Origin of the sequence: Saccharopolyspora sp. 6M (genome assembly GCF_020176775.1) — a bacterium.
Taxonomy (GTDB): domain Bacteria; phylum Actinomycetota; class Actinomycetes; order Mycobacteriales; family Pseudonocardiaceae; genus Saccharopolyspora_C; species Saccharopolyspora_C gregorii.
The window spans coordinates 1-44,791 of record NZ_JAIUJZ010000078.1 but is presented as its reverse complement, the minus strand read 5'-3'; the positions used below and the strand labels follow the sequence as shown (position 1 = coordinate 44,791).

General features: G+C 74.0%; 38 protein-coding genes. 12 read left to right on the top strand and 26 right to left on the bottom strand.

The features are described from left to right. Nucleotides 1–118: 118 nt before the first annotated feature. From LCD31_RS12685 to LCD31_RS12675, 3 genes are read right to left on the bottom strand one after another with little or no spacing between them, the layout of a single operon-like run. A complete protein-coding gene (locus LCD31_RS12685) occupies nucleotides 119–1,024 on the bottom strand; it encodes an SDR family oxidoreductase (protein ID WP_224958241.1) in 906 nt (301 codons plus the stop codon). Between the two features lie 60 nt (nucleotides 1,025–1,084). Then, a complete protein-coding gene (locus tag LCD31_RS12680; protein ID WP_224958239.1) occupies nucleotides 1,085–2,074 on the bottom strand; it encodes an alcohol dehydrogenase catalytic domain-containing protein in 990 nt (329 codons plus the stop codon). Nucleotides 2,075–2,084: 10 nt separating this feature from the next. Then, nucleotides 2,085–2,684 carry an NADPH-dependent F420 reductase gene (locus LCD31_RS12675; RefSeq protein WP_224958237.1) on the bottom strand — a complete coding sequence of 200 codons (600 nt, stop codon included), beginning with the start codon at nucleotides 2,682–2,684 and terminating at the stop codon, nucleotides 2,085–2,087. Nucleotides 2,685–2,877: 193 nt separating this feature from the next. Here LCD31_RS12675 and LCD31_RS12670 point away from each other — a divergent pair, with 193 nt between their 5' ends. Then, entirely contained in the window at nucleotides 2,878–3,489 is a 612-nt protein-coding gene (locus tag LCD31_RS12670; RefSeq protein WP_224958236.1) for a TetR/AcrR family transcriptional regulator, read from the top strand. A gap of 236 nt (nucleotides 3,490–3,725) precedes the next feature. On the opposite strand, the gene LCD31_RS12665 is transcribed toward LCD31_RS12670, so the two are convergent. The 6 genes from LCD31_RS12665 to LCD31_RS12640 form a co-directional block, all read right to left on the bottom strand. Beyond that, entirely contained in the window at nucleotides 3,726–5,363 is a 1,638-nt protein-coding gene (locus LCD31_RS12665; protein WP_224958235.1) for an ABC-F family ATP-binding cassette domain-containing protein, read from the bottom strand. 76 nt (nucleotides 5,364–5,439) lie between these two features. Next, nucleotides 5,440–6,000: an NADPH-dependent FMN reductase gene (gene ssuE, locus LCD31_RS12660; RefSeq protein ID WP_224958234.1), complete on the bottom strand. Its 561-nt coding sequence runs from the start codon at nucleotides 5,998–6,000 to the stop codon at nucleotides 5,440–5,442. A 296-nt stretch (nucleotides 6,001–6,296) separates the two neighbouring features. Next, the gene (locus LCD31_RS12655; RefSeq protein WP_224958233.1) at nucleotides 6,297–7,241 is read right to left on the bottom strand and encodes an acyl-CoA desaturase; all 945 of its coding nucleotides are present in this window, start codon (nucleotides 7,239–7,241) and stop codon (nucleotides 6,297–6,299) included. A 136-nt stretch (nucleotides 7,242–7,377) separates the two neighbouring features. Continuing rightward, nucleotides 7,378–8,508 carry a DnaJ domain-containing protein gene (locus tag LCD31_RS12650; RefSeq protein ID WP_224958232.1) on the bottom strand — a complete coding sequence of 377 codons (1,131 nt, stop codon included), beginning with the start codon at nucleotides 8,506–8,508 and terminating at the stop codon, nucleotides 7,378–7,380. A 118-nt stretch (nucleotides 8,509–8,626) separates the two neighbouring features. Next, a complete protein-coding gene (locus LCD31_RS12645; RefSeq protein WP_224958231.1) occupies nucleotides 8,627–9,631 on the bottom strand; it encodes a lysylphosphatidylglycerol synthase transmembrane domain-containing protein in 1,005 nt (334 codons plus the stop codon). 214 nt (nucleotides 9,632–9,845) lie between these two features. Next, entirely contained in the window at nucleotides 9,846–11,339 is a 1,494-nt protein-coding gene (locus tag LCD31_RS12640) for a hypothetical protein (RefSeq protein ID WP_224958230.1), read from the bottom strand. Between the two features lie 81 nt (nucleotides 11,340–11,420). Between LCD31_RS12640 and LCD31_RS12635 the strand changes: the two genes are divergently transcribed. The 3 genes from LCD31_RS12635 to LCD31_RS12625 all read left to right on the top strand — a co-directional run bounded on the left by LCD31_RS12635 (nucleotide 11,421) and on the right by LCD31_RS12625 (nucleotide 15,590). Beyond that, nucleotides 11,421–11,603: a PspC domain-containing protein gene (locus LCD31_RS12635; protein WP_224958229.1), complete on the top strand. Its 183-nt coding sequence runs from the start codon at nucleotides 11,421–11,423 to the stop codon at nucleotides 11,601–11,603. Between the two features lie 597 nt (nucleotides 11,604–12,200). Continuing rightward, nucleotides 12,201–13,601: a sugar porter family MFS transporter gene (locus LCD31_RS12630; RefSeq protein WP_224958228.1), complete on the top strand. Its 1,401-nt coding sequence runs from the start codon at nucleotides 12,201–12,203 to the stop codon at nucleotides 13,599–13,601. Between the two features lie 147 nt (nucleotides 13,602–13,748). Further along, the gene (locus LCD31_RS12625; protein WP_224958225.1) at nucleotides 13,749–15,590 is read left to right on the top strand and encodes an alkaline phosphatase D family protein; all 1,842 of its coding nucleotides are present in this window, start codon (nucleotides 13,749–13,751) and stop codon (nucleotides 15,588–15,590) included. Between the two features lie 187 nt (nucleotides 15,591–15,777). Here LCD31_RS12625 and LCD31_RS12620 read toward each other — a convergent pair whose 3' ends face one another. The 5 genes from LCD31_RS12620 to LCD31_RS12600 form a co-directional block, all read right to left on the bottom strand. Further along, nucleotides 15,778–16,578 carry an SGNH/GDSL hydrolase family protein gene (locus LCD31_RS12620; RefSeq protein WP_224958223.1) on the bottom strand — a complete coding sequence of 267 codons (801 nt, stop codon included), beginning with the start codon at nucleotides 16,576–16,578 and terminating at the stop codon, nucleotides 15,778–15,780. Between the two features lie 187 nt (nucleotides 16,579–16,765). Further along, nucleotides 16,766–18,112, bottom strand: a complete 1,347-nt coding sequence (locus LCD31_RS12615) for an MFS transporter (protein ID WP_224958221.1) — start codon at nucleotides 18,110–18,112, stop codon at nucleotides 16,766–16,768. Between the two features lie 347 nt (nucleotides 18,113–18,459). Next, nucleotides 18,460–19,470, bottom strand: a complete 1,011-nt coding sequence (locus LCD31_RS12610) for a LacI family DNA-binding transcriptional regulator (RefSeq protein ID WP_224958219.1) — start codon at nucleotides 19,468–19,470, stop codon at nucleotides 18,460–18,462. A gap of 152 nt (nucleotides 19,471–19,622) precedes the next feature. Beyond that, nucleotides 19,623–20,354 carry an SDR family oxidoreductase gene (locus LCD31_RS12605; protein WP_224958217.1) on the bottom strand — a complete coding sequence of 244 codons (732 nt, stop codon included), beginning with the start codon at nucleotides 20,352–20,354 and terminating at the stop codon, nucleotides 19,623–19,625. Nucleotides 20,355–20,452: 98 nt separating this feature from the next. Next, nucleotides 20,453–21,610: a helix-turn-helix domain-containing protein gene (locus LCD31_RS12600; protein ID WP_255617416.1), complete on the bottom strand. Its 1,158-nt coding sequence runs from the start codon at nucleotides 21,608–21,610 to the stop codon at nucleotides 20,453–20,455. A gap of 209 nt (nucleotides 21,611–21,819) precedes the next feature. Here LCD31_RS12600 and LCD31_RS12595 point away from each other — a divergent pair, with 209 nt between their 5' ends. Beyond that, nucleotides 21,820–22,137 (top strand): hypothetical protein, encoded by a 318-nt coding sequence (locus LCD31_RS12595; protein ID WP_224958213.1) that lies wholly within the window; start codon nucleotides 21,820–21,822, stop codon nucleotides 22,135–22,137. Between the two features lie 764 nt (nucleotides 22,138–22,901). Continuing rightward, nucleotides 22,902–24,278 carry a NupC/NupG family nucleoside CNT transporter gene (locus LCD31_RS12590; RefSeq protein WP_224958211.1) on the top strand — a complete coding sequence of 459 codons (1,377 nt, stop codon included), beginning with the start codon at nucleotides 22,902–22,904 and terminating at the stop codon, nucleotides 24,276–24,278. Here the strand turns inward: LCD31_RS12590 and LCD31_RS12585 are convergent. Then, nucleotides 24,275–25,756, bottom strand: a complete 1,482-nt coding sequence (locus tag LCD31_RS12585) for an FAD-dependent monooxygenase (RefSeq protein ID WP_224958209.1) — start codon at nucleotides 25,754–25,756, stop codon at nucleotides 24,275–24,277. The two genes, LCD31_RS12590 and LCD31_RS12585, sit on opposite strands and share 4 nt — an antisense overlap. Before the next feature lie 77 nt (nucleotides 25,757–25,833). On the opposite strand from LCD31_RS12585, the gene LCD31_RS12580 reads away from it, so the two are divergent. Together LCD31_RS12580 and LCD31_RS12575 are read left to right on the top strand one after the other, a co-directional pair. Beyond that, nucleotides 25,834–26,535, top strand: a complete 702-nt coding sequence (locus tag LCD31_RS12580) for a TetR/AcrR family transcriptional regulator (protein ID WP_224958206.1) — start codon at nucleotides 25,834–25,836, stop codon at nucleotides 26,533–26,535. A gap of 159 nt (nucleotides 26,536–26,694) precedes the next feature. Then, a complete protein-coding gene (locus LCD31_RS12575; RefSeq protein WP_224958204.1) occupies nucleotides 26,695–27,801 on the top strand; it encodes a polyprenyl synthetase family protein in 1,107 nt (368 codons plus the stop codon). Between the two features lie 129 nt (nucleotides 27,802–27,930). Here the strand turns inward: LCD31_RS12575 and LCD31_RS12570 are convergent, their stop codons facing one another. Together LCD31_RS12570 and LCD31_RS12565 are read right to left on the bottom strand one after the other, a co-directional pair. Continuing rightward, on the bottom strand, nucleotides 27,931–28,263 hold the full coding sequence (locus LCD31_RS12570; RefSeq protein WP_224958202.1) for a glyoxalase superfamily protein: 333 nt from the start codon (nucleotides 28,261–28,263) through the stop codon (nucleotides 27,931–27,933). A gap of 113 nt (nucleotides 28,264–28,376) precedes the next feature. Then, on the bottom strand, nucleotides 28,377–29,678 hold the full coding sequence (locus LCD31_RS12565; RefSeq protein ID WP_224958200.1) for a GNAT family N-acetyltransferase: 1,302 nt from the start codon (nucleotides 29,676–29,678) through the stop codon (nucleotides 28,377–28,379). Nucleotides 29,679–29,784: 106 nt separating this feature from the next. Between LCD31_RS12565 and LCD31_RS12560 the strand changes: the two genes are divergently transcribed. Continuing rightward, complete coding sequence (locus LCD31_RS12560) at nucleotides 29,785–30,798, top strand: helix-turn-helix domain-containing protein (protein WP_224958199.1); 1,014 nt, start codon at nucleotides 29,785–29,787, stop codon at nucleotides 30,796–30,798. Between the two features lie 19 nt (nucleotides 30,799–30,817). Here the strand turns inward: LCD31_RS12560 and LCD31_RS12555 are convergent, their stop codons facing one another. Beyond that, nucleotides 30,818–31,651 (bottom strand): alpha/beta fold hydrolase, encoded by an 834-nt coding sequence (locus tag LCD31_RS12555; RefSeq protein ID WP_224958196.1) that lies wholly within the window; start codon nucleotides 31,649–31,651, stop codon nucleotides 30,818–30,820. Nucleotides 31,652–31,901: 250 nt separating this feature from the next. Further along, nucleotides 31,902–32,099, bottom strand: a complete 198-nt coding sequence (locus tag LCD31_RS12550; protein WP_224958195.1) for a hypothetical protein — start codon at nucleotides 32,097–32,099, stop codon at nucleotides 31,902–31,904. Nucleotides 32,100–32,309: 210 nt separating this feature from the next. Here LCD31_RS12550 and LCD31_RS12545 point away from each other — a divergent pair, with 210 nt between their 5' ends. Continuing rightward, a complete protein-coding gene (locus LCD31_RS12545; protein WP_224958194.1) occupies nucleotides 32,310–33,164 on the top strand; it encodes an NAD(P)-dependent oxidoreductase in 855 nt (284 codons plus the stop codon). Between the two features lie 67 nt (nucleotides 33,165–33,231). Here the strand turns inward: LCD31_RS12545 and LCD31_RS12540 are convergent, their stop codons facing one another. The 6 genes from LCD31_RS12540 to LCD31_RS12515 are packed head-to-tail and all read right to left on the bottom strand — an operon-like array spanning nucleotide 33,232 to nucleotide 39,347. Further along, a complete protein-coding gene (locus LCD31_RS12540) occupies nucleotides 33,232–33,873 on the bottom strand; it encodes a class II aldolase/adducin family protein (protein ID WP_224958193.1) in 642 nt (213 codons plus the stop codon). Further along, nucleotides 33,867–34,346, bottom strand: coding sequence for a ribose-5-phosphate isomerase (locus LCD31_RS12535; RefSeq protein WP_224958192.1), 480 nt, complete (start codon nucleotides 34,344–34,346; stop codon nucleotides 33,867–33,869). The genes LCD31_RS12540 and LCD31_RS12535 overlap by 7 nt, the downstream gene beginning before the upstream one ends. Before the next feature lie 2 nt (nucleotides 34,347–34,348). After that, nucleotides 34,349–36,103, bottom strand: coding sequence for a dihydroxyacetone kinase family protein (locus tag LCD31_RS12530; RefSeq protein ID WP_224958191.1), 1,755 nt, complete (start codon nucleotides 36,101–36,103; stop codon nucleotides 34,349–34,351). Next, nucleotides 36,100–37,566, bottom strand: a complete 1,467-nt coding sequence (locus LCD31_RS12525) for an FGGY-family carbohydrate kinase (RefSeq protein ID WP_224958190.1) — start codon at nucleotides 37,564–37,566, stop codon at nucleotides 36,100–36,102. Before LCD31_RS12525 ends, LCD31_RS12530 begins: the two co-directional genes overlap by 4 nt. Beyond that, a complete protein-coding gene (locus tag LCD31_RS12520; RefSeq protein ID WP_224958189.1) occupies nucleotides 37,563–38,621 on the bottom strand; it encodes an NAD(P)-dependent oxidoreductase in 1,059 nt (352 codons plus the stop codon). Before LCD31_RS12520 ends, LCD31_RS12525 begins: the two co-directional genes overlap by 4 nt. Before the next feature lie 27 nt (nucleotides 38,622–38,648). Next, on the bottom strand, nucleotides 38,649–39,347 hold the full coding sequence (locus LCD31_RS12515; RefSeq protein ID WP_224958188.1) for an HAD family phosphatase: 699 nt from the start codon (nucleotides 39,345–39,347) through the stop codon (nucleotides 38,649–38,651). Nucleotides 39,348–39,487: 140 nt separating this feature from the next. Here LCD31_RS12515 and LCD31_RS12510 point away from each other — a divergent pair, with 140 nt between their 5' ends. Continuing rightward, on the top strand, nucleotides 39,488–40,276 hold the full coding sequence (locus tag LCD31_RS12510; protein WP_224958185.1) for a DeoR/GlpR family DNA-binding transcription regulator: 789 nt from the start codon (nucleotides 39,488–39,490) through the stop codon (nucleotides 40,274–40,276). A 75-nt stretch (nucleotides 40,277–40,351) separates the two neighbouring features. On the opposite strand, the gene LCD31_RS12505 is transcribed toward LCD31_RS12510, so the two are convergent. Then, nucleotides 40,352–42,418 carry a glycoside hydrolase family 43 protein gene (locus LCD31_RS12505; protein WP_224958183.1) on the bottom strand — a complete coding sequence of 689 codons (2,067 nt, stop codon included), beginning with the start codon at nucleotides 42,416–42,418 and terminating at the stop codon, nucleotides 40,352–40,354. 138 nt (nucleotides 42,419–42,556) lie between these two features. On the opposite strand from LCD31_RS12505, the gene LCD31_RS12500 reads away from it, so the two are divergent. Next, nucleotides 42,557–44,653: a prolyl oligopeptidase family serine peptidase gene (locus LCD31_RS12500; RefSeq protein WP_224958181.1), complete on the top strand. Its 2,097-nt coding sequence runs from the start codon at nucleotides 42,557–42,559 to the stop codon at nucleotides 44,651–44,653. The last annotated feature ends 138 nt before the right edge of the window (nucleotides 44,654–44,791 follow it).

Here is a 44,791-nt window from a genome sequence, read left to right as displayed (position 1 = left end):
TTCTCATTTCCCCCGGTCCTCCCGGCGCCTGTGCCCTCTTTTTCCCTCGTGTCCCCGCCCGCCCGGGGGGGGGCGGGGGCGCGGGGGGGGCGGCCCCCCCCCGCCCCCCCCGCGGCCGCTAGTCCGCGACCGCCTGCTCGGCGTCCGGGACGACCAGCGGGTAGTGCCGCGCGAAGAACTCGCGGTAACCGGTCGGACGGTAGCCGATGAGGCGCTCCAGATCACCGGTGCTCGCCCCGAACTCACCGCGGTTGATCGCCGCGGTCCACTCCGCCATGAACTCGGCGAGGGAGCGGGGCACGCCCAGCTCGGCGATCAAGCCGTCGACGTAGTCCTCCGGCGCGACGGGCACGTGCGGCACGGGCGCGCCGTGGACCTCGCTCAGCGCGGCGGCGATCTCGCGGAACGAGCCGGATTCGCTGCCGCTGAGCGTGTAGGTCGTGTTCTCGTGGCCGTCCTCGGTGAGCACCGCCGCGCTCGCCGCCGCCAGGTCGCGCCGCAGGGCCGGCGCCACCGCGCCCGCGCCGTCGGGCACCCGCACCCCGTTCCGGTAGGGGTCGGCCCCCAGGTTCGTGCCCAGCACGTCGAGGAAGATCGGCTGCCGCAGGACCGTCCAGGTCAACCCCGAGGCCTGCAACGCCTGTTCGGCGAAGACGTCCGAGTCCGTGACACCGGGCTGCCGGACGTCCGAGCCTTCGTCGCGCTGGACGGCCGTGAAGACCACGTGCTCGACCCCGGCCTGCTTCGCCGCGGCGATCGCGTTGAAGTGCTGCGCGTTCCGGTCGCTGAGCGCGACGGCCGAGACCAGCAGCAGCCGCTCCACCCCGGCGAAGGCCCGGACGAGCGACCCGTGGTCGAAGTAGTCGCCGCGGCGCACCTCGATGCCCCGCTCGGCCAGGTCCGCGGCGCGGGACGGGTCGCGGGCGAGCCCGACCAGCCGTTCCGCGGGCTGGCTGCGCAGCAGCTGGTGCAGGGCGGCCCGACCGAGATGGCCGGTCGCGCCGGTCACCATCAACTTTCCCATCGTTCCCGTCTCCTGTTTGGTGGTGATCGTTCGGTGGTGATCGTTCGGCGCGGGCCGAGCTCAGAACCTGATCACGGTCTTGCCGACCGTCCGCGCGCTCTCGACCAGTTCGTGGGCCCGCAGCATCGCCGCCGCGGTGCGGCCGTCCAGCACCGTGGTGGCGATGGGGCGCAACCGGCCCGCGACGACGTCCTGCACCAGCGCGGCGAGGATCCGGCCCTGCCCGTCGAGTCCGGCCGTGATCCGGCTGAACACCATCTCGGTGTGCAGCGACAGGGACTTGGCCGCGAGCGGCATCGGGTCGAGCGGGCCGGTCAGGTCGACGGCGGAGAGGTGGCCGAACGGCCGCAGCACCTCCGCGATCCAGCCGAGGTTGCCCGCGGTGCCCGCGGTGGACAGCACCAGGTCGACGCGGTCGATCCCGGCGGCGCGGAGCTGGGCGGGCACGTCCCCGGTGTGGTCGACGACCACGTCCGCGCCCATCGCCGTGCACCATTCGCGCGATTCCGGGCGCGAGGCCGTGGTCGCGACCAGCGCGGACGTCCTGCTCTTCAGCAGCCGCGTCGCCAGCGTGCCCACCCCGCCGGCACCGCCGACGACCAGCACGCGGTCGATTCCCGCTGCCAGGTCGTCGTGCTCGCGGAACAGCGCCTCCCACGCCGTGAGGCCGGCGATGGGCAGCGACGCGGCGTCGGCGAAGGGCAATTCGTCCGGGATCAGCGCCACCACCCGGTGGTCCACCGCGACCCGTTCCGCCCAGGCGCCGTCGCGCGCCATGTCCCCGGTGCCCAGGACGCGGTCGCCGACCGCGAAGCCCGCGGCGGCCGGTCCCACGGCGCGCACGACCCCGGCGAATTCCCAGCCCAGGACGAGCCGTCCACCGGTTTCGGCGCTGCGGGTCCGCCGGACGGCCGCCTCACCCGGGTTGATCCCGACGGCGTGGACCTCCACGAGCAGGTCCGCGTCCCGCAGCCGCGGTTCGGCGACCTCGACCGGCTCGATCGCGAACGCGTCCAGCGGATGGGCCTGCCGGTAGGCGAGTGCCTGCATCAGCTCCCCCTCAACCCTGCTTGAGCGCGTGCAGCGCGGACAGCGGACCGCCGACCTGCATCAGCCGGCCGCCGTCGCGCAGCGCCCCGATGTCCACCGGCGCGAACCCGATCTCGTCCGCAACCGCGTGGAAATCGGCCTTCGCGGCCGCGTCGTCCCCGGCGTAGAAGAGCAGCCGACGGCCTTCCGGGTGCCGGGGGTCGGGAGCGATGTGCTCGGCGAACAGCGTGTTGAACGCCTTGACCACCCGCGCGCCCGGCGCGTGCCGGGCGACGAACTCACTGCCCGTGTCCGCACCGAGGTCGACGAGGTCAGCGGGCGTCACGCCGGTCATCTGGTTGGTCGTGTCGACCAGGATCCGGCCGTTCCACGCGGGCAGTTCCGCCAGTGCGGCGGGGATGTCCGACCACCGCACGGCGAGGAACACCACGTCGGCCGCGGCCGCTTCCGCGACGGTGCCCGCGGTGGCCGACGGGCCCAGCCGTGCCACGACACCGCGCAGCGAGGCCGGACCGCGGCCGTTGCTGAGGACGACGCGATGGCCTGCCGCGACGAGGTGACCGGCGATGGCCTGCCCGATGGCGCCGGCTCCGATGGTTCCGAAGTGCACGAGTCCTCCCGGAGCGCGTGGGGCGTGCGGCCCCACCAGTTTTTGATGACGATCGCCATCAAAATTAATGATGACGATCCGCATCAATACTTGTCAAGGCACGTCGAGCTCGTTTTGATGACGGGTATCATCGACCGGGCGACATGCCGACCGGGGCCGCGCGACACGGGCCCCGCGCGCCGAGGAGGCCCAGGTGCCACGCATCACGCAGGAGCAGAAGAAGCTCAACCGCGAACGGATCGTCGGCGCGGCGGGCGAAGGTTTCCGGCTGCGCGGCATCGACGGGATCGGCATCGACGAGCTGATGAAGGCCGCCGGGATGACGCACGGGGCGTTCTACAACCACTTCTCCTCGAAGGAGGACCTCGCGCTGGAGGTCTTCGCCCGCGGCTTCACCGACTCGCTGGCCGCGCTCGACGCCATCCGCGAGTCCCATCCCGGTGCCGCCGGCGCCGCCCTGGACGCCGTGGTCGAGCAGTACCTGACCGCCGACCACCGCGACCACCCGGAAACGGGCTGCGCCTCGGCCGCGCTGGCCGCCGACGCCGGACGCCACGGCGCCGCGGCCCAAGCCCAGTACCAGCGAGGACTCGCGGGCTACTTCGACACCATCACCGACCTGGTCCGCGAATCCGCGCACGAGGCCGGCACCGAACCGGACCCGGCGGAATCCCGCGAGCAGGCGGTCGCCCTGTTCTGCCAGCTCGTCGGCGCCCTGGTCGTCTCCCGCGCCGTCGCCGCGGCCGACCCCGAACTCTCCGAAGAAGTCCTCGCCGCCAACCGATCCCGGCTCACCGCGAACTGAGCTGATCTTGCAGCGGTCCTCGTCGTTCTCCTGTCAGCGGCGCAGCCGCTGAGCCGCCGACCACGCACGCAGCCCGACCACCCGCGGGTTCTCAGCGGCTTCCTCGCGAGGACAGCGTTTTCTCCTGTGGCGGAGCCACCGGTGAAAACGATCCCGCAGCGAGGAAGCAGCTGAGGTTCCGCCACACCCGTGCTACACGGCAGAAGTGGAACGACTGGCAGTGAGGTTCCGCCGCCTCAGAGCTCCACGACTCGACCATCGTCAACCTGCAACCGCCGCGTCACGTGCACCGCGTCCAGCATCCGGCGGTCGTGCGTGACCAGCAGCAGGGTGCCGGTGTACGACGCCAGCGCCGACTCCAGCTGCTCGATCGCGGGCAGGTCCAGGTGGTTCGTCGGCTCGTCCAGCACCAGCAGGTTCACCCCGCGCGCCTGCAGCAGCGCCAGCGCCGCCCGCGTCCGCTCCCCCGGCGAGAGGGTGTCCGCCGGACGCAGCACGTGCGCGGCGACCAGCCCGAACTTCGCCAGCAGCGTGCGCACCTCGGCCGTCGGCCAGTCCGGCACCTGCGCGGCGAACGCGTCCAGCAGCGCCTCGCCGCCGAAGAACAGCCCGCGCGCCTGGTCCACCTCGCCGACCACCACGCCGGAGCCCAGCGCGGCACGGCCCTCGTCCGGCGCCACCCGGCCCAGCAGCGCGGCCAGCAACGTGGACTTCCCGGCGCCGTTCGCGCCGGTGATCGCCACCCGGTCCGCCCAGTCGACCTGCAGGTCCACCGGCCCCAGCGACCACGGGCCGCGGCGCAGCACCGCGCCGTGCAGGGTCGCCACCACCGAGCCGGAGCGGGGCGCGGCGGCGATGCTCATCCGCAGCTCCCACTCCTTGCGGGGTTCCTCCACCACGTCGAGGCGTTCGATCAGGCGCTCGGTCTGCCGCGCCTTCGCCGCCTGCTTCTCGGTGGCCTCGCTGCGGAACTTGCGGCCCACCTTGTCGTTGTCGGAGGCCTTGCGGCGGGCGTTCTTCACGCCCTTCTCCATCCACGAGCGCTGCGAGCGGGCCCGGGACTCCAGCGCGGCGCGGGTGTCGGCGTACTCGTCGTACTGCTCGCGGGCGTGCCTGCGCGCGACCTCGCGCTCCTCCAGGTAGGCCGCGTAACCGCCGCCGAACGAGCGCACCTGCTGCTGCGCCAGGTCCAGCTCCACAACCCGGGTGACGGTGCGCGCCAGGAACTCGCGGTCGTGGCTGACCAGCACCGTTCCCGCGCGCAGCTCGGCGACGAAGCGCTCCAGCCGTTCCAGGCCGCCCAGGTCCAGGTCGTTCGTCGGCTCGTCGAGCAGGAACACGTCGTAGCGGCTCAGCAACAGCGACGCCATGCCCGCGCGGGCCGCCTGGCCGCCGGACAGGCTCGTCATCGGCTGTTCCAGCGCCGCGTCCAAGCCGATCTCGGTGACCACGTCCTCGGCGCGCTCGGCGAGGTCGGCGCCGCCCAGCGCCAGCCAGCGGTCCAGCGCGGTGCTGTAGGCGTCGTCCGAACCCGCCGCGCCCTCGGTGAGCGCCTCCGTCGCCGCGTCCAGCTCGCGCTGCGCGGCCGCCACCCCGGTGCGCCGCGCCAGGAACGCCTGCACCGACTCGCCGGGGTTCCGGTCCGGTTCCTGCGGCAGGTAGCCGATCGTCGCCGTCGGCGGGCTCAGCCGCACCGAGCCGTCCGTCGCGGGCGCCAGTCCGGCCAGCATCCGCAGCAGCGTCGACTTGCCCGCGCCGTTCACCCCGACCAGGCCCACCACGTCGCCAGGGGCGACGACCAGATCCAGGCCGGAGAACAGGACGCGCTCGCCGTGACCTGCGGCGAGCCCCTTCGCGACGAGTGTGGCGCTCATAAGGACTGCGATCCTAATCCCCGCTCATCGGGGGTCCGCGCCCTCGCCCCGCGCAGGGCCCCACCGCCGGGCGGGACTACGCGGTCCGGCCGAGGACGGTGCCGTGGGGGACGCCGTCGAGCGCCTTCTCGAACTGCTCCAGGACGTCGGCCAGCGGGCCGGAGCTGTCCTCGTGGATCGCCAGGTCGTCGCCGGTGACGGTCAGGTGCTTGTCGATGAGGAAGAAGCTCTGCACCACGTGCCGCGCGCCCAGCGAGCTCACCACCGGGCGCAGCCCGTAGTCCAGCGCCAGCACGTGCGCCAGGCTGCCGCCGGTGGCCAGCGGCAGCACCGCCTTGCCGGTGAACCCGAACTGCGGCAGCAGGTCCAGGAACACCTTGAGCAGCCCGGAGTAGGCGGCCTTGTACGTCGGCGTCGCGAGCACGATGCCGTCGACGCGGCCGACCTTCGCCACCGCTTCCGCGATCTCCGGGTGGGCGGTGTCCGCGCTCAGCAGCGCCTCGGCGGGCAGGGTGCGCAGCCGCAGGTGCTCGGCGCGGCGTCCCGACGCGGTGAGCCTGCGGGCCAGGTGCTCGGCGACGCGTTCGGTCTTGGAGGTCTTCGAGGGGCTGCCGGAAATGACCAGGACGGTGGACACGCGCGTTCTCCTCACGGAAGTGACCGGTGATTCGAGGTGGGAATCGAGCCGGGGCAGTCCACAGTGGAGTGATCAGTCATCCGCGGTGGGGCGCCACGACCGGCTCAGCTGCGGGAACGACACCCCTGCGCCGCGACACGCAGCAGATCCACGTGGCGTCGCTTGGTGAACAGGGCCGGGAGCACGGAACCATCGCAACACCGGCTCGAACGGGGTGTCAACCAGCTGGGACGGGAATCCCAACTCGCGGAACCGGGAATGCCGCCGCCCGGCACGCCCTCCGGCCGGGCAGTCGATCAGTCCGCCGCGCCCCGGCTCAGCCGGGCCAGCCGCCGCGGCGTCGGCCACTTCACGTGCGACGCCCAGCCGAACCGCTCGAACAACCAGATCACCCGGGCCGAGACGTCGATCTGCCCGCGCTGCACGCCGTGCCGCGCGCACGTCGGATCCGCGTGGTGCAGGTTGTGCCACGACTCACCCATGCTCAGCAGCGCCAGCGGCCAGAAGTTCGCCGCCTTGTCCCGGCTCTTGAACGGTCGCTCCCCGATCAGGTGGCAGATCGAGTTCACCGACCACGTCACGTGGTGCAGGAACGCCACCCGCACCAGCCCAGCCCAGAAGAACGCCGTCCACGCCCCCCACCAGGTGCCCGTCACCGCGCCGCCCAGCACCGCGGGCAGCAGCAACGTCAGCAGCGTCAGCGGCCCGAACAACCGGTGCACCAGCACGATGTCCCGGTCGGCCATCAAGTCCGGCGCGAACCGCTCCCGGTTCGTCAGATCCCGCTCGAAGAGCCACCCCATGTGCGCGTGCCAGAACCCGCGCGCCAACGCCCACGGCGACGTGCCGAACGCCCACGGCGAATGCGGATCGCCCTCCCGGTCCGAGAACGCGTGGTGCCTGCGGTGGTCCGCCACCCAGTGCATCACCGGGCCCTGCACCGACATGCTGCCCGCCACCGCCAGCGCGACCCGCAGCCAGCGCTTCGCCCGGAACGCGCCGTGCGTGAAGTACCGGTGGAAGCCCACCGTCACCCCGAGGATCGTGAACACGTAGAAGCCGGCCGCCAACCCCACGTCCCACCAGCTCAGCCCCCAGCCCCACGCCAGCGGCACCGCGGCCAGCAGCGCCAGGAACGGCAGCAGGATGAACACGTACACCGACAGCTGCGGCGCCCAACCCCGGCGCCCGGCCAGCAGCGGAGCCCGTTCCTGGTGGGCGGTGGATTCGGTGGTGACCATCGCGCGAGAACCTCGAATCTGGCAGGAGCTGGGACCGTGCGCTCCACGTTCCAGGTACCCGCGCCGCCCGGCAACGAACCGCACCCCACGCCGCGATGAACTTCGCCTGATCAGGGCGAATCCGGGGCGGTGGGGTTCAGCGCGTCACCACCTGGGCGAGGACCATCGCGAACGCGTCCCGGTCCACCGCGGCCGGTTCCGCCGCCAGCCACTCCCCGATCTCGCGGACGAAGCCCTCCGGGGTCAGCGGCTCCACCGGCGCCTCCGCGTCCGACTCGCCGACGCTCACCTCGCCGGCCCGGTTCGGGTACAGCAGCAGCACGCCGCGCACCTCGACCTCCGGCAGCAGCGCCTCGAACGCCGCGACGCCCTCGCCGAGCCGGGTGGTGCCGCCGCGGAACACGTGGCCGTTGCGCCACACCTCGCCGTCCTCGTCCACCTCGTAGTGGCCGGGCAGCCACCGCTTCGACTCGACCAGCACCAGCCGCCTGCCGCAGAGCACCGCGTGGTCGACGTCCGCGAACACCGAACCCGGCCAGGCCACGCCGTGGAAGATCCGCGCCCCCGGCAGCCGCGTGAGGTGGTCGGCCAGCAACTCCGCGGACCGCTGCTTGACCACCGCGTCCGCGGCGACCTCCTCCTCGGCGGTGCCGCCGAACACCCGGCCCCGGTTCTCCGCCTCGAACAACCGGTCCGTGCGGTGCGCCTCCAGCAGGCGGCGCAGCAGCACCAGCACCACCACCCCGGCCGAGACCAGCAGCGCCAGCCACACGCCCAGCAACACCCCGCTCAGCCCCACCAGCAGGCCGGCCGCCGCCAGCAGCACCCAGCCGCCCGCCATCGCCAGCGCCGCCGTCCGGTCCGGCGCGGTGACCGGCAGGTACACCACCCGCTCCGCCGGGTCCACCTCGTCCCACCACGGGATGTCCGCGGGACTGAGGTCCGGGGCGGCCGGGGCGAAGTCCGGGTCGTCGCCGAAGTCGCGGCGCTGCCCCGGCCGGTACACCCAGCGCCGGGACGGCGTGCGCTTGGGTCCCGGCCGCGGCTCCTGCTGCTCCTCCTCGCCGTCACCACCGCCGTCGTAGTCGGCGCGGCGCACCGGGTCGTTGAGCGTCTCGTACGCCTGCTGCAACAACCGGAAGGTGCCCGCGGTGCCGCCGACGTCCGGGTGCATGGTCCGCGCCAACGTCCGGTACGCGGATTTGATCTCGGCGCTGGACGCCGAGCGCTCCACGCCCAGCAGCTCGTAGTAGTCGACCCCGCGCACGAAACTCCGTCCACCGTAAGCGATCGGCCGGCCACGACCGCGCGGACATGATAAGTGCACGGGCCCGTTCAAGATCAGCCAGTCGGCCCCTCCGGGCCGCGTTGCGCGACCGGTTCGGCTAACCGGGTGACGACCGCAGCCGCCACGCCAGCACCCCGCCCAGCGCCAACGGCAACCAGAACACGAACACCCGGAACACCAGCACCGCCGCCGCCGACACGCCCACCGGGATCCCGTACGACGCCAGCGCCGCGGCCGCGCCGACCTCCACGAACCCCACCCCGCCCGGCAGCACGCCGACGATCCCGAACAACGTCGACACCGCGTACGCGACCAGCGCCACCAGCGGCCGGTCCCCGGCGCCCACCGCCACCATCGACGCCCACAGCACCGCCGCGCCCAGCACGTCGATCAGCACCGCGAAGCACACCGCGGGCAGCGCCGTCCACGGCCGGGCGCGGATCGCCGCCACCGCCGCGTAGAAGTCGTCCGCGGCCTCGGTGTCCCGCTCCCGGGGCTCGCGGCGCAGCACCCGGTCCAGCAACCGCCCCGGCCACGCCCACACCCGGCGCAGCACCTCCCGGCTGCGCACCGCCGCCACCAGCGCCACCACCCTGGCCAGCAGCCCGGCGGAGAACAGCACGGTGGCGACGACCTCCGCGCGCTCCAGCCTGCCGTCCCAGCACACCACCGCCAGGCCCGCCGCCAGCGTCACCACGAAACCCACCTCGGCGGTCTGCGCGGCCGCCAGGTAGGCACCCGTGACGCGCCCCTGGTCGCCCGTCCCGCGCCCGCGGGCGTGCAACGAGAACGCCGCCACACCCGCCACGTTCCCCGACTTCACCGCCAGGTTCAGCGCGATCGACGCCACCGTCACCGGCAGCAGCCCCGCGAACTCGTGGTAGCCGCCCGCCCCCGTGACGCGCCGCGCCGCCACGTGCAGCAGTACCCAGTTCGCGATCCACACCAGCAGCACTCCCGCACCGACCGCCAGCCACCGCGGGTCCGCGTCCCGCAACGCCCGGCCGGCCGCGGGCAGCTCGTGGCGGTTCGCCCACACCAGCGCGGCGACCGCCGCCACCACCAGCAGCGCCGCCGCGACCCGGAGCCGACGGGAAGGCACCGGGTCAGGGTGTCAGCAGCGCCGGTCGGGTGCCGAACGACCGGAACGTGCGCGGCGTCCACCTCAACCCGGCACCGAGGTGCCCGCGACGCGATGGGCGCGGAGCTCGGGACGAGGGGCGTCGCGATGCCCGGGCGAGGCGCCCGGAACGATCACGAAACGTGTCGGGCATCGCGCGGTTCCCCCACCGTCCCGGTGAAACCACTGCCCCTGTTCAGCGATCTCGGTGCGCGGCGCCGCGTCGGCGTGTCGCGTCCCGCTTCCGCCGAGCGCGGGTCACCCGCCGCTTGGTGTCGCGCAGGCGGTCCGTCAGCTCCTCCAGCTCGGCGCGGAGCTCGTCCCGGCGGCGTTCCAGCCGGTCCCGGTCCTGCTCGGCCCGGCGGAGGTCGTCCTCGGCCCAGCGCTGCTCGTCCTCGGACCGGCGCTGGTCCTCCCCGGACCGGCGCTGCTCGTCCCCGGACCGGCGCTTGTCGTCCTCGGACCGGCGCTGGTCCTGCCCGGCCTGCCGCGTCGGGTCGGCCGGGTCCGCCGTGCTCCGCGTCGAAGTCGCCCGGTCGGACGCCCGCCGCTGCGGGCGCGAGGCACGTTCCGAACCGGTACCACCGGCTTCCTCCCGATCCGCCGTGGTGCCGGTGTCCGCGCCGGAGGACGGCCGGTTCGCGGAGCCGCCCCGGGCGCGGTGCTCGACCCGCGGAGTCCGGCTCGGTCCCGTACGGCGTCCGCGGTGGCGTGGCGCGGCGCGTTCCTCGGGGGCAGCGTCGACGTCGTCGCGGCCGGCCTCCGCCGCGGAATCCGCGGTGACGGCCTCGGCCGATCCGCCCCGCGATGGTGCGCGCTTCGAGGCCGGCCGCTTCGTGCCGCCCTCCGCCGCGCCGCGCTCCGGGGTGGTCTCCTCCGCCGGAACGCCCTTCGCCCGGCGCCCCGTCCGGCCGCCGCGCTTCGGCGCGGGTTCCTCCGCCGGGCGGTCCTGCGCCGCGCCGCCCCGCCTCTTCCGGGTGCCCGTCGTCCGGTCCTGATCACCGGCCGCGCGGTCCGCGGTGCGGGCGTCCGGCCGATCCGCCGCCGCGTCCCGCGCTCCTCCCGAACCGGACCGCCCCTCGGTCCGGCGCGGGGCACCCGCGGTCCCCTGGCGGTCGGCGGCGCGCTGCGCACCGCCGCGTCGCGGACCGGTTCCGCCTCGGTGCCGTGCCGTGGTGCTGCGCATCGCCGCCACGGACAGCTCGTCCAAGCCGAACCCGCTGTGCTCCAGTGCGCCGCTGAGCGTGCCCGCCCGGACCCGGCGCGCCGACTCCGGTTCGGCGACGGCCGCCGCGAACGTGCTCTCCACCTGCCTGCGGGCCTGTTCCGCCAGCTGCTTGCCGCCGCGCTCCACCACCTGCGCCGAGCGCGCCGTCAGGTCCGCGACGAGGTCCGCGCGCCGCCGGCCCAGGCGCCGGATCTCCTCCCCCCGCAGTTCGCGTTGCGCCGCGCGCAACTCGTCGCCCAGCTCGACCAGTTCCGCGACGCGACGCGGGTGCTCGGCGGCCACCCGGTTCACCGCCCACGCCGCGGTCGTCGGCTTGCGCAACCCACCGATCGACCGAGCGAGCTCCTCGTCACCGGCCTCCCGGGCGGCCCGCACCCGCTCGTTGCGAACAGCCACGAACTCCGCCGGATCCCCCTGGTAGAGCTCCTGCAGCAGCTCCTCGGACACCTGCTCACCGGCCATCAGCCCAGCCCAGCACGCGTCCCGCCGACGCGCACCCGAACCCGAGGCGTGGTGCCGGGCCCGACGGGGAACCCCACCGGTATGACGACCGCTCTGCAACGTCCCCGGAACGGGGCTCTCATCGCCGGGGTGTGCGCGGGGATCGCGCAGCGCTTCGGCTGGAACGTCGGTCTGGTCCGGCTGCTGTTCGTGGTCTCCTGCATCCTGCCCGGGCCGCAGTTCTTGATCTACGTGGCGCTGTGGGTCGTGATGCCCAAGCAATGAGCAACCCGCGGTCCGGGCACCACCGGTGACCTGGCCCGGAACGCGAAAAACCCGCTGACTCTGGAGTCAGCGGGCCTTTCCACGCGGATGGCCGAGGCGGCGAACCGCCCCTCCCTTGTGGCCATCCGGAACAGCCGTGCTCGGCCTAGGTGGCGCCCTGGGACCGGCACGGCCAGCTCATCGCCGGCGCACCGTGCTGCCGTCCACGGTAACCGCTACGGGTGACGAAAGCCCAGGACTCGCGGCACTTCACCGCACCGGAACCGGACGTTCCGCGGAAATCGGGTGCTCCGCGGGATCCTCCCGGGCCGCTCCGGCGCTCGCACCGGGTCGGCGGGGCGGTGCCGACCTCGCCGCGCGTGCGGGAGCCCGCACCGTGCCGTGCCGGGCCGCCGGCCCGGGCCGCCCCGTCAACCCATCCCGGGCGCACCGGCACCGGGACGTCGGCAGCACGATCGGCGGGCCGCGCTCCGCGACCAAGGCTTCAACGGCACCATGACCGTGTTCGCGAGGGCGAGCACGAGAGCCCGCGGATCCTCGGTGTTCGTGGGGAGGAAGGCCGCCGAGCACTCGGCCCGACGGTGAGGACGGAGAGCGATGGTTCCGGACGACGAGCAGGCGGAACTCGCCGGGACGCGCAGGGCGAAGCGGTTCGTCCTGCTGGTGGCGGCCGTCTCGGCGCTCGGCGGCGCGCTGTTCGGCTACGACACCGGGGTGATCTCCGGGGCGCTGCTGTTCATGACCCCGCACTTCGGTCTGACGCCGTTCCTGGAAGGCCTGGTGACCAGCGCGCTGCTGCTGGGCGCCGCCGCGGGCGCGCTGGCCGGCGGCCGGATCGCGGACCGGGCCGGTCGGCGGCCGATGCTGATCGGGTCGGCCGTGGTGTTCGTGGTGGGCACGCTCGGTTCGGCGCTGACCCCGGACGTGCCGGTGCTGGTGCTCTCCCGCGTGGTGCTGGGGCTGGCGGTCGGTGCGGCCTCGGTGGTGGTGCCGCTGTACATCTCCGAGATGGCTCCGGCGCGCGTGCGGGGCAGGCTGGTCACGTTCAACGGCCTGATGATCGTGACCGGGCAGCTGCTGGCGTACGTGGTGAACGCGCTGCTGGCGGAAGCCGGGGCGTGGCGCTGGATGCTCGGGCTCGCGACCATCCCCGCGGTGCTGCTGGGCGTGGGCATGCTGTTCCTGCCGGACAGCCCGCGGTGGTACGCGGGCCAGCAGCGGCTGGAGCAGGCCCGCGCCGTGCTGCACCGCGGCCGGTCGCCCGAGGAGGCCGAGCGGGAGCTCGCGCAGATCACCGCCGCCCACGAGCAGCGGGCGACCGGCCGGGGCTGGCGCGAGCTGCGCTCGAAGTGGCTGCGCCGGGTGTTCTTCATCGGCATCGGGCTGGCGGTGCTGCAGCAGATCACCGGCGTCAACACGATCGTCTACTTCGCGCCGATGCTGCTGGCCCGGACCGGGCTGGGCGAGGTCGCCTCCATCGCGGCGACCATCTCGATCGGCGTGATCTCGGTGCTGGCGGCGGTGGTCGGGCTGCTGCTGATGGACCGGGTCGGTCGGCGACCGCTGCTGATCACCGGGCAGGCCGGGGTGACGAGCTGCCTGGTGCTGCTGGGCCTGGCGTTCCTGCTCCCGGCCGGCGGCAACCGCGCGGGCTACGCGATCTTGGCGATCATGGTGGTGTACATGGCCTTCCAGCAGAGCAGCGTGAGCACGGTGACCTGGCTGATGATCACCGAGCTGTTCCCGCTGCGGATCCGCGGCTTCGCGATGGGCGTGGCGGTCCTGGTGCTGTGGCTGACGAACTTCGCGGTGGCGCTGGTGTTCCCGCCGATGGTGGCGGCGATCGGGGGCAGCGCCACGTTCTGGGTGTTCGCCGCGCTCAACGTCGGCGCGCTGGTGTTCAGCGTGCGGCTGGTCCCGGAGACCAGGGGGCGCAGCCTGGAGGAGCTCGAAACGGACCTGCGGCGCCCGGCGACCGCGGCGGGGGCCCGCGGCTGATCGGGCGGTGCCGGCGCACCGCCGCGAGCCCGGCCGGACGGCCCGGTGGCGTGGTTCGCGGCCGCGGGCACGTCGTTCGGCGATCAGCGCGGAACTCCCGGCGCACGACCGCTTTCACCGGGCCGCCCCGTGCGGTATGCAGGGCGCGTGACGAATGTGGTGCTGGGGCCGATCCTCCGCTACACCGATGACACCTCGGCGACGGTGTGGCTGGAACTGGACGAGGCCTGCACGGTCGAGGTGCTCGGCACCACGGCCGCGACGTTCCAGGTCGGCGGGCACCACTACGCGCTGGTCGCGGTGCGCGGGCTGCGGCCGGGCACCTCGACCCCCTACGACGTGCGGGTGGGCGGTGCCGTGCTGTGGCCCGCCGCGGGCGACACCCATCCGCCGAGCAGGATCCGCACGGTGCCGCCCGCCGCCAAGGCGCGGCTGCTGTTCGGCTCCTGCCGGTTCGGCCCGACCGAGGACGCGGGCCGCCGCCGAGCACTGGGGCCGGACGCGCTGGAGTCCTGCGCCCGCAGGCTGATGGACACCCCGGAGCGGGACTGGCCGCACGCGATGCTGTTCCTCGGCGACCAGGTGTACGCCGACCAGACCGCACCGCAGGTGCAGCGGGAGATCGCGGCGCACCGCGACCTCACCGAGCCGCCCGGCGAGGAGATCGTCGACTTCCAGGAGTACGCGGTCCTGTACCGGCACGCCTGGGGCGATCCGCTGGTGCGCTGGCTGCTGTCCACCGTGCCCAGCATGATGATCTTCGACGATCACGACGTCCGGGACGACTGGAACACCTCGCTGGAGTGGCGCACCGCGATGGCCGCGCAGCCCTGGTGGCGGGAACGCCTGCTCGGCGCCCTCGTCGGCTACTGGGTGTACCAGCACATCGGCAACCTCTCCCCGGACGACCTGGACGCGGACCCCACCTACCGGGCGGTGCTCGCCGCGGGTCGCGCCGGGGACGCGCTACCGGTGCTGCGCGAGTTCGCCGCGGCCGCCGACACCGAGCTGCGCACCCCGGGCACCGCGGACGAGGTCGGCGGTCCGCGCGGCCGGTACAAGGACGTGCGGTGGAGCTACCGGCGAGACCTGGGCGCGCTGCGGCTGATCGTGCTGGACACCCGGGCGGGCCGGATCCTGGAGGGCGGCAGCCGGGCGATGCTCTCGGACGTCGACTTCGACTGGCTGCGCACCCAGTTGCGGCTCGATCCGGCGCACGGCTCGCGACCGGAGCACGCCCGCGCCACCGGGAGCGGCGGCCCGGCGGCGATCGGGGGCGGTGCCGCGACGGCGAGCGGTGCGGGATCGACGCACGGCCTCGACACCCGGCGGGACGGACCCGGCCCGGCCGACGAGTCCCGGCGCGGCGGCGGGGCGAACGCCTCCGGGCGGGCCGCGGAGCCATCGGAACACGTCGTGATCGCCTCCTCGTTGCCCTGGCTGCTCCCGCACGCGGTGCACCACCTGCAGGCGTGGAACGAGGCCGCGTGCACCGATCGCGGCCGGTGGCCGAAGCTCGCCGAACGGGCGCGGCAGGCGGGCGACCTGGAGCACTGGGCCGCGTTCGGCGAGTCCTTCGACCGGCTCGCCGAGCTGCTGCGGGCCGCCGCGGACCGGCCCGGCTCCGCCTCGGTGTCCGTGCTGTCCGGGGACGTGCACCACAGCTACGTCGCCGAAGCGGCGTACGCCCCGGCGACCCGGTCCCGGGTCGTGCAGGTGACGTGCTCCCCGCTGCACAACGCCGCTCCCCCGCACCTGGTGGCACCGCTGCGGATGGCGTGGGCGCGGCCGTTGGCCGCGCTGTTCCGCGCGTTGGGCAGGCGGCTCGGAGTGCCGCCGCTGCCGCTGACCTGGCGGAAGACGGCGGGACCGTACTTCGGCAACGCGGTCGGCGTGCTCGACGCCGACGGCGAGCACGCGGTGGTGGCGTTGCAGCGCGCCGACGAGGACGGCGGCCTCACCACGATCCACCGCTCCCGCCTGTCCTGACCGCACCCCGGATCCGCTCCGGGTGGCGGGCCCGCCGGGAACCGGCGAGCGGCGGCCCACCCGGGCAGCGGACCGCCGCGGGTCCTCCGCGGTCTCCTCGTGGGGGAAGCGCTCTCCCCCGCCGCGGAGCCGACGGAGAGGTCCCGCGGCGGAGCCGAGGTTCCGCGCTAGACCGCCGGAGCGAAACTCAGCCGATCGCGGATTCGACGACCGGCAGATAACCCTCCGCGTGCCCGGTCACGTTGGGGTGGAAGGATTCCTGCAACGGCGTGCTCGGCCCGTTGATCCACTCCGGGTCGCCGCAGACGCCGTGGCCGTCGAAGGCGCTGCGCGGGTCGGCGTAGGTGAACCCGGCGGCTTCGGCCCGTTCGGAGATGACCTCGGCGAGCACGTCGGCGCCCTTGTTGATGCGCTCGCGCTTGGTCTCGGTGAACCCGGGGATGCCGCAGTCGCCGGTCGAGTTGATGCGCGGGTAGCCGACGACCACGATCTCGGCGTTGGGCGCGGCGGCGCGGATGCCCTCGTAGGTGGCGTCGAGCTTGGCGGGCAGTTCGTCGCGGGTGGCGGCCTCCCCGTCGCCGACGGCGGAGTCGCAGTTCTCGTCGGTGCCGAGCAGGCAGCCTTGGATCACGTCGGCGAACCCGATGTCGTTGCCGCCGATCTGCACCGTGACCAGGGTGGTGTCGGCGCTCAGCGAGCCGAGCTGGTCGGCGTTGAGGTCGTCGGTGGTCGCTCCGGAGCAGGCGTCGAAGCTGAAGGTGGCCGCGCCGTGCGCGTCGGCCCACAGCTGCGGGTAGGCCTTGGGGCTGCGCAGGCAGTCCCCGCTGTCCTCGAAGTAGTCCCTGGTCCCGGTGCCGGAGGCGAACGAGTCGCCGAGCGCCGCGTAGTTCTCGTCCGCTTGCGCGGCGTGCGCCGTCCCGGCGGTGAGAGACGTTCCGATGACGACGGTCGCTGCGACGGCACGCGCGACTCCCCGAATGTGACGCATGGATCCTCCGAACGAAGTCCTCGACCCCAGAACGCGAATGTCCCGGCCGAGATCGATTGAACGTCCCGAATGGACCACATGCGCCGCGTTGGCGAATTGACGCCACGCGAATTCCGGCCGAATCATTCGGATCTCACCCGATATTGGCGGACGCTTCCCCGATCAGGAGCAATCACCGGAATTTCGACTACTCAGCGCCGCCGAAACCCGGATCGCGATCGACTCTTCCGGCGGTGCCCGAATCAGGCGGAACCTGCTCCAGCGAATCGAGCGATCTGCCCGCGGAATCCGGCATGCCGACCAGCCCGATGACGGCGAACAGCACCAGCAGGACCATCATGATCACGGCCATTCCCGGCACCCCGAAATCGGATTCGATCATGGCGGGGACCACGAAGCTCCAGACCCCGAGGACGATGCGGGCGAACGCGAACGTGACGCCCTGCGCGGTGGCGCGCAGCATCGTCGGGAACATCTCCTGCGACCAGAGCTTGTAGAACGATTCCCCGGCGAGCACGGCGCCGACGCCGAACAGCGCCACGTTCGCGACCGCCACCCCGACTCCGATCGGCAGCACCGCGAAGCAGCCGAACGCGGCGATCTGCAGCACGGCGCCGATCGCGAACAGCGGTCTCCGCCGGGCGCCGTCGGCCAGCGGCATGAACACCAGCACCACGGCGAGCAGCGTCACCAGCGAGTTGAACGCCTGGATGGCCACGCTGGTCGCCCGGTCCACACCACCGGCGTGGACCAGCAGGTACGGCAGGAACGCGCCGTTGGTCCCCGCGACGGTGTTCCACAGCGCGTAGAGCCCGCCGGTGAACAGCAGCGCCCGCAGGTTCCGCCCGGTGATCAGGTCCCGCAGCCGCCCGGCGGCGAGCGGGTTCCCGCCGTCGCGGGCCGCGCGCCGGGCCCGCGTCCAGCGCGCCGATTCGACCATGCCGCGGCGCAGGTACCAGGTGACGAGGGCGACGACGGCCAGGTGCGCGAACACGATCCGCACGCCCAGCACCCCGAGCGGGGCGAGCGCGAACGCCAGCAGCAACGTGACCAGCGGCCCGAGGCACCACGCCACCTGGGTCAGCCCGATCAGCCTGCCGCGGGACCGGCCGGGGGCGAACTCGGCGACCAGCGCCAGCGAGGTCGGCAGGTCGGCGCCGACGGCGAGCCCGACGAGGACGTAGCCGAGGAACAGCATCGGCAGGTTGACGGCGCACACGATCCACAGCACGCCGAAGGCGAACACGAGCAGGTCCCACGCGTAGATCCGCTTGCGGCCGAACCGGTCGCCGAGCCTGCCGCCGATGAGCGCGCCGACGGCCGCGGAGATCGCGTTGGAGCTGAACGCGGTGAGCAGTCCGACGGTGGTGGAGTCGAGCCCGAGGAACGCTTCCCACAGCGGGAGCCCGGCCGCGGCGGCCACGATGGACCCGGCGTCGATGTAGGACGCCATGGACGCGAGCACCGCCCACTTCCACTGCCTGCGAGTCGGTTCCGCCGCGTCCGGATCGAGTCCCGCCCCGGTGGTCTCCATGGCACTCCCCGTCCGCCGCCGGTGCCCGCGCCCCGCCGGGCGGGCACCGGTGCCGCACGGTCTACCGAACCGGCCGGGCGGCGGGGAACCTCCGTCCGTGCGGTTCCGCGCACCCGCGACGTCCGATCCGGACGAAGCACCCGCCCGGCCCGTCCAGGAACCCGCCGGCCGGTCGTGCCGGTTCCTCGTCAGCGGCACAGCCGCTGAGCGGCCGGACCACCCGCGGGTGCTCAGCGGTTCCCCCGCGAGATCCGCCGTGCACGGACCGGTGCATCGGCGATCGCGGCCGCCCCGGGAAGGCGGGCAGCACCGCTGAGGTCGCGCCACCCCGACAGGAGCAGGGCGGCTCAGCGGGCTTCGGGGAGGCTGGACCTGCGCACCACGAGTTCGGGTTCGTAGATCACCTGCTGGTGGGCGTGCTCGGCGCCCGGGTCGGATTCGGCGAGCACCAGTTCGGCCGCTTTGCGCCCGATGCGGAACGCGGGCTGGCGCACCGAGGTCAGCGGTACGGCGGCCGCGGCGGCGAACTCGATGTCGTCGTAGCCGACCAGCGCGATGTCCTCCGGCACCCGCACCCCGGCGGCGAACAGGGCTTGCAGCAGGCCGAGGGCGAGCAGGTCGTTGGCGCAGAACACCGCGCTCGGCCGGGTCGGCAGGCCGAGCAGCCGGGCGCCCGCGTCCCGGCCGGAGGCCACGTCCAGCGCGGGCACCTCCAGCACGCTGAGCGCGTCGTCGTCGAGCCCGTGCTCGTGCAGCGCGGTGCGCGCGCCGGTGCGCCGGTCGAGGCACTGGGTCAGCGAACCGGGCCCGGTGACGAAGCCGATGCTGCGGTGCCCGCGCTCCAGCAGGTGGCGCACGGCGAGCGCTCCGCCCGCCACGTCGTCCACCGCGACCGAGCACGCCTGCCCGCTGTCGACCTTGCGGTCCACCAGCACCGACGGAATCCCCTGCCGCCGCAGCGAATCGAGGTTGGCGCCGCTGACGTCGGACGGGGTGACGAGCACGCCGCGGACCCGCTGCTCGGCGAACAGCGACAGGTACAACGCTTCGGCTTCCGGGTCCTGCCCGGAGTTGCACAGCATCACGCCGAGCCCCTCATCGCGGGCGGCGACCTCCACGCCGCGCGCCACGTCGACGAAGAACGGATTCCCCATGTCCAGCACCAGCAGCGCGAGGATGCGGCTGTGCCCGGCGCGGAGCTGCCGGGCGGATTCGCTGCGGACGTAGCCGAGTTCGTCGATCACCGACAGCACCCGGGCCCTGGTGGTGACCGAGACCCGGTCCGGCCGGTTGAGCGAGTTGGACACGGTGGCCACCGAAACTCCGGCGCGTTCGGCAACGTCCTTGATGCTGACCATGCCTCCAGGGTGCCCGGTGCGGCCGCCGCGCACCGAAGTGGCCTCATCGCCACCGATCCCCGGCGGCCGCCGCGCGCGGGCGGTGCGATCGCGGCGACCGGCGGCCGCACCGGGGCGGGAGTCACCCGCTCCCGGCGGGGACGGCCGTGCGGTCAGAGCGCCCCGGCCGCGGGCCGCACCACGATCTCGCTGACGTCGACCTCCGCCGGTTGCTCGACGGCGAACGCGATGGAGTCGGCGACCGCGGACGCCGGGATGCTGATGGACCGGAAGCTGCGCATCACCTCCCGCGCGGATTCGTCGGTGATGGTCCCGGCGAGCTCGGATTCGACGACACCGGGCGAGACGACGCTGACCCGGATGCCGCCGTCGGATTCCTGGCGCAGCCCTTCGGAGATCGCGCGCACGGCGAACTTGGTGGCGCAGTACACGGCGGCGGTGGGGCTGACCACGAAGCCGCCGACGGAGGCCACGTTCACAAACTGCCCGCCGCCCTGCTCGCGCATGATGGGCAGCGCGGCGGCGATGCCGTGCAGCACGCCGCGCACGTTGACGTCGATCATCCGGTCCCACTCGTCCACCTTGAGCGCCGCCATCGGGGACAGCGGCATCACACCGGCGTTGTTGACGACGACGTCGACCCGGCCGAACTCGGCGCGGGCGGCGGCGGTGAAGGCGTGCACGTCGGCGGCGTCGGTGACGTCGAGCCTGCGGTGCGCGGCGGTGCCACCGGCGGCGGTGATCTCGGCGGTGAGCGCTTCGAGCCGTTCGGTGCGGCGGGCCCCGAGGAACACCCGGTGCCCGCGCCGGGCGAGCACGCGGGCGGCCGCTTCGCCGATGCCGCTGCTCGCGCCCGTGATCAAGATGGTCTTGCCGTTCGCCACTGGTCCTCCCGAACCCGGCCCCCTGCGGGCCGTCGAGGACGACTCTGCGCGCTCGGACGCCACCGACCCAGGCCGCGGCACACCTAGGAATCGCGCGGTCAGACCTTGAGACCGAGCCAGTTGGTGAAGTGGGCGATGCTGTCGGACTTGCGGCGTTCGGCCATCGCGATGGCGCGCGCGGTCTCCCGCACCTGCGGGTGGTAGCGGGTCTGCTGTGGGGCGACGCGGCGCGCGTTGTTCAGGGCGCGCAGCGCGTTGGCGTGGTCGCCGGCGAGCACCCAGGCGCGGGCGACGTCCTGCCAGTGGTGGCCGACGCGGTTGGCCCGCATGTCGTCGGGCAACCGCAGTTCGGAACCGTCCCGGGCGGCGCGGCCGGGGTCTCCGCCTTCGAGGGAGACGGCGACGTCGTGGATCTCGACGTTGCCGGGCCCGAAGTTCGTGTCGTAGGCGGCGGAGGAGCGGCCGAGCCGGGCGCCGATCGCCCTGGCTTCGGCGATGTGCTCGCGAGCCCGGTCCAGTTCGCACGCGCGCGCGTCGATCATCGCGCCGCGCAGGTGCGCCGAACCGCGCAGCGCCAGCACCTCTTCGCTGTCCGGTCTGGACTCCAGCAGGTCCAGCGAGTGCTGCACCAGCCGGGTGCCGGTGTCGTAGGACGCGCAGGACATCAGGATGAGCGCGCGGTGCTGCACGGCGTGCGCGGCGAGCAGCGGATCGTCGCTGCGCTCGGCGGCCATCTCCATCCGGTCGACGGCCTGGGTGGCGAGCGGTATCCAGCCGAAGCGGTAGACCAGTTGCGCGGTGTTGCCGTAGGCCTGGGCGAGGTAGCGGTACCCCCGTTCGCGCGCGGAGTCGGTGCTCGCCTGGCGGATCGCGCCCGCCATCCGGCGGAGCAGCACCGGCGTCAGTTCGATGGCTTGCCGGGCGCGGTCGGAGTGCCGCAGGTCGCGCACCTTGGCGAGGTCGGCCTCGATCTCCTCGGTGGCACCGGGTTCGAGCGCGGCGGCGTAGCGGCCCTCGGCGAACAGGGTGCGGAGTTCGGTGAGGCCGGGCGGGATTCCGCCGTCGTCGTCGAGGGTTTCGCGGTACGGCTGCCCGTAGAGCTCTTCGGCTTCGATGCCGAGCGCGCGGGCGACGGCCGCGACGAACGCGGGCGAGCCGGGTTCCCGTCCCTGTTCGACCGCTCGGAGCATGCTGATGCTGTAATTGGCGCGCTGCGCCAGGGCCTGTTGGTTGAGTCCCGCGACTTTTCGAGCCATCGCGACGCGTTCGCCGAGGGCCGATCCCTGTTCAGGCCGTGGCACGGGGCTCCTTCCACGTAGGGCCATGGAACCACCAGACTAGGTGACACACGTTGGTGCGAGCAGCTTGTTGTCGCACTGTCACATGGCTGTCACTCCGCCACGCGGCGCGGTCGTAACTTGACAGGACAAGCGCTCACCCACCGCTAGCTAGTCAGGTGAGAACCATGCCTGCTTTCCACGACTGCCACTCCGAGCCCGGCACGGCGCCGCTTCCCGAGGTGATCGACGCCGTCCCCCTCCCGCCACCGCCCGAGGAGCCCGCGGTGCTCAACGTCCGCTACCGCGCGGGAATCGTCGGCGAACGGGCCCGCGTCGTGCACGCCGCGACCTGGACCCCGCGCGATGTGCTGATCACGTTGTGCGGCATGCCGCTCGACCCGTCGCTCGTCGAGGAGTCCACCGGGATGCCGTGCATGCGCTGCATCCGCATCGCCGCCCGCCGCGCCCGCGAAGACGACGAACAGCGCGGCCTCGAAGGCTGAACCACCACCCGGGTTCGACATCTCGTCCTCCTCGGTCGAAGGTGTTCCCGTTGCAGCGGAAGCGATCGGTGACGAGCAGGCCGGGGCCGTCGTCCGGATCGCCCGCTCCGCGGCCGAACGACGTCACCACCAGCGCCCCGTCCTGCGGATCGGCGGAGTCGACGTCCAGTCCGCGTTCGTCGGTCCCGTCCCGCGCTCCGAGCGGAATCCCCAGCGACCGCGGGGAGTTCGCCGTTCCCGTTCCGATGTGGACGGGGATCTCGTCCGGGGCCCCGGTTCCGGACAGCGCACCGACCCCACGGCGTCGTCCCTCCCGCACTTCCCCGCACCGATGCGGACGACCGGGTCCGGGTGCTTCCAGCGGTCCCCCACCGGCGGACCGCCGCGTAGTGGCCACCGAGACCGCTGAGCCGCAACTGGCCGTCGGTGCGCTGCGCGGCCCGCGTCTCCGCCCTCCCGTCGACGACCAGATCGACGTCCGGCGCCCCCGCGCTCAGGCCACCTCGCGCGGGGCGCCGAAGTAGGCCCGGCTGCTCCGCGTGCCCGTGCGACCCCCGCGCGTGACCTCGGAGCGCCCAGGCCGGCGAGGCGTGCTCACGCCGATGCCGCGTTTCGGCGGAATCCGGCCCGCCTTTCGGCCGAAGCCCGCCGCGAGCCGGTCGCGGAGTCCCGTTTCACCACCTTTCCCGTGGTGAGGCCGAGCGCACGCCCGGGCCGCGGGGATGCGAGCATTCCGCGAGTCGCATCGAGGGAAGGTGGATCACGTGCAGGTGCTCTGGGGCGCGGCGGGGATGGTCGTGCTGCTGCTGATCGCGTTCGCGTTGTCCACCGACCGCCGGGCGATCCGGCCGCGCACCGTGCTGGGCGCGCTGGCGCTGCAGCTGGTGTTCGCCTTCGTGGTGCTGCGCTGGGACGCGGGCAAGGCCGCGCTGAGCGCCGTCTCCGCCGGGGTGCAGCGGGTGATCGACTCCTCGAAGGAGGGCATCGACTTCCTGCTCGGCCCGGTGATGCCGACGAACGGGGCGACGGTCGTCGCCTTCCAGGTGCTGCCGATCATCGTGTTCGTGGCGTCGCTGACCGCGGTGCTCTACCACTGGAACGTGCTGCAGTGGGTGGTGCGGATCGTCGGCGGCGGGCTGCGCAAGGTGCTGGGGACCACGCGCGCGGAGTCGCTGAACGCCACGGCCAACATCTTCCTCGGGCAGACCGAGGCGCCGCTGGTGGTGCGGCCGTACCTGGCGGGCATGACCCGCTCGGAGTTCTTCGCCGTCATGGTCGGCGGTCTGTCCACCGTGGCCGGTTCGGTGATGGTGGGGTACGCGATGCTGGGCGCGAGCCTCGACCACCTCATCGCGGCGAGCTTCATGGCCGCGCCCGCCGGCCTGATGATGGCGAAGATCATCGTGCCGGAGACCGAGGCGGTCACCGGCGACGCCGCGCACGCCGCGCAGGCCGCCGAGTCCGAGGGCGGGCGGCGCGGCGTGCTCGCGTGGTTCGCGAAGAAGCCCGCGGCCACGACGACCCCGGAACCGGCGGCCGCCGCGGACGAGGGCGGGACCGACACCGCCGAACCGGAGAAGGCGGGCACCACCACCGCGGTGGACGACGACGAGGCGCTGGAGACCAAGCCGCGCAACGTGATCGACGCGGCCGCGACCGGTGCCTCGGACGGGCTGAAGCTGGCGCTCAACGTCGGCGCCATGCTGTTCGCGTTCGTCTCGCTGATCGCGCTGCTGAATCTGGTCCTCGGGGCCGTCGGCGGCCTGGTCGGCCTCGACGGCATCACCTTCGAGCAGATCATCGGCTACGTCTTCGCACCGGTGATGTGGGTGATCGGCGTGCCGTGGGAGGACGCGGTGACCGCGGGCGGTTTCGTCGGCCAGAAGCTGGTGCTCAACGAGTTCGTCGCGTTCACCGACTTCGGCCCGCAGGCGGCGTCGTTCTCGCCGCACACCGCCATCATCATCACCTTCGCGCTGACCGGGTTCGCGAACTTCTCCTCGCTGGCGATCCTGCTCGGCGGGCTCGGCGGGCTGGTGCCGTCGCGGCGGTCGCTGATCGCCGAGCTCGGGATGCGGGCGATCGCGGGCGGAACGCTGGCGAACCTGATGAGCGCCGCCATCGCCGGGATGCTCGTCTAGCTCCCCAGCTTCGGCAGCAGGTAGGCCCGGAGGTCCGCGAGATCTCCGGGCGCACCCGCCCAGCCGAGGTAGCCGTCCGGCCGGACCAGCAGCAGCGCGGGCCGGTCGACGCCGTAACCGTCGTGCGCGTGGCCGTGCACGTCGTGCACCGCGCCGGGACGCGGTTCCCGGAGCACGGCGTGCGCGTCGAGCCCGGGCAGGGCGAGGCCGGCGCTCGTGCCGCCGAAGTCCAGCAGCGTCCAGTGCGGCCCGGCGAACAGCTCGAACAACCGCACCTCCGCCCCGTCGAGCAGGACCGGGGCGTCCGGGGCCCGGTCGCCGGCGCGCACCGCCGCGGGTTCGGCGCGGCGCTCTTCGGCCAGCGGCCCGCCGCGGTAGTGCAGTCCGAGCTGGTTGAGCTCCGGTCCGCGCACGTGCGCCTCGGGATCGTCCTCGCGCAGCAGGTCCAGCAGCCGTCCGCTGAGCCGCAGCACCCCTTCCGCCACCGGGTACCGCTCGGCCTCGTAGCTGTCGAGCAGCGCCTCGTCCGCACCGCGCAGCACGGCGGCGAGCTTCCAGCCGAGGTTGTGCGCGTCCTGCACCCCGGTGTTCATGCCCTGGCCGCCGGTGGGCGGGCAGACGTGCGCCGCGTCGCCCGCGAGCAGCACCCGGCCGTCGCGGTAGCGCTCGGCGAGGCGCGCGTTGGCCCGCCACACCGAGTTCCAGTGCACCTCGTGCACCCGCAGGTCGAGCCCGCTCAGCCGGTTCAGCCACTCCCCCAGCCCGTCCGGGGTGGGTTCCACGTCGTCGCGGGACGCGGTGACGGTGAACAGGTCGGTTCCTGCCAGCGGCTGCACCGAGGCGAGCTCGCCGTCGCGGGACCAGGCCAGCGCCCGGTCCCGGCCGAGGCCGCTGAGCCGGACATCGGCGATGAGCGCCTTGGTCGTCTCGTCGGTCTCGCCGCGGAACTCGATGCCGAGCGTGCGGCGCACGGTGCTGCGCCCGCCGTCGGCGCCGACTAGGTACCGGGCGCGGATCTCGGTGCCGTCGGCGAGCCGCGCGGTGACCTGCCGGTCGTCCTGGCGCAGCGCGCGGAGCTCGACGCCGAGCTCGACCTGGCCGCCGTACCCGGCGAGCGCTTTGCGCAGGACCTCCTCGGTGCGGAACTGCGGGACGAACCAGGCGTTCGGGTACGGGACGCCGGGTGTGGCGGGCACCGGTTCGCCGGGGTGGCCCTCCCAGACGAGCCGTCCGGCTTCGTACTTGCGCATCGGGATGCCGCCGTCGCCCGCGGCGTGCAGGTCGTCGAGCACGCCGAGGTCGGCGAAGACCTCCTGGGTGCGCGGGTGGATGCCGTCGCCGCGGGAGCCGCCGAAGTGCTCGGTGGCCTTGTCGACGAGCCGGAACGCGATGCCGCGCCGGGCGAGTTCGCAGGCCAGGACCAGTCCGGTCGGTCCGGCTCCGGCGATGAGGACGTCGGTGTCGTGCTGGGCGCTCATGCCCACCTCCCTCTGTCAGTACGGCGTACCCCATGTTCGTACGCCGCACGAACAACGTTAGCGGTACGGTGTACCACATGGCAACCGAGCCGATCTGGGCCGCGCCCGCCCCCGGAACCCGCAAACCGCGCTTCACCCGCGAGCAGATCGCCGCGGCCGCGCTCGCCCTCGCCGACGCCGAGGGGTTCGACGCCGTCTCCATGCGCCGGGTCGCCGCCGAGCTCGGCGCCGGGACGATGACCCTCTACCACTACGTGCGCACCAAGGACGACCTCGTCGCGCTCATGGACGACGCCGTCATGGCCGAAGGGCTGCTGCCCGCCGACGAGCTGCCCACCGAGTGGCGGGCCGCGCTCACCGCCATCGCGCACCGCACCCGCGACGTGCTGCTGCGCCACCCGTGGTCGATGCAGGCGCTGCGCGGCGCGCGGCTCGGCCCCAACGCGCTGCGGCACGCCGACCAGTCCTTCGCCGCCCTCGCGCACACCCCGCTCGACGTCGAAGCGAAGATCGCCCTGCTCGGTGCGGTCGACGACTACGTGCAGGGCAACGTGCTGCGCACCGACGACCCGCAGCACGGCGGGCTCAGCGCCGACACCGCCCGGTTCGTCCGCGAGCAGCTCGAAGGCGGCGACCTGCCGCAGCTGCGCGCCCTCGTCGGCGACGGCGACCCGAGCACCGCCTGGGCCCGGCTCACCGGCACGACCAGCGCGCGGCAGCGCTTCGCCGACGGCCTCGCCGCGCTGCTCGACGGCGCCGCCGCCCGCCACGGGATCTGACCCCTCGGCCGAACGGTCGGGAAAACCCGGGCGACCCCGGCCGTTCGGCGGAGATCATCTCGGGCGGAACGGCCGATGCCCGCACGCGGCGCGGTCCCTAGCGTGGGAACCAGTCCAGCACCGGGAACCACGCGCGGTTCCCCGCCCCAGGGAGCCCAGATGACCACCACGTTCCCCGTTCCGAGCCACCCCGTGGACGCCGACGGGGTCCGCGAGCGGGTCGACGCGGCCCTGTCCCGGTTCCTCGACGTGCAGGAGGACCGGTACCGGGGGATGACCGCCGACGAAGCGGGACGCGCCCAGTGGGCGGCGGCGATCGACACGCTGCGCACGTTCCTCGCCGGCGGCAAGCGGCTGCGGCCCGCGTTCTGCTTCTGGGGCTGGCGCGGCGCGGGCGGCGACCCGGACGACGAGGGCATCATCGCCGCGGCCGCCGCGCTGGAACTGCTGCACGCGTTCGCGCTGATCCACGACGACATCATCGACGGCAGCGACACCCGCCGCGGCGCGCCGTCGCTGCACCGCCAGCACACCGACCTGCACCAGCACCAGCGGATGCGGGGATCCTCCGAGCTGTTCGGGACCTCGGTGGCGCTGCTGCTCGGGGACCTGTGCCTGGCGTGGTTCCACGAGCTGCTCGGCGCCAGCGGACTTCCCCCGCAACGGCTCGCCGCCGTGCAGCCGCTGGTGGCGCAGTCGTTCGCCGAACTGGTGCTCGGCCAGTACCTCGACGTCACCGAGCAGGCCCTCGCCACGCACTCGGTGGAGCGGGCCTGCACGATCATCCACTACAAGACCGCGAAGTACACCGTCGAACGACCGCTGCACCTGGGTGGGCTGCTCGCCGGGGCCGACTCGGACCTGCTCGACTCCTACACGGCCTACGCGCTGCCGTTGGGCGAGGCGTACCAGCTGCGCGACGACGTGCTCGGCGCGTTCGGCGATCCCGCGGTCACCGGCAAACCCGTCGGGGACGACCTGCGCACCCGGAAGCCGACCGTGCTGCTGGCCGCCGCCCGGCGCCGCGCCGGGACCGCCGAGCTCGCCGAGCTCGACCGGGCCTTCGCCGCCGGGGACCTCGACGACGAGCGGGTGCGGCGGGTGCAGTCGATCATCGTGGAGTGCGGGGCGCTGGCCGAGGTCGAGCGCCTCATCGGCACCCGCGCGGCATCCGCGCACCGGGCGCTGGCGGGGATGCGGGTGCCGGAGCACGTCCGAAGCACGCTCACCGAACTGCTCACCGCCGCCACCGACCGGAACCGGTGAACCCGGGCGGTGCCGGAGCGCTGCGCCGGTTCCGAACGCCGCACCGGTCCCGAGGAGCGCTGCGCCGATCCCGAGGAGCGCTGCGCCGGTCCCGAGCACTGCGGCGGCCGCGAGACCGGCCGCTGAGCGCTACGCCAGCGGAGTCCCGATGCGCAGCCGGTTGCCGTCCGGGTCGCGCAGTTCGACCTCCCGCGCCCACGGCGTCGTCTCCGGCCGCATGCCGAACTCGGCGGCGATCGCGTCCACGTCCTCCATCCGCAGGTAGATGAGCGAGCCGGGGCGGGCGTCGGCCTCGTGCTCGGACAGGAACAGGCGCACCTGCCCGCGCACCACCTCCACGAACGCGGGCAGGTGCGGCTCGAACCGGTGCTCCCACTGCGGGGTGAAACCCAGCAGGCGGTACCACTTCACGGCCACGTCGGCGGCCTCCACGCGCAGCACCGGGATGACGTCCTCGTCCATCGCCCCAGCATCGCACCGCTCCGGCCGGGCCGCGGTGGTCGCGGACGGCGGCGGACCGGCGGACGCGGGAGGCCGGTGGTCGCGGGGCGGGCGGAGCGGTTCCGCCCCGGCCACTACGCGGCGGCGGTCCGGCCGGCGGCAGGCCGGAGGGTGCGGGACCAGCTCCACTCCCCCGGTTCGGGGACGCCCACCAGCTTGAGGCCCGCCGCGCGCAGGGTGCGGGCGATCGCGGTGTCGTCCACGCGGGTGTGCGCCCACACCGCGGTCGTCCCGTCGGCCTCGGCTTGCGCGACGAGTTCCGCGGCGAGCCGGGTGCCGATGCCGCCGCGCTGCCGGTCGTCGCGCACCAGCAGCGCGAGCTCCGCGGTCGTGCCGTCGCGCATCAGGTTCCCCATCGCCACGACCTGCCCGTCGGCGTCCAGCACCAGCAGCGAGCGGCCCAGCGCCGGGGTCAGCAACCGCAGCAGGCCGCGTTCCCCACCGGCCGGGCCGGGGCTGGAGTAGCGGCGGTAGCGGGTGGCCGCCGAGCAGCGGGCGTGGAACTCGGCGACGAGCTCCAGGTCGGCGCGGTCGGCGGCGCGCAGGGTCAGCGCCTCCCCTCCGGTGGTGACGAGCTCCCGCACGTCGGGGCGCAGCCGCTCCCGGCAGGTCGCAGCCAGGTCCACCATCGCCCGCGCCCGCGCGAACTCGGCCGGGGTGAACGCCGCGCCCGCCCGTTCCAGCACCAGCGCGCCACCACCGGGGGCGGTCAGCCGCAGCCACCGGCCGTCGGCGCCATCGGGTCCGGTCGCCTCCTCCCAGCGCACCTCGACCGAGCCGAGGGTGCCGCGCAGCGCCCGCACCAGGTCGCCGCGCCCGCGCACCAGGTCGGCGGCGAGGTGCAGCGTCCGGGTCGGCACGTCGTCGAGCTCCCGCACGTCCGCGGGGCGAGCGGTGACCTCGCGCCCGCCCGCGTCGACCACGGCCCGCACCAGGTCCGCTTCCCCCGCGGAGGTGGGGACGTGCACCAGCACCTCGTCCACCGCGCCGCCGGTGACCGGGTGCACGTGCACGGTGCGGATGTCGCCGCCGAGACCGGCGAGCCCGGCGGCGATCCCGGCGAGGCGGCCCGGGTCGTCGGTCACCGAGGCGCGCAGCCGCCACAGCGCGCGGGGTTCGGCGAGCTCACCGAGGTCCGGTTCCGCCACGACCTCCGCGGCGGGGGCCGGGCGCCGCACCCGGGCGCACCGCACCGCGGCACCCGCCGCGAGCAGCGCGCCGAACGCGAGGAGCAGCACCGACGCCGTGGTCGGCGCCCCGGTGGCGAGCAGGTGGGCGGTGCCCGCCGCCGCGCACAGCAGGGCGAGCTCGACGACGTCGCGCGTCCAGCCGCCCCGGGTCGGGGCCGCTGCCGGAGTTCCGCGGTGCTGGGTCATGCCCCGACCCTGCCCGCGGGATGTTTCCCCCGGCCCGCGGCGGCGTGACGACGCCGTTAACCCGAACAGCCCTGGCGGGAACCCGGCACGTCGATAAGGTCACGCCATGACGACTGGGAGCGCGTCCGCGCACCGGGTTGCCGTGCTGCCGACCACCGGCACCGCGCCCTTCGAGCTGGGCGTGATCTCGGCGGTGTTCGGGCACTACCTGCCGGACCTGATCCCCCGCCACTACGACCTCGCGGTGTGCGCGGAGGGGTCCGCCGCCGTGCCGCTCGCGGGCGGGGCGGTGATGAGCACCCCGCACGGGCTCGCCGAACTCGCCACCGCGGACACGGTGATCGTCACCAGCCGGGCCGCCCCGCACGAGCCGCCGTCCGCGGAGCTCGTCGCGGCGCTGCGCGAAGCCGGGGCGCGCGGCGCGCGGCTGGTGTCCACCTGCACCGGCGCGTTCGCCCTCGCCGCCGCCGGGGTGCTCGACGAGCGCCGGGCCACCACGCACTGGCGCTACGCCGACCTGCTGCGCACCCGGTACTCGCGGGTCGAGGTCGACCCGGCGCCGCTGTACATCGACGAAGGCGACGTGCTGACCGGCGCGGGCAGCGCGGCGAGCCTGGACCTGTGCCTGCACCTGGTGCGCAAGGACCTCGGTCCGGCGCTGGCGAACACGGTGGCGCGCCGGCTGGTGATCCCGCCGCACCGCGAAGGCGGGCAGGCCCAGTACGTGGAGACGCCGGTCGCCGGATCGTCCGAGGACGACGGGGTGGCGCGCAGCATGGAGTGGGCGCTGGCGCACCTCGCCGAACCGCTGACCGTCGAGGTGCTGGCCGGTGCCGCGCACATGTCCGAGCGCAGCTACCTGCGCCACTTCGCCCGCGCGACGGGAAGTTCGCCGATGCGCTGGCTGGCGGCGCAGCGGATCGGGGCGAGCCTGGCGCTGCTGGAGAAGACGAAGGACCCGGTGGACGAGGTCGCCGAGGCGGTCGGGTTCGAGTCGGTCGTGACCTACCGGTACCACTTCAGCCGCATCATGCGGACCTCGCCGACGGCCTACCGCAGGTTGTTCCACCGCGCGCCCGCCGCGGCTCCGGCCGGCGCGCTCGCGCCCCGGACCGGATAGGCCCGGGACGCGCCCGCGATCAGTCCGCCTGCTGCAGGAAGGCGAACAGCGCCGCGGCGAGTTCCGCCGGGGCGTCCTCCTGCACCAGGTGGCCGGCGCCGGGGATCAGCCGCAGCTCCGAGCCGGGGATCAGGCCGGCGAGCTCGTGCGCCTTGCCCACCGGGATCCAGGTGTCCTCGGCGCCCCAGCACACCAGCGTCGGCATCCGCAGCCGGTCGTAGCAACCCTGCACCTCGTCGGTGAAGCGCTGGTCGGCCTGCGCGATCTGCCGGTAGAACGCGGGCTGCCCGTGCTCGCCGAGCCACGGTTCGGCGAGCGCGTCCACCAGCGGGTCGTCCAGCCCGCGGTGGCCGGCGGAGCGGATGTACTCGCGCACCAGCGCCCGGTGCATCGCGGGCGGCAGCTGCTCGAAGACCGGGACGTTCTCCCCGACCAGCCGGAAGAACGGCGACCCCCACGGGGCCAGCGCGACCGGGTCGACGACGGCGAGCCGCTCGTACTCGGCGCCGTGCAGCAGGTGCGCGCGCAGCGCGACGGCGCCGCCGAAGTCGTGCGCGACGACCGCGGGCCGCTCCAGCCCCCAGTGCTCCAGCAGTTCCGCGAAGACCCGGCCCTGCGCGGCGAGCGACACGTCCTGCCCGTCGCACTTCTCCGACGTCCCGTACCCCGGCATGTCCCAGACGTGCACCCGGTAGTGGGGGGCGAGCGCTCTGGCGACGCCCCGCCAGACGAAGGAGGAGAAGGGCGTGCCGTGCAGCAGCACGACCGGTTCCGCCCCCTCCTCGCCCAGCACGTCCCAGCGGACGTCACCGGCGCTGCTGCGGTGGACTCGACCGAGTTCCCACTCCTGCACGGAGGCTCCCTCTCGATTCGTCTTGATCGACTCAGCTTCGATCGGAGGGCCGCGCGCGAGCGGGAACCCCGGATCACGGCAGCGCCATCGCCGCGGTGCGCGTCGCCCCGTCGCCGGGGTCGATCAGCAGCAGCGACCCGGTCGCCCGCGAAGCCGCGTAGGCCGTCGACGGGCACGGGTTCCGCGGTGCGCAGCACGATCCCGCCGATGTCGTTCATCTCCACGCGGACCATTCCGCGAGCCGTCCGGATCAGCGGGCCATGCTCAGCCCGCCACCGACCGGGCGGCGCACCCGGGGGCGGACGACGAGGCGCGGACGGCGGTCGCGCACCACCAGCGGCGCGGGCTGCGGCGCCGGGGTCGCGCCGTGCTCGATGGCGTGCGCGGCGTCGACACCGCAGGCGACGTCGCGGGCGATGTTGCAGCAGGCGAGGAGGAAAGCGCGCATGACGGGCTCCTTGTCGAGTCCTGATCGGTGGGTTGCCACCAGCATGCTGCGCGGCACCCGCCGGTTCGAGTGGCGGTAGCGCCACATCTCGACAAGATTCCGCCACAGGCCGTGCCGCCCGCGCGGACGGCGGCGGCATCGGCGGGCAGAATCGGCGCCGGGCGGGCTCGACCGCCCCTCCGACGATCCGCGACATGTTGGGATGCAGCGATGACGACCGTGGCCTTCCTCGGAACCGGCACGATGGGCGCACCGATGGCGCGCAACCTGCTCGCGCACGGCTTCGCGGTGCGCGCGTGGAACCGCACCCGCGCCCGCGCGGACGAGCTCGCCGCCGAGGGCGCCACCGTCACCGACACCCCCGCCGAAGCGGCCGACGGCGCGGACCTGCTGGTGACGATGCTGCTGGACGCGGACGCCACCGTGGAGGCGGGCGGTGCCGCCGCGGCCGCGCTCCCGGCCGGGACGCCGTGGGTGCAGATGGCCACGATCGGCCTGGAGGGGCTGGCGAAGGTCGCCGCCGTCGCGGGCGGCACGACGCTCGTGGACGCGCCGGTGCTCGGCACCCGCGCCCCCGCCGAGCAGGGCACGCTGACCGTGCTCGCCGCGGCCCCCGAAGAGGTGCGGGACCGGGTGCGGCCGGTGTTCGACGCGGTCGGCGGACGCACCCTGTGGCTGGGCACCGACGCGGTGCGCGGCGACGGGACGCGGGTGAAGCTCGCGGCCAACAACTGGGTGCTGTCGCTGACGAACGCGGTCGGCGAGTCGATCGCGCTCGCCGAGGCGCTGGGCGTGGACCCGCACCGGTTCCTGGAGGCCATCGAGGGCGGCGCGGTCGATTCGCCCTACGCGCACCTGAAGGGTTCCGCCATCCTCGACGGTGATTTCACCCCGGCGTTCACAGTGGACGGTGCCCGCAAGGACGCCGGGCTGATCGCCGAAGCCGCGGGCGAACTCCGCCTGGACGTCGCCGAAGCGGTCCGCGCCCGCTTCACCCGCGCCGCCGAGGCCGGGCACGGTTCCCAGGACATGGCCGCCGCCTACTACGCGTCCTTCCGCGGCTGACGGCCGAACGGCCCGCTCGCCCGGGAACCGGGTCGAACGGGCCGTTCGTCGTGCGGGAGAACGGGTTTCAGCGCCTCGCGACGTGCCCGAACTGGGCCGCGCAGCGATCCAGCTCCTCGTCGTCCAGCAACCGCGGCCGCCCGGCCTGCTGCGCGGTGAGCCACAACCGGCACAGCCACTCCAGCTGCCGGGCCCGGTTGTAGGCAGCAGCCGGCGTCGAGCCGATCGCGACCGTCCCGTGGTTGCGCAGCACGCACGCCCCGCGCCCTTCCAGCGCGGCCGACATGTTCGCGGCCAGCCGGTCGGTGCCGAACGTCGCGTACTCGGCGACGCGCACCGCCCCGCCCATCTCGGCGAGCTGGTAGTGCACCGCGGGCACGTCGTCGCGCAGCAGCGACAACGCGGTGGCGTGCAACGAGTGCGTGTGCACCACCGCGTCGGCGCCGTGATCGGCGTAGGCGGTCAGGTGCATGGGCAGCTCGGAGCTCGGAGCCCGTTCGCCGTCCACGACCGCACCGTCCAGCCGCACCACCGGGACGTCGGCGACGGTCAGCACGTCGTAGTCCACTCCGGACGGTGTCACCGCGACCAGCTCACCGCTGCGCAGCGACACGTTGCCCGAGGTACCCACGACCAGACCGTCGTCGACCATCTTCCGCGCGATGCGGATGACCTCCGCGCGCTCCGCTTCGAGGACAGGGCTCAACACGCCGTCCCGGACTCGTACTCCCCGATGGCGGCGACCTTCTTCGCCGACGCCGAGGTCTCGTCGAAGCGCAGGTCGAGCCACTGCCCGGCCAGCAGCCGCGCCAGCTCCAGCCCGACGACGCGCTGCCCGAAGCACAGCACCTGCGCGTCGTTGCTCAGCACCGACCGCTGCACCGAGTAGCTGTCATGCGCGGTCACCGCCCGCACGCCCGGCACCTTGTTCGCACTGATCGCCACGCCGAGCCCGGTGCCGCACACCAGCAGCGCCCGGTCCGCCTCGCCCGCGGCGACCTTGCGGGCCGCGTTCACCGCCACGTGCGGGTAGTCGGTGTGCTCGTCGGACCCGACCCCGACGTCGACCACGGAGGCGACCCGCGGGTCCTGCTCCAGGTCGGCCTTGAGCACGTCCTTGTAGTCCAGCCCTGCGTCGTCGGAACCGACGACGATGCGCCAGCCGGTCGCGTTCTCGGTCATCGTCACTTCACCTCTGTCGCGTCGAGTTCCACTTCACGTCCACTGAGGACTTCCAGCGCCCTGTTCAGCGCCATCGCCAGCGAGGTCGCCCCCGGGTCGGGGGTGCCGACGCTGCGCTCGGCCAGCGGGCGCGCCCGCCCGGTCCGCGGGGTCAGCTCGGCGGTGCGCGCGGCGGCGGCCGTGGCCTCCCGGGCCGCGCGGCCCACCGCGTCGGCGGGGCCGGCACCGTCGCCGACCGCCGCCGCGAATTCGTCGACGAACGGGATCAGCGCGTCCACCAGCGTCTTGTCGCCCGCTTCGGCGCGGCCCAAGCGCTGCACCGAGTCGAGGGCGGCGCGGGCACCCGCCAGCAGGTCCTCCGCGGTGGGCTCCCGGTCGTCGGGCAGCAGGTCACCGAAGGAGCGCAGGCCCGCGCCCCACAGCGCGCCGGAGGTGCCCCCGGCCTTCGCCGCCCACTCGTCCCCGGCGGCGACCAGCACCGCGGCCGGTCCGGCGCCGTCGGCGGCGGCCACCTCCGCCGCCTCGATCGCGGCCTCGCTGCCCCGGGACATGCCGCGGCCGTGGTCGCCGTCGCCGGCCACCGCGTCGAGCCTGCCCAGCTCGTCCTCGTGCTCGTGCAGCAGGTCGCTGATCGCGCGCAGCCCCCGCACCACGAGCGCCGCGGTGTCCTGCCCGGCCTGCGGGGGCGGGGCGGTCGCCGCTTCGACGACCTCGGTCGCCTCGGCCACGACGTCGTCGTCCACATCGGACTCGACGATGCTTCCCTTGCGGTAGGCGGGGGAATCGGCCGGGGCGTGCCAGAGCCGCTCCAGCTCCGGGTCCAGCCAGGTCAGGGTGAGCGAGCACCCGGCCATGTCGAGGCTGGTGACCAGTTCACCGACCTCCGGCTCCACGACCTCCACGCCAGCCTCGGCCAGCAGCCGGGACGCGGTCTTCCACACCACGAACAGCTCTTCGTACTTGGTGGCGCCGAGCCCGTTGAGGATCGCCGCGACCCGCGGCTTCTCCCCGGTCGACTCGGGAGCTTCGGCGAGCACGCCCTCGACGAGCTCGCGCGCCAGCTCCGACGCCGAGGGCATGTCCACTTCGGACACACCCGGTTCGCCGTGGATGCCCAGCCCCAGGCCCATCCGGCCCGCGGGCACCTCGAACAGCGGCTGTCCGCTGCCCGGCAGTGTGCAGCCCGCGAAGGCCACCCCGAGGCTGCGGGTGCGGGCGTTGGCGTGCTCGGCGACCCGCACCACCTCGTCGAACGAGTAGCCCTCCTCCGCGGCGGCCGAGGCGACCTTGAACACCACGAAGTCGCCCACCACCCCGCGCCGCTTTCCCGCCTCGTCGGCCGGGGCGCTGGCCACGTCATCGGTGACCACCACGTTGTGCGCCGAGATCCCCTCCCGCCGCAGCCGCTCCACGGCCAGGCCGAAGTTCATGTTGTCCCCGGCGTAGTTGCCGAACGAGAACACCACACCGGCACCGGTGTCGGCGGCCTTCGCCACCGAGTAGGCGTCCTCGGCGGACGGCGAGGTGAAGATGTTGCCCACCACCGCGCCGTCGGCGAAACCCGGCCCCACCACGCCGCAGAACGCCGGGTAATGCCCGGATCCGCCACCGGTGACCACCGCGACCTTGCCGCGGCGAGCCCGGCGCGCCCGCACCACCCCGCCGCGCACCTCGCGCACGTAACCGGGGTTCGCGGCGACGAACCCCGCCACCGCGTCCTCGGTGAACGTCGCCGGATCGTCGTACAGACGAGTCATCGGGTCACTCCTCCCCCCGACCGCCACACCGGCCGGGCCCGCTCTATCGATTCCAGGTATGCGCGATATCCGCGCTCGTAGAACTCCGCCACCGCCGGATCCGGCTCGACCACGTGCCGGGCGGTGGCCCACTCCTCGCGATCCACCGGTTCGCCCAGCGAATCCCACGCCGTCATCGCCGCGCCCCGCGCGCCGACGCCCTCCTCCTTCGGGACGTGCAGCGGCCTGCCGAGCACGCTCGCGAAGATCCGGCTCCAGGACGCCGACCGCGCCCCGCCGCCGCAGGCCGCGACCTCACCGGTCAGCCCGGCCGCCTCCAGGTTGTGCCGCGCCGCGTAGGCCACCGCCTCGCACAGCGCCCGCACCAGGTCCGCGGGCGAGGTGTCCAGCGACAGCCCGGTGAACTGGCCGCTGGCCCGCGGCTCCACGAACGGGGCCCGCTCGCCGGAGGACGACAGGAAGGACAGCGCGGCGACCCCACCGGCACCCGGCGGGCTCGCCGCCAGCAGGCCCTCCAGGTCGGCGACGCTCGCCCCGACCATCCGCAGCCCCCAGTCCAGGTTCGCGGTGCCCACCATCGCCGGCATCACCCGCAGCACCCGGTCCGGGCTGGGCGTGGCGAGCCACATGCCCGCGGCGTCCCCGGCCGGGTCGATCGTGACCTGGTCGCCCAGCACCTGGCAGCCCAGCGTCGTGCCGATCACCAGCGCCCCGTCGCCCAGGTCGCGCGTGCCGGACCCGAAGGCGCAGGCGGGCAGGTCGAACGGGCCCGCCGACACCGGCAGGCCCGCGGGCAGGCCGAGCTGCGCGGCGCTGCGCGCGTCCAGCGCGAACAGCTCACCCGGCGGCGCCGGTTCGGCCAGCAGCCCGCGGAACTCGGCGAGGCCGCACGCCCGCAGCGCCGCCGTGCTGTAGGTGCGGGTCGGCACGTCCAAGAACGGTTGCGAAGCGTCCGAGGCGTCCACCGTGATCCGCCCGGTGAGCCGTTGCACTATCGCGTCCACGCAGTAGCCGGCGACCTCCGCGCGGGCCAGCCGCTCCGGCTCGTGCTCGGCCACGTGCGCCAGCAGCGGCGCCGCCGAACCCGGGAACATGCCCGAACCGGTCAGGGCGTGCACCTCGCGCAGCACGCCCCGCGCTTCCCAGCGGTCCAGCACCGGCGCCGCCCGCGCGTCCAACCAGGACAGTCCCGGCCCGACCTGCCGCCCGGCCGCGTCGCGCAGCCACAACCCGTCGCCCTGCCCGGTGATCGCCAGCGCTTGCACCGGGACGTCCGCTTCGGCGGCGACCGAGCGCACCACGCTGATCACCGAATCCACGACCTCGTCGAGGTCCTGCTCCACCCGCCCGCCGGGCGAGCGGTGCAGGGTGCTGCGCGTGCTGCGGGTGACTCGCGCGGAGCCGTCCCGGCCCAGCAGCGACGCCTTCGTCACCGAGGTGCCGACATCGACTCCGACGATCATGGTCGCAGGTCCTCCAGCCGCCCCAGCACCTCCGGGTTCGCCACGTGCCGCGGCCGCCTGCCCGCGAGGTAGCGCGCCGCGTCGGCGGCCACGATCGCCGCCGCGCGGTCCGCGGTCTGCCGGGTCGCCCCGGCCAGGTGCGGCGTGGTGATCACGTTGGGGGCGTCGAACAGCGGCCAGTCGCGCGGCGGCGGCTCCACGTCGTAGACGTCCAGCGCCAGTCCGCCCAGGTGCCCCGAGCGCAGCATCTCCGGCAGCGGCGCGTAGTCCAGCAACCCGCCGCGCGCCGAGTTCACCAGCACCGCGCCCTTCGGCAGCAGCGCCAGGTTCTCCGCGTTGAGCAGGTGCTCGGTCTCCGGGGTGAGCCGGGCGTGCAGGCTCACCACCGAGCTGGCGCGCAGCAGCTCGTCGAGCTCGACGAGCCGCACGCCGTCCGCGGCCACCTGCTCCGGGTCCGCGAACGGATCGGCGACCAGCACCTCCGCGCCGAACGCGGACAGCACCCGCGCCACCCTGCGCCCGATCGCGCCGTAGCCGACCAGGCCCGCGGTCGCCCCCTCCAGTTCGAGCCCCGCGTTCTCGTGGGCGTAGTAGTCGCCGCGCCAGTGGCCGCCCTTCAGCTCGGCGTCCGAGTCGACGATGCGGCGCAGCGAAGCCAGGACCAGCCCGACGGCGAACTCGGCGGCGGCGGCCGCGTTGCGGGCCGGGGTGAAGCCGACGACCACCCCGGCCTCGGTGGCGGCGGCCAAGTCGACGTTCACCGGGCCGCCGCGGGCGACGCCGACGAACCGCAGGCCGGGGCTCTTCGCCAGCACGCCGGCCGTCACCGGCGCCATCTGGGTCAGCAGGACCTCGGCGCCGCCGAGGGCGTCGAGCAGCTGCTGCTCGGTCCCGCTGGCCTCCCGCACCCCGCCGACCGGGCCGAACGGTTCCACCGGCCAGCCGGTGGCCAGGGTCCGGAAGCTCAACTCGTGCCCGGGCGCCTGCTCGGTCAGCGCGTCGACGAACAGCTGCGGGCCGACGAAGCGGTCCCCCGCGGCCAGGACCTCGGTCATTGCTGCAGACTCCTTTGTCCGATGCGATCAGCCCGCTACGGGCGTCGTCAACGATTCGAGCAGCCGGACCCGCACCTCGTCGAGGTCCGATGCCACGAAGGACGCCGCGGCCAGCGCGTCCGCGGCCGGCGGGTAGTCGGGGCTGGGGATGGCCAGCACGGTCATCCCGGCGGCCGCCGCGGCGCGCAGGCCGTTGCTGGAGTCCTCCACCGCCAGGCAGGCCACCGGGTCGACCGCCAGCCCGCGCGCTGCCGCCAGGTACACGTCCGGGCCGGGCTTGCCGCGCGGCACCTCGGCGCTGGAGACGGTGGCGGAGAAGTGCTCGACGAGCGCGTGCCGGTCGAGCACGGCGTCGATGACCCGGCGCGGCGCGGAGGAGGCCAGCGCGATGGGGGCGCGGGCCGAGACCTCCAGCACCATCCGCTCGGCGCCGGGCAGCATCGCGACCTCGTCCGCGTCGAGGGCGGCGATCATGTCGTCGACGACGATCCGCTCGACCTCGGCGACCGGTTCCGGGCCGCCGGTGTGCGCGGCGAGGAACGCGGCCCACTCGGGGGCGCTCATGCCCTGCACCTGGGCGGTCTCCGCCGCGGTCCAGCCGCGGCCGCGGGCGGCCGCGAACCGCGCCCACATCCGCTCCCACAGGTGTTCGCTCTCGACCAGGACCCCGTCCATGTCGAACACGACGGCGCGGTGCACCCCCGGCGAACCGTCGGGCTGCGTCATCGGCCTACCTCCCACCCGCTCAACGTTGACGTTCAAATTAACAGTGAGATAGTTAAATGTCACCAGCGCGGTGATATGAAGTGCTCCGTTCCGGCCCCGCCGCGCTCGGGCGCGCACCTCCAGGAGGCAAGATGTCGGCCATGGCGTCCGCACCGAAGAAGCAGTCCCCCCGGCTCCTGCGCCAGCAGCGGATCATCGACCACGTCGTGCAGGGCGGCTTCGCCAGCGCAGCGGAACTCGCCACGCTCACCGGCGTCAGCCTCATGACGGTGCACCGCGACATCGACGACCTCGCCGGGCGCGGACTGCTGCGCAAGTTCCACGGCGGCGTCTCCGCACAACCGTCCACAGTGTTCGAGAGCAGCTCCGACTTCCGGCTGCACACCCACACCCGGGAGAAGGAGGCGCTGGCCGCCGCCGCGCTGCCGCTGATCAGCCCCGGCATGTCGGTGCTGCTCGACGACTCGACCACCGCGCTCGCCCTCGCCCGGCTGCTGCCCGACGTCGGACCGCTGACCGTGGTCAGCAACTACCGGCAGGTGCACGAGGTGCTGCGCGAGGCGCCGGACGTGCGGCTGATCAGCATCGGCGGCGAGTACTCCCGCACCCACGACTCCTACATCGGCCTGCCCTGCCAGGAGATGATCAGCGGGCTGTCGGTGGACCTGATGTTCCTGTCCACCTCGGCGATGAACGCGCAGATGACCTTCCACCAGGAGCAGGAGATCGTGCTGGTGAAGCGCGCGATGATCCGCTGCGCGACGACCCGGGTGCTCATGATGGACGCCAGCAAGGTCGGGCGCGCCGCGCTGCACCGGCTGGCCCCGGTCGCCGACTTCGACCACGCGCTGCTGGCCGGAGAGCTCGACGCCGCGCTCGTCGACTCCATGCGGGAGCACTCCGAGGTGCGGCTGGTCCCGGTCGGCTGACCACCCCGGCGGGCATCACACGCTCCCTGGTCAGTTTAACACCAGAGCTGATAACACCGGTGCTGCCGACCTGGGCTACACCGCGCCGCACTCCCCCGCCCGCGACCCGGCGACCGAGTTCGGCCGCCCCTCGTCCACCGGCGCCGACGCGTCCCCCCGGCACCGCACCCCGCCACCGAGCGACGGCCCCGCCACCACCGGCGCCGCGCCGTCGACCAGCACCACCGACGCGCCCACCTCGGTCCCGTCCAGCCGCACCGGACCGGTCGCGCCGCGCACCCGCACCGAACCGCCGATCCGGCCGCCGGACACCCACACCGAACCCGGCGAGTCCGCCAGCACCGAACCCCCGACGGTCGAATCCAGCACCAGCAGCGACGCCCCGGGCTCGACCCGCACCGAACCGCGCACCTCCGCGCCCCGCAGGCAGGTCACGCCCTCCGGCACCACCAGCTCGTCGTGCCGCCCCGTCACCGCGGAACCGCACGCCGCCACCGGCAGCACCACCTCCACCGGAGCACCGCCCTGGTGCACGTCCACCTGGCCACCGCCGGAACGCGCCCGCTGGTAGGTCAGCCGCAGCGCCTCCACCCCGCGCGGCGTCCCGCGCAGCACCGCGCCGTCGGCGGCAGCCACCACCTCCAGCGCGCTGCCCGGATCCAGCCGCGGCAGCACCCGGTTCAGCGGATTCCCCAACGGCATCGGCGAACCCGACGCGGTGCTGACCCGCCAGCCGACCTCCCCCTCGCCGTCGCGCACCTCCACCACCGGCCGGTCCGCGCGCACCGCGTACGGCGCCACCCCGGACGGCACCGGCCGGTCCTCGGTGGTCCCGTCGATGCGCAGCTCGTCCCGGTCCGGGTCGATGCGCAGCCGCGAGGTGTAGAGCCTGCGGTCGACCTCCGCCGACGGCCGCCCGTGGTGCACGTAGTACAGCTCGGTCGAATCCGGCGACGCGATCACGCTGCCGTGCCCGGTCGAGTACAACCCCTGCCCCGCGTCCTGCGCGAGCACCGGGTTCGCCGGGCTCTTGCGCCACGGCCCCAGCGGATCGTCCGCCACCGCGTAACCGACCCCGTAGAACGAGTTCGCGAAGTTGTTCGCCGAGTACGTCAGGAAGTACCGCGCCCGACCGTCCCGGGCCGTCGCGCGCACCACCGTCGACCCCTCCGACCACCGCCGGTCCTTCTCCGCGCCACCGGTCTCCGCGTAGTCGTCTACGTGCGCGTTCTCCCACTGCTGCGGGTCGGAGGCGTAATCGATGATCGGGACGTAGCCGTCCTTGCGCACCCCCGGCGGATCGGCCGGATCCCGGTTGGCGTCGACGTGCTCCGGCGCGATCCGCGGCATCGTGGCTCCCGCCGGGTCGTCCCACCACTCCGAGGTCAGCTCCACCGCGAGGACGTTCGACTCCTCCACGTACTTGCCGAGGCCGTGGTCCCACACCCAGTTCCGGTAGGCGTTGCGGGAGAAGTACAGGACGATCCGCCCGTCGTCGAAGAACACGTTCGGATCGATGAACGGGATGTAGGTGCCCAGCGGCGCCGTCATCCCCTCCTCCAACGTCTCCGGCGGCTTCTTCTGCTCGGGGTCCATCAGCAGGTTCACGTCGTGGTAGTCCGGGTCGTACGGGTGGTAGTCGATCGGACCCGGTTCGATGTTGCGGAACGGCCCGGCGGGCGAATCCGACACCGCCACCCCGACCTTGCTCGGTTCCTCGAAGTCCGCGTACCCGAACTGCTCGGCGATCCCGTCCCGCAACCGCGCCGAGTAGAACAGGAAGTACCGGCCCGTCGCCGGGTTGTGGTAGACCTCCGGCGCCCAGAACCAGTCCCGGCCCCACTGCGTCCCGTCGCCCATGTCCAGCGCCCCGCCCGGAATCCGCTGCCACGTCACGAGATCCGGCGAGCGGTAGATCGCGAACGCGTACCCCGGGTCGGCGCCGTCGGTGGAGTAGGCGAAGTAGTCGCCGCTGCCCGGATCGCGCAGCACGAACGGATCGGCCGCAGGCAACGCCGCATCGTTGAAGTAGGTCGCGTCGCTCACCGGGCGCGGCTGGGCGACCGCGCCGTGCGCTGCCGACGCCAGCAGGATCGGCAACGCGAACAGGACCCCGCGCACTCGCGACCACCTGACCGACACTCGGTCCTCCTCGTCACGCACCGAACCCAGCCGGGCACCAGCGGTGACACTTCCCCTGATCAACACGAGTTGTCAAGGGCCGACACGCCCGCACCACCTGGCTGCCGAGCACGCCCCGAAAGCTGGCAAAGTGCAGGTATGCCCACCGTTCCCTCGTTCCCCCGCCACAGCGCGCGCACCCAGGGCTTCACCCTCGGCGTGCCGCGCACGTTCACCATCACCCCCGATGGCCGGACCGTGCTGTTCCTGCGTTCCGCCAGCGGAACCGACCGCAGCAACGCCCTGTGGCGCTGGGACGTCACGACCGGCGCCGAGACCCAGGTCGCCGACCCGGGCGCGCTGCTGGTCGACGACGAGGTCTCCGACGAGGAGCAGGCCCGGCGGGAGCGGTCCCGGGAACGCGCCACCGGCATCACCGGCTACGCCACCGACGCCACCGGCACCCACCTCGCGTTCACCCTCTCCGGCAAGCTCTTCCACGCCGACCTCGGCACCGGCGCCGTCCAGCAGCTGCCCGCGCGCGAACCCGCCGCCGACCCGCGACCCGACCCGCACGGGCGCTGGATCGCCTACCTCTCCGGCGGCGCGCTGCGGCTGATCGGTACCGACGGCAGCGGGGACCGGGCGCTCGCCGAACCCGGCAACGCCACCACCACCTGGGGCGCCGCCGAATTCATCGCCGCCGAGGAGATGGCCCGCTACCGCGGCTACTGGTGGTCGCCCGAAGGCACCGCCGTGCTCGCCGCCCACGTCGACGAAGAACCCGTTCAGCACTGGTACCTCGCCGACCCCGCCGACCCGGCGAGACCACCGCGCGAACTGCGCTACCCCGCCGCGGGCACCGCGAACGCCGAGGTCGGGCTCGCCGTGCTCGGCGTCGACACCGCACCCGTCGAAGTCCGGTGGGACCGCGGCAGCCACCCCTACCTGGTCACCGCGCACTGGACGCACCACGGTCCGCCGCTGATCGCGGTGCAGAGCCGGGACCAGCGCGAACAGCTGGTGCTCGCCGTCGACCCCGCCACCGGCGGCACCCGCGAAGTGCACCGCGACACCGACGAGCACTGGATCGAGATCAAGCCCGGCTGGCCCGCCTGGCACCCCGGCGGCGACCTGGTGCGCATCGGCGTCGACGGCGACAGCTACCGGCTGTTCGTCGGCGACGCCCCGTGGACCCCCGAGGGCCTGCAGGTGCGTTCCATCGTCGACATCGGCGAGGACGTGCTCATCACCGCCTCCGCCGACGACCCCGCCGAGATCCACCTCTACCGGTGCGACGCCGACGGCGCCGAACGCCTCAGCACCGAACCCGGCGTGCACGGCGCCACCCGCGCCGGCGGCACCCTGCTGCACGCGCACTCCGGACTCGACTCCCAGCACACCCGGTTCCAGGTCACCGACGGCCACCGCGCCCTCGGCGAGATCTCCTCCCACCCGGAGGACCCGTCGATCGTGCCGAACGTGCGGCTGCTGCGGCTCGGCGAACGCCGGTTGCGCACCGCGCTGCTGCTCCCCCGCGACCACACCCCCGACGACGGCCCGCTGCCGGTGCTGCTCGACCCCTACGGCGGCCCGCAGGCGCAGCGCGTCCTCGCCCGGCGCCAGGGCTTCCTCACCTCGCAGTGGTTCGCCGACCAGGGGTACGCGGTGGTCGTCGTCGACGGCCGCGGCATGACCGGCCGCGGCCCGTCCTGGGACCGCGCGATCAGCGGCGACCTCGCCGAGCCACCGCTGCAGGACCAGGTGGACGCGCTGCACGCGCTCGCCGAGCAGCACCCCGAGATCGACCTGGGCCGCGTCGCGATCCGCGGCTGGTCCTTCGGCGGCTACCTCGCCGCGCTCGCGGTGCTCCGCCGCCCCGACGTGTTCCACGCCGCCATCGCCGGCGCACCCGTCACCGACTGGCGGTTGTACGACACCCACTACACCGAGCGGTACCTCGGCGACCCGGCGCGCAACCCGGAGGCCTACGCGGCGAGCTCGCTCGCCGACGACGCCGCCGGCCTGCGCAGGCCCCTGCTGCTGCTGCACGGCACCGTCGACGACAACGTGTTCCCCGCGCACTCGCTGCGGCTGTCCGCGGCGCTGCAGGCAGCGGCCCGACCGCACACCATGCTGTCGCTGCCCGGCGTCAGCCACATGCCGACCGACGAGACCACCTCGGAGAACCTGCTGCTCATCCAGGTCGAATTCCTCCGCGCCGCTCTCGGCGGAGATCGCCGCGCCCAACCCTGACCCCGAACCGGTCGTCCGGAAAGGGGGGGGGGGGGGGGGGGGGCCCCGGGCCCGGGGGGGGGGGGGCAAAAAAATGTGAGGGGGGGGGGGGGGGGGGCGGGCCGCGGGTTGGTGTGTGGGGGGGGGGGGGGGGGGGCC

Coding starts and splice junctions, on each gene's coding strand:
- LCD31_RS12575 (WP_224958204.1), top strand. CDS start 26,695: ATGACCACCACGTTCCCCGTTCCGAGCCACCCCGTGGACGCCGACGGG.
- LCD31_RS12530 (WP_224958191.1), bottom strand. CDS start 36,103: ATGACTCGTCTGTACGACGATCCGGCGACGTTCACCGAGGACGCGGTG.
- LCD31_RS12500 (WP_224958181.1), top strand. CDS start 42,557: ATGCCCACCGTTCCCTCGTTCCCCCGCCACAGCGCGCGCACCCAGGGC.
- LCD31_RS12620 (WP_224958223.1), bottom strand. CDS start 16,578: ATGCGTCACATTCGGGGAGTCGCGCGTGCCGTCGCAGCGACCGTCGTC.
- LCD31_RS12560 (WP_224958199.1), top strand. CDS start 29,785: ATGACGACTGGGAGCGCGTCCGCGCACCGGGTTGCCGTGCTGCCGACC.
- LCD31_RS12545 (WP_224958194.1), top strand. CDS start 32,310: ATGACGACCGTGGCCTTCCTCGGAACCGGCACGATGGGCGCACCGATG.
- LCD31_RS12655 (WP_224958233.1), bottom strand. CDS start 7,241: ATGGTCACCACCGAATCCACCGCCCACCAGGAACGGGCTCCGCTGCTG.
- LCD31_RS12585 (WP_224958209.1), bottom strand. CDS start 25,756: ATGAGCGCCCAGCACGACACCGACGTCCTCATCGCCGGAGCCGGACCG.
- LCD31_RS12510 (WP_224958185.1), top strand. CDS start 39,488: ATGGCGTCCGCACCGAAGAAGCAGTCCCCCCGGCTCCTGCGCCAGCAG.
- LCD31_RS12580 (WP_224958206.1), top strand. CDS start 25,834: ATGGCAACCGAGCCGATCTGGGCCGCGCCCGCCCCCGGAACCCGCAAA.
- LCD31_RS12680 (WP_224958239.1), bottom strand. CDS start 2,074: ATGCAGGCACTCGCCTACCGGCAGGCCCATCCGCTGGACGCGTTCGCG.
- LCD31_RS12595 (WP_224958213.1), top strand. CDS start 21,820: ATGCCTGCTTTCCACGACTGCCACTCCGAGCCCGGCACGGCGCCGCTT.
- LCD31_RS12610 (WP_224958219.1), bottom strand. CDS start 19,470: ATGGTCAGCATCAAGGACGTTGCCGAACGCGCCGGAGTTTCGGTGGCC.
- LCD31_RS12635 (WP_224958229.1), top strand. CDS start 11,421: ATGACGACCGCTCTGCAACGTCCCCGGAACGGGGCTCTCATCGCCGGG.
- LCD31_RS12565 (WP_224958200.1), bottom strand. CDS start 29,678: ATGACCCAGCACCGCGGAACTCCGGCAGCGGCCCCGACCCGGGGCGGC.
- LCD31_RS12615 (WP_224958221.1), bottom strand. CDS start 18,112: ATGGAGACCACCGGGGCGGGACTCGATCCGGACGCGGCGGAACCGACT.
- LCD31_RS12665 (WP_224958235.1), bottom strand. CDS start 5,363: ATGAGCGCCACACTCGTCGCGAAGGGGCTCGCCGCAGGTCACGGCGAG.
- LCD31_RS12550 (WP_224958195.1), bottom strand. CDS start 32,099: ATGCGCGCTTTCCTCCTCGCCTGCTGCAACATCGCCCGCGACGTCGCC.
- LCD31_RS12570 (WP_224958202.1), bottom strand. CDS start 28,263: ATGGACGAGGACGTCATCCCGGTGCTGCGCGTGGAGGCCGCCGACGTG.
- LCD31_RS12525 (WP_224958190.1), bottom strand. CDS start 37,566: ATGATCGTCGGAGTCGATGTCGGCACCTCGGTGACGAAGGCGTCGCTG.
- LCD31_RS12640 (WP_224958230.1), bottom strand. CDS start 11,339: ATGGCCGGTGAGCAGGTGTCCGAGGAGCTGCTGCAGGAGCTCTACCAG.
- LCD31_RS12515 (WP_224958188.1), bottom strand. CDS start 39,347: ATGACGCAGCCCGACGGTTCGCCGGGGGTGCACCGCGCCGTCGTGTTC.
- LCD31_RS12630 (WP_224958228.1), top strand. CDS start 12,201: ATGGTTCCGGACGACGAGCAGGCGGAACTCGCCGGGACGCGCAGGGCG.
- LCD31_RS12520 (WP_224958189.1), bottom strand. CDS start 38,621: ATGACCGAGGTCCTGGCCGCGGGGGACCGCTTCGTCGGCCCGCAGCTG.
- LCD31_RS12600 (WP_255617416.1), bottom strand. CDS start 21,610: ATGGCTCGAAAAGTCGCGGGACTCAACCAACAGGCCCTGGCGCAGCGC.
- LCD31_RS12535 (WP_224958192.1), bottom strand. CDS start 34,346: ATGACCGAGAACGCGACCGGCTGGCGCATCGTCGTCGGTTCCGACGAC.
- LCD31_RS12685 (WP_224958241.1), bottom strand. CDS start 1,024: ATGGGAAAGTTGATGGTGACCGGCGCGACCGGCCATCTCGGTCGGGCC.